Annotated in this window: 52 protein-coding genes and 1 riboswitch (1 of these 53 running past the window's edge); of the genes, 29 read left to right on the top strand and 23 right to left on the bottom strand. The window is 62.6% G+C overall.

From position 1 onward, the window contains the following. Window positions 1-152: 152 nt before the first annotated feature. Both alr and dnaB read right to left on the bottom strand, forming a co-directional pair. On the bottom strand, window positions 153-1,226 hold the full coding sequence (gene alr, locus PG887_RS10020; RefSeq protein WP_270821593.1) for an alanine racemase: 1,074 nt from the start codon (window positions 1,224-1,226) through the stop codon (window positions 153-155). A gap of 134 nt (window positions 1,227-1,360) precedes the next feature. After that, the gene (dnaB, locus tag PG887_RS10025) at window positions 1,361-2,755 is read right to left on the bottom strand and encodes a replicative DNA helicase (protein ID WP_039040054.1); all 1,395 of its coding nucleotides are present in this window, start codon (window positions 2,753-2,755) and stop codon (window positions 1,361-1,363) included. Between the two features lie 421 nt (window positions 2,756-3,176). Here dnaB and PG887_RS10030 point away from each other — a divergent pair, with 421 nt between their 5' ends. After that, window positions 3,177-4,031 (top strand): Tim44 domain-containing protein, encoded by an 855-nt coding sequence (locus tag PG887_RS10030; protein ID WP_113724977.1) that lies wholly within the window; start codon window positions 3,177-3,179, stop codon window positions 4,029-4,031. 193 nt (window positions 4,032-4,224) lie between these two features. On the opposite strand, the gene ushA is transcribed toward PG887_RS10030, so the two are convergent. Then, window positions 4,225-5,928: a bifunctional UDP-sugar hydrolase/5'-nucleotidase UshA gene (gene ushA, locus PG887_RS10035; protein WP_270821595.1), complete on the bottom strand. Its 1,704-nt coding sequence runs from the start codon at window positions 5,926-5,928 to the stop codon at window positions 4,225-4,227. A 248-nt stretch (window positions 5,929-6,176) separates the two neighbouring features. On the opposite strand from ushA, the gene PG887_RS10040 reads away from it, so the two are divergent. The 3 genes from PG887_RS10040 to PG887_RS10050 all read left to right on the top strand — a co-directional run bounded on the left by PG887_RS10040 (window position 6,177) and on the right by PG887_RS10050 (window position 7,930). Further along, on the top strand, window positions 6,177-6,515 hold the full coding sequence (locus PG887_RS10040) for a DUF2956 domain-containing protein (protein WP_010673255.1): 339 nt from the start codon (window positions 6,177-6,179) through the stop codon (window positions 6,513-6,515). A 115-nt stretch (window positions 6,516-6,630) separates the two neighbouring features. After that, the gene (locus tag PG887_RS10045) at window positions 6,631-6,966 is read left to right on the top strand and encodes a hypothetical protein (RefSeq protein ID WP_010673254.1); all 336 of its coding nucleotides are present in this window, start codon (window positions 6,631-6,633) and stop codon (window positions 6,964-6,966) included. Between the two features lie 97 nt (window positions 6,967-7,063). After that, window positions 7,064-7,930, top strand: a complete 867-nt coding sequence (locus PG887_RS10050; RefSeq protein WP_109111701.1) for a tetratricopeptide repeat protein — start codon at window positions 7,064-7,066, stop codon at window positions 7,928-7,930. 69 nt (window positions 7,931-7,999) lie between these two features. Here the strand turns inward: PG887_RS10050 and PG887_RS10055 are convergent, their stop codons facing one another. Both PG887_RS10055 and fkpA read right to left on the bottom strand, forming a co-directional pair. After that, complete coding sequence (locus PG887_RS10055; protein WP_109111731.1) at window positions 8,000-9,403, bottom strand: sigma-54-dependent transcriptional regulator; 1,404 nt, start codon at window positions 9,401-9,403, stop codon at window positions 8,000-8,002. Between the two features lie 148 nt (window positions 9,404-9,551). Continuing rightward, window positions 9,552-10,361 carry an FKBP-type peptidyl-prolyl cis-trans isomerase gene (gene fkpA, locus PG887_RS10060; RefSeq protein ID WP_029313875.1) on the bottom strand — a complete coding sequence of 270 codons (810 nt, stop codon included), beginning with the start codon at window positions 10,359-10,361 and terminating at the stop codon, window positions 9,552-9,554. A 119-nt stretch (window positions 10,362-10,480) separates the two neighbouring features. Here fkpA and PG887_RS10065 point away from each other — a divergent pair, with 119 nt between their 5' ends. Then, window positions 10,481-11,449, top strand: a complete 969-nt coding sequence (locus PG887_RS10065; RefSeq protein WP_270821596.1) for a WD40 repeat domain-containing protein — start codon at window positions 10,481-10,483, stop codon at window positions 11,447-11,449. Window positions 11,450-11,463: 14 nt separating this feature from the next. Beyond that, the gene (locus tag PG887_RS10070) at window positions 11,464-11,679 is read left to right on the top strand and encodes a SlyX family protein (protein WP_010673249.1); all 216 of its coding nucleotides are present in this window, start codon (window positions 11,464-11,466) and stop codon (window positions 11,677-11,679) included. 64 nt (window positions 11,680-11,743) lie between these two features. Here the strand turns inward: PG887_RS10070 and PG887_RS10075 are convergent, their stop codons facing one another. Both PG887_RS10075 and PG887_RS10080 read right to left on the bottom strand, forming a co-directional pair. Continuing rightward, window positions 11,744-12,382: an FKBP-type peptidyl-prolyl cis-trans isomerase gene (locus tag PG887_RS10075; protein WP_010673248.1), complete on the bottom strand. Its 639-nt coding sequence runs from the start codon at window positions 12,380-12,382 to the stop codon at window positions 11,744-11,746. A gap of 146 nt (window positions 12,383-12,528) precedes the next feature. Continuing rightward, window positions 12,529-12,735, bottom strand: a complete 207-nt coding sequence (locus tag PG887_RS10080; protein ID WP_010673247.1) for a YheV family putative zinc ribbon protein — start codon at window positions 12,733-12,735, stop codon at window positions 12,529-12,531. 39 nt (window positions 12,736-12,774) lie between these two features. On the opposite strand from PG887_RS10080, the gene PG887_RS10085 reads away from it, so the two are divergent. The 3 genes from PG887_RS10085 to PG887_RS10095 all read left to right on the top strand — a co-directional run bounded on the left by PG887_RS10085 (window position 12,775) and on the right by PG887_RS10095 (window position 15,543). Beyond that, entirely contained in the window at window positions 12,775-13,461 is a 687-nt protein-coding gene (locus tag PG887_RS10085; protein WP_270821597.1) for a hypothetical protein, read from the top strand. A gap of 138 nt (window positions 13,462-13,599) precedes the next feature. Beyond that, window positions 13,600-14,499 carry a chemotaxis protein gene (locus PG887_RS10090; RefSeq protein WP_069651814.1) on the top strand — a complete coding sequence of 300 codons (900 nt, stop codon included), beginning with the start codon at window positions 13,600-13,602 and terminating at the stop codon, window positions 14,497-14,499. A 60-nt stretch (window positions 14,500-14,559) separates the two neighbouring features. Next, window positions 14,560-15,543, top strand: a complete 984-nt coding sequence (locus PG887_RS10095; protein WP_270821600.1) for a hydrolase — start codon at window positions 14,560-14,562, stop codon at window positions 15,541-15,543. Here the strand turns inward: PG887_RS10095 and PG887_RS10100 are convergent. Further along, complete coding sequence (locus tag PG887_RS10100; protein WP_270821601.1) at window positions 15,525-16,676, bottom strand: GGDEF domain-containing protein; 1,152 nt, start codon at window positions 16,674-16,676, stop codon at window positions 15,525-15,527. The genes PG887_RS10095 and PG887_RS10100 overlap by 19 nt on opposite strands. An 89-nt stretch (window positions 16,677-16,765) precedes the next feature. On the opposite strand from PG887_RS10100, the gene PG887_RS10105 reads away from it, so the two are divergent. The 3 genes from PG887_RS10105 to PG887_RS10115 all read left to right on the top strand — a co-directional run bounded on the left by PG887_RS10105 (window position 16,766) and on the right by PG887_RS10115 (window position 18,666). Then, complete coding sequence (locus tag PG887_RS10105) at window positions 16,766-17,011, top strand: YheU family protein (RefSeq protein ID WP_010673242.1); 246 nt, start codon at window positions 16,766-16,768, stop codon at window positions 17,009-17,011. Between the two features lie 235 nt (window positions 17,012-17,246). Continuing rightward, window positions 17,247-18,116: a phosphoribulokinase gene (locus PG887_RS10110; RefSeq protein ID WP_010673241.1), complete on the top strand. Its 870-nt coding sequence runs from the start codon at window positions 17,247-17,249 to the stop codon at window positions 18,114-18,116. Window positions 18,117-18,132: 16 nt separating this feature from the next. Next, window positions 18,133-18,666, top strand: a complete 534-nt coding sequence (locus tag PG887_RS10115; protein WP_161470753.1) for a DUF4136 domain-containing protein — start codon at window positions 18,133-18,135, stop codon at window positions 18,664-18,666. A 69-nt stretch (window positions 18,667-18,735) separates the two neighbouring features. Here PG887_RS10115 and PG887_RS10120 read toward each other — a convergent pair whose 3' ends face one another. Together PG887_RS10120 and PG887_RS10125 are read right to left on the bottom strand one after the other, a co-directional pair. Then, window positions 18,736-19,035: a hypothetical protein gene (locus PG887_RS10120; RefSeq protein WP_010673239.1), complete on the bottom strand. Its 300-nt coding sequence runs from the start codon at window positions 19,033-19,035 to the stop codon at window positions 18,736-18,738. Between the two features lie 48 nt (window positions 19,036-19,083). Continuing rightward, window positions 19,084-19,488 (bottom strand): OsmC family protein, encoded by a 405-nt coding sequence (locus tag PG887_RS10125; RefSeq protein WP_010673238.1) that lies wholly within the window; start codon window positions 19,486-19,488, stop codon window positions 19,084-19,086. Window positions 19,489-19,861: 373 nt separating this feature from the next. Between PG887_RS10125 and crp the strand changes: the two genes are divergently transcribed. After that, a complete protein-coding gene (gene crp / locus PG887_RS10130) occupies window positions 19,862-20,500 on the top strand; it encodes a cAMP-activated global transcriptional regulator CRP (protein WP_010673237.1) in 639 nt (212 codons plus the stop codon). A 127-nt stretch (window positions 20,501-20,627) separates the two neighbouring features. Next, window positions 20,628-21,428 (top strand): putative RNA methyltransferase, encoded by an 801-nt coding sequence (locus tag PG887_RS10135; protein ID WP_221436024.1) that lies wholly within the window; start codon window positions 20,628-20,630, stop codon window positions 21,426-21,428. A 140-nt stretch (window positions 21,429-21,568) separates the two neighbouring features. Here the strand turns inward: PG887_RS10135 and PG887_RS10140 are convergent, their stop codons facing one another. From PG887_RS10140 to PG887_RS10155, 4 genes are all read right to left on the bottom strand, one after another. Then, window positions 21,569-24,166 (bottom strand): glycosyl hydrolase family 18 protein, encoded by a 2,598-nt coding sequence (locus PG887_RS10140; protein WP_270821604.1) that lies wholly within the window; start codon window positions 24,164-24,166, stop codon window positions 21,569-21,571. Between the two features lie 111 nt (window positions 24,167-24,277). Continuing rightward, window positions 24,278-24,364, bottom strand: a riboswitch (cyclic di-GMP riboswitch). Between the two features lie 201 nt (window positions 24,365-24,565). Further along, window positions 24,566-28,027, bottom strand: coding sequence for a hybrid sensor histidine kinase/response regulator (locus tag PG887_RS10145; protein ID WP_151027755.1), 3,462 nt, complete (start codon window positions 28,025-28,027; stop codon window positions 24,566-24,568). A gap of 63 nt (window positions 28,028-28,090) precedes the next feature. Further along, window positions 28,091-29,233 (bottom strand): 3-phenylpropionate MFS transporter, encoded by a 1,143-nt coding sequence (locus PG887_RS10150; protein ID WP_103244362.1) that lies wholly within the window; start codon window positions 29,231-29,233, stop codon window positions 28,091-28,093. Between the two features lie 260 nt (window positions 29,234-29,493). Continuing rightward, the gene (locus tag PG887_RS10155; RefSeq protein ID WP_104454682.1) at window positions 29,494-31,587 is read right to left on the bottom strand and encodes a TonB-dependent hemoglobin/transferrin/lactoferrin family receptor; all 2,094 of its coding nucleotides are present in this window, start codon (window positions 31,585-31,587) and stop codon (window positions 29,494-29,496) included. A 196-nt stretch (window positions 31,588-31,783) separates the two neighbouring features. On the opposite strand from PG887_RS10155, the gene PG887_RS10160 reads away from it, so the two are divergent. From PG887_RS10160 to PG887_RS10170, 3 genes are read left to right on the top strand one after another with little or no spacing between them, the layout of a single operon-like run. Beyond that, on the top strand, window positions 31,784-32,752 hold the full coding sequence (locus tag PG887_RS10160; protein ID WP_270821606.1) for a ChaN family lipoprotein: 969 nt from the start codon (window positions 31,784-31,786) through the stop codon (window positions 32,750-32,752). Between the two features lie 14 nt (window positions 32,753-32,766). Next, window positions 32,767-33,300: a cysteine hydrolase family protein gene (locus PG887_RS10165; protein WP_270821608.1), complete on the top strand. Its 534-nt coding sequence runs from the start codon at window positions 32,767-32,769 to the stop codon at window positions 33,298-33,300. A gap of 57 nt (window positions 33,301-33,357) precedes the next feature. Then, the gene (locus PG887_RS10170; RefSeq protein WP_010673229.1) at window positions 33,358-33,765 is read left to right on the top strand and encodes a hypothetical protein; all 408 of its coding nucleotides are present in this window, start codon (window positions 33,358-33,360) and stop codon (window positions 33,763-33,765) included. A 64-nt stretch (window positions 33,766-33,829) separates the two neighbouring features. On the opposite strand, the gene hutZ is transcribed toward PG887_RS10170, so the two are convergent. Both hutZ and hutX read right to left on the bottom strand, forming a co-directional pair. Then, window positions 33,830-34,387 (bottom strand): heme utilization protein HutZ, encoded by a 558-nt coding sequence (gene hutZ, locus PG887_RS10175; RefSeq protein ID WP_010673228.1) that lies wholly within the window; start codon window positions 34,385-34,387, stop codon window positions 33,830-33,832. Next, window positions 34,384-34,896 (bottom strand): heme utilization cystosolic carrier protein HutX, encoded by a 513-nt coding sequence (gene hutX / locus PG887_RS10180; RefSeq protein WP_104454685.1) that lies wholly within the window; start codon window positions 34,894-34,896, stop codon window positions 34,384-34,386. Before hutX ends, hutZ begins: the two co-directional genes overlap by 4 nt. A gap of 167 nt (window positions 34,897-35,063) precedes the next feature. Here hutX and PG887_RS10185 point away from each other — a divergent pair, with 167 nt between their 5' ends. From PG887_RS10185 to PG887_RS10195, 3 genes are read left to right on the top strand one after another with little or no spacing between them, the layout of a single operon-like run. Further along, window positions 35,064-35,909: a heme/hemin ABC transporter substrate-binding protein gene (locus PG887_RS10185; protein WP_270821610.1), complete on the top strand. Its 846-nt coding sequence runs from the start codon at window positions 35,064-35,066 to the stop codon at window positions 35,907-35,909. Continuing rightward, window positions 35,906-36,937, top strand: coding sequence for a FecCD family ABC transporter permease (locus PG887_RS10190; protein ID WP_039040072.1), 1,032 nt, complete (start codon window positions 35,906-35,908; stop codon window positions 36,935-36,937). Before PG887_RS10185 ends, PG887_RS10190 begins: the two co-directional genes overlap by 4 nt. A gap of 15 nt (window positions 36,938-36,952) precedes the next feature. Continuing rightward, window positions 36,953-37,744: a heme ABC transporter ATP-binding protein gene (locus PG887_RS10195; protein ID WP_270821612.1), complete on the top strand. Its 792-nt coding sequence runs from the start codon at window positions 36,953-36,955 to the stop codon at window positions 37,742-37,744. A gap of 96 nt (window positions 37,745-37,840) precedes the next feature. On the opposite strand, the gene PG887_RS10200 is transcribed toward PG887_RS10195, so the two are convergent. Continuing rightward, window positions 37,841-38,449 (bottom strand): YitT family protein, encoded by a 609-nt coding sequence (locus PG887_RS10200; RefSeq protein ID WP_010673223.1) that lies wholly within the window; start codon window positions 38,447-38,449, stop codon window positions 37,841-37,843. A 291-nt stretch (window positions 38,450-38,740) separates the two neighbouring features. On the opposite strand from PG887_RS10200, the gene PG887_RS10205 reads away from it, so the two are divergent. Next, the gene (locus PG887_RS10205) at window positions 38,741-40,090 is read left to right on the top strand and encodes a UDP-glucose dehydrogenase family protein (protein ID WP_270821613.1); all 1,350 of its coding nucleotides are present in this window, start codon (window positions 38,741-38,743) and stop codon (window positions 40,088-40,090) included. Further along, window positions 40,087-41,085 carry an NAD-dependent epimerase gene (locus tag PG887_RS10210; protein WP_270821615.1) on the top strand — a complete coding sequence of 333 codons (999 nt, stop codon included), beginning with the start codon at window positions 40,087-40,089 and terminating at the stop codon, window positions 41,083-41,085. The genes PG887_RS10205 and PG887_RS10210 overlap by 4 nt, the downstream gene beginning before the upstream one ends. A 41-nt stretch (window positions 41,086-41,126) precedes the next feature. Here the strand turns inward: PG887_RS10210 and PG887_RS10215 are convergent, their stop codons facing one another. The 3 genes from PG887_RS10215 to PG887_RS10225 are packed head-to-tail and all read right to left on the bottom strand — an operon-like array spanning window position 41,127 to window position 43,904. Beyond that, on the bottom strand, window positions 41,127-42,815 hold the full coding sequence (locus tag PG887_RS10215; RefSeq protein WP_270821616.1) for an ArnT family glycosyltransferase: 1,689 nt from the start codon (window positions 42,813-42,815) through the stop codon (window positions 41,127-41,129). Beyond that, window positions 42,805-43,164, bottom strand: coding sequence for a lipid-A-disaccharide synthase N-terminal domain-containing protein (locus PG887_RS10220; RefSeq protein WP_045523761.1), 360 nt, complete (start codon window positions 43,162-43,164; stop codon window positions 42,805-42,807). The genes PG887_RS10215 and PG887_RS10220 overlap by 11 nt, the downstream gene beginning before the upstream one ends. After that, window positions 43,164-43,904, bottom strand: coding sequence for a glycosyltransferase family 2 protein (locus PG887_RS10225; RefSeq protein WP_045523762.1), 741 nt, complete (start codon window positions 43,902-43,904; stop codon window positions 43,164-43,166). Before PG887_RS10225 ends, PG887_RS10220 begins: the two co-directional genes overlap by 1 nt. Before the next feature lie 311 nt (window positions 43,905-44,215). Between PG887_RS10225 and PG887_RS10230 the strand changes: the two genes are divergently transcribed. From PG887_RS10230 to PG887_RS10245, 4 genes are all read left to right on the top strand, one after another. Further along, on the top strand, window positions 44,216-45,061 hold the full coding sequence (locus tag PG887_RS10230; protein ID WP_270821618.1) for a lytic transglycosylase domain-containing protein: 846 nt from the start codon (window positions 44,216-44,218) through the stop codon (window positions 45,059-45,061). 198 nt (window positions 45,062-45,259) lie between these two features. Continuing rightward, the gene (ettA, locus tag PG887_RS10235) at window positions 45,260-46,927 is read left to right on the top strand and encodes an energy-dependent translational throttle protein EttA (protein WP_010673216.1); all 1,668 of its coding nucleotides are present in this window, start codon (window positions 45,260-45,262) and stop codon (window positions 46,925-46,927) included. Window positions 46,928-47,038: 111 nt separating this feature from the next. Beyond that, the gene (locus PG887_RS10240) at window positions 47,039-47,368 is read left to right on the top strand and encodes a hypothetical protein (RefSeq protein WP_039040029.1); all 330 of its coding nucleotides are present in this window, start codon (window positions 47,039-47,041) and stop codon (window positions 47,366-47,368) included. Window positions 47,369-47,623: 255 nt separating this feature from the next. Further along, on the top strand, window positions 47,624-48,979 hold the full coding sequence (locus PG887_RS10245; RefSeq protein ID WP_104454691.1) for an NCS2 family permease: 1,356 nt from the start codon (window positions 47,624-47,626) through the stop codon (window positions 48,977-48,979). Between the two features lie 84 nt (window positions 48,980-49,063). On the opposite strand, the gene djlA is transcribed toward PG887_RS10245, so the two are convergent. Genes djlA through PG887_RS10260 form a run of 3 tightly spaced genes read right to left on the bottom strand, consistent with a single transcriptional unit; the run spans window position 49,064 to window position 51,595 of the window. Beyond that, on the bottom strand, window positions 49,064-49,900 hold the full coding sequence (gene djlA, locus PG887_RS10250) for a co-chaperone DjlA (protein WP_202042070.1): 837 nt from the start codon (window positions 49,898-49,900) through the stop codon (window positions 49,064-49,066). A gap of 19 nt (window positions 49,901-49,919) precedes the next feature. Beyond that, the gene (gene murU / locus PG887_RS10255) at window positions 49,920-50,588 is read right to left on the bottom strand and encodes an N-acetylmuramate alpha-1-phosphate uridylyltransferase MurU (RefSeq protein WP_201890655.1); all 669 of its coding nucleotides are present in this window, start codon (window positions 50,586-50,588) and stop codon (window positions 49,920-49,922) included. Beyond that, window positions 50,585-51,595 (bottom strand): aminoglycoside phosphotransferase family protein, encoded by a 1,011-nt coding sequence (locus PG887_RS10260; protein ID WP_104454694.1) that lies wholly within the window; start codon window positions 51,593-51,595, stop codon window positions 50,585-50,587. Before PG887_RS10260 ends, murU begins: the two co-directional genes overlap by 4 nt. 174 nt (window positions 51,596-51,769) lie before the next feature. On the opposite strand from PG887_RS10260, the gene lptD reads away from it, so the two are divergent. The 3 genes in view from lptD to pdxA are tightly spaced (at most 50 nt apart) and all read left to right on the top strand, a layout consistent with a single transcriptional unit that may run on beyond the window. Beyond that, window positions 51,770-54,202 (top strand): LPS assembly protein LptD, encoded by a 2,433-nt coding sequence (lptD, locus tag PG887_RS10265; RefSeq protein ID WP_039040025.1) that lies wholly within the window; start codon window positions 51,770-51,772, stop codon window positions 54,200-54,202. A 30-nt stretch (window positions 54,203-54,232) separates the two neighbouring features. Beyond that, a complete protein-coding gene (gene surA, locus PG887_RS10270; RefSeq protein ID WP_010673209.1) occupies window positions 54,233-55,525 on the top strand; it encodes a peptidylprolyl isomerase SurA in 1,293 nt (430 codons plus the stop codon). A gap of 50 nt (window positions 55,526-55,575) precedes the next feature. Further along, on the top strand, window positions 55,576-56,471 hold the 5' portion of the coding sequence (gene pdxA / locus PG887_RS10275; protein WP_042881321.1) for a 4-hydroxythreonine-4-phosphate dehydrogenase PdxA. Its footprint extends 100 nt past the window's final position; 896 of the gene's 996 nt are visible here — the first part of the coding sequence; it begins with the start codon at window positions 55,576-55,578; its stop codon lies off the right edge, out of view.

Below are 56,471 nucleotides of genomic sequence, written 5' to 3' on the forward strand. Positions count from 1 at the left end.
TCCGGAACCAGTGATTGGTTCCGGATTGTCCTACAGCAGAAGGATCGGTCAATGGATCCTTAACTGATCAGCATTGCGCCCTTGTCGGGGCGGCCTTTTTGTTCTCCCCTATCCCCTCGCGGGAGAAGGGTTGGGGATGAGGGGCGACTCGCCTACACGTACTCCATAAAGACGCGGGAGGTGAGCTTGGTGATGAGCTCATAGGGAATGGTGCCGATCTGGTCGGCCACCCGCTCCACCGGCAGCCCTTCCCCCCAGAGCACCGCCTCGTCACCGGCCTTGTCGGTGGCGCCGGGACCGAGATCCACCGTGGTCATGTCCATGGAGACGCGACCCACCAGGGGCACGATGCGGCCATTGACCAGCACTGGCGTGCCGTTGGGGGCCATGCGCGGATAACCGTCGCCATAGCCGATGGCAATCACCCCGAGCCGGGTATCGCGATCCGACACCCAGTTGGCGCCATAGCCTACCGGCTCGCCCGCCTTGTGATCGCGCACCGCGATGAGCTGGGTCTTGAGGGTCATCACCGGCTTGAGGTCGTAATCCGCCGCCACCGTATTGGGGAACGGCGAGACGCCATAGAGGATAACGCCGGGGCGCACCCAGTCGCAGTGGGAATCCGGCCACGCCAGGATGCCTGCCGAGTTGGCCATGGCGCGCTCGCCCTTGAGCGGCGCAGTCAGCTGGCTGAACAGGTCGATCTGCTCGCGGGTGGTGGGTTGCTCCAGCTCATCGGAGCGGCTGAAGTGGGTCATGACGTTGAACGGCTGCACCACGTTCTTGCACTTGGCGAGGCGCTCGATAAAGGCGGGCATCTCCTCGGCCCGTACCCCGAGGCGGTGCATGCCGGTGTCGAGCTTGAGCCAGGCCACCACGGGGGCAGGCAGCTCCGCCTGCTCCAACGCTTCGAGCTGCTCCCAGGTGTGCACCGCGGTCTGCAGGTTGTTGGCCGCCAGCACCGGCAGGTCGGCGGCGCTGAAGAAGCCCTCCAGCAGCACGATGGGCTTGACCACGGCGCAGGAGCGCAGCATCAGCGCCTCTTCGATGCGGGCCACCGCGTAGGCGTCCGCATCCACCAGGGTGCGGGCAACCGGCAGCAGCCCATGGCCGTAGGCATTGGCCTTGACCACGGCAATGATCTTGCATTGGGGGGCGTGGCGTTTCACCACAGCGAGGTTGTGGCGCAGGGCCGCTGTATTGATCTGGGCGATAGCCGCTTTCATCTGTTTTCCCTTACGAGGGCATGATAATCAGGCACCGGGTGGTGTCAGCCCTCAAATCTCATCGTCTAAGGCCGGACCGGCAGAATTGTCGAACCGGGAAAACTGTGTCTGGATACCGGGAGCAGGCTCCCGACTTAGTAGTCATCATCAAACGCCGGGCCCGCGTAGTTGTCAAAGCGCGAGAACTGACCCTGGAAGGTGAGCCGCACTCGTCCTATGGGGCCGTTACGCTGCTTACCGATGATGATCTCGGCGATCCCCTTGTCGGGGCTGTCGTCGTGATAGACCTCGTCGCGGTAGATGAACATGATCAAGTCCGCATCCTGCTCGATGGAGCCGGATTCCCGCAGATCCGAGTTGACCGGGCGCTTGTCGGCACGCTGTTCCAGGCTTCGGTTCAGCTGGGAGAGCGCCACCACGGGGCACTGCAACTCTTTCGCCAGCGCCTTGAGGGAGCGGGAGATTTCACCGATTTCCAGAGTTCGGTTGTCAGACAGCGCCGGCACCCGCATCAGTTGCAGGTAGTCCACCATGATCATGCTGATGCCGCCGTTGTCCCGCGCCACCCGGCGGGCACGGGAGCGCACTTCGGTCGGGGTGAGGCCGGAGGAGTCGTCGATGTACATCTTCCCCTTCTCCAGCAGCAGCCCCATGGTGGAGGAGAGCCGCGCCCAATCCTCGTCGTCGAGCTGGCCGGTCCGCACCTTGGTCTGGTCGATGCGCCCCACGGAGGCGAGCATACGCATGATGATCTGCTCGGAGGGCATCTCGAGGGAGAAGATCAGCACCGGCTTGTCGGCGGTGAGGGCCGCGTGCTCGCACAGGTTCATGGCAAAGGTGGTCTTGCCCATGGAGGGACGGGCGGCGACGATGACCAGATCCGAACGCTGCAGGCCGGCGGTCATCTTGTCCAGATCGTTGTAGCCGGACGACACGCCGGTCACCCCGTTGTGGGGGGTCTTGAACAGCTCTTCAATCTTGTCGACGGTCTGCTCGAGGATGAGCTTCAGGGGCTGGGGGCCCTCGTTGGCGCTGGTGCGCTGCTCGGCGATCTGGAATACCTTGCTCTCGGCCAGGTCCAGCAGATCGTTGGAGGTACGCCCCTGGGGCTCGTAGCCCGCTTCGACTATCTCGTTGGCGACCGAGATCATCTCCCGTACCACGGCACGCTCGCGCACGATTTCGGCGTAGGCGCTGATGTTGGCGGCACTCGGGGTGTTCTTGGCGATCTCCACCAGATAGGCGAAGCCACCGGCCTCTTCCAGTTGCTCGGAGCGCTCGAGCTCCTCCTGCAGAGTGATAAGGTCGATGGGGTTGCCCGCGTTGGAGAGGCGGGTCATGGCCTGGAAGATCAGGCGGTGCGGACGGCTGTAGAAATCCTTGTCGATCACCCGTTCGGCGACCCGATCCCAGGCCTCGTTGTCCAGCATCAGGCCGCCCAGTACGGACTGTTCGGCCTCAAAAGAGTGGGGAGGTACTTTCAGCTGTTGTGTCTTGGCGTCTTTTTTCGCCGTCACTTGCTCTGCCATACACATAAAAACCGCAGCGGGAAGGGGACGGGAATTTTACAAAAGAAACCCCGCCATCGCGAGTGCTAATACGTCCCGTCATCGCATCCGGCGACAAGACGGGACCCAGGCCTCGTCAGCATCATCCACTTCTGCGCCGCAGACCTGCCTCACAGTACGAGAAAGGGCCAGACCAGGGTCTGATCCTTCGTTCTTGCTCTTTGTTTGTTGCGCAGCCTGCGCACCGAGCGACTCGGCCGTCTGTGTTTCATGGGCGCCTCCCCTGTCGGACGACTCAATCTGTTCATGAATAATTCATGCCATCCGTGATAATCATACCCGCAAGCTGCAACACAAAAAGGGACTGGCAGCCTGCCATGCGCCTCGCTGAGCTTGCACAAGCAGAGCATGCCCCCACCTACATGAGAGTGAAAGAGTCAAAATGAAAAAGATGCTGACCCTGTTTGCCCTGATCCTGGCCATTGGCCTTGGGGCACCCATCGCCGAGGCCAAGAAACTTGGTGGCGGCAAATCCTTTGGCAAGAGCTACAAGACGGCTCCGGCCCAGCCTGCGGCCAAGCCGGTCGACACCAAGAACCCGACCGTCGGCGCCCAGGCACCCAAGAAAGGCGGCATGATGGGCGGCCTGCTGGGTGGTCTGCTGGCCGGCGGCCTGTTCGCCTATCTGCTGGGCAGCGGCGCCTTCGAAGGTCTGCAAGGGATGGACTTCCTGCTGATCGCCCTGCTGGCACTGGGCGGTGTCTTCCTGTTCCGAGCCCTGCGCAGGAACAAGGCGGCAGCGGCCCAGCCACAGACGGCCTATGCGGGTTATCAACCGCCCCAGAGCGCGGCCCCCCAGCAGTTCGAGCAAAGCCACAACGCCCCGCAGGCCACCGGTTTTGCCGACAGCGACGTGCCCTTCCGTCTGCCCCCGGGCTTTGACATGAACGGCTTCCTGGCCGGCGCCCGCGATCACTACCGCACCCTGCAAGAGGCCTGGAACAAGAACGACCTGGAGAAGATCCGCGAGTACGTGAGCCCCGAGCTGTTCGAGCACCTCAAGGCCGAACGCGCCGAGCTCTCCGGTGAGCAGCACACCGAGGTGATGTACGTGGACACCCAGCTGGTCCGTGCCGACTACGGCAGCGACTGGGCCCAGGTGAGCGTACGCTTCAGCGGCCGCTACATGGACCGTCAGGAGCAGGTCGAGGAGGATATCAAGGAGGTGTGGCACCTCGAGCGTGATCTCGCCAAGGACAATGCCCCCTGGCATATCGTCGGCATCGAGCAGCTCTAAGGCTCAACCGACCCATTTCATCAAGGCGACCTCAGGGTCGCCTTTTTATTGCCATCAGATCATGTCATGCCCTATTTCGGGGCAGCTTCCCGTGGCCGGATATATTTCCCGAGAGACACTGCTGATGACATTGAAAATAAAAAGAGAGGCAGCCATGGCTGCCTCTCTTTTTTATTGGCTCGGGGTGCAGGGATTATTTGCAACCCTCTACCGAGGTGGAGTTGATATAGCTGACCTCGCCGGCCGGCTGATAATCGGCGACCTGAATGGTCTTCTTCGCTGCGATATAATCCTTCAGCACACCGGCATCCACCAGACCGGCATTGATGGTGTCGATCTTCGGATAACCGTCACCACCGGCCGCGCTGAAGCTCGGGATGGAGAAGCTGTAGGTTGCCGCCGGATCGAAGGCCTTCCCGCCGATGGTGGCGATGTCCACGCTCTTGGCCTGGCAATCCACCGTCATCTTGATGCCGCCGAACTGGGCATAGCCACCGGTATTGGCGGTCTTGGTCGCAACCTGACCCAGGTAGGTCAGCAGCTCGTTGCCGCTCATGGTCGCCTTGTTGACGGTGTTGCCGAACGGATGCACGGTCAGCACGTCACGGTAGCTGATGTCCCCTGCCGCGATGGAGGCACGCACCCCGCCGGAGTTGACGATGCCAAAGTCGGTGCTCAGCTTCTCGGCAGTCGCGGTGGTGATGAGACGACCCAGGTTGGTCTGCTTGTTGCGCACGTTGGCGCGCTCACCGTCCAGTACGCCATCGGTGGCACCGATGACCACACCCAGCTCCTGCTGTCCCTTCTCCTGATAGGTGAGCAGGGTGTTGTAGAGCTCGGGATCCTTGACGATCTCTTCTTGGATGAAATCACCGTCCGCATTCTTCAGGTTGACCGGGATCAGATCGTACTGGGTCAGGGTCAGCTTGCCATTCTGATAGTCAAACTGGGCACGACCCACATACTTGCCCCACTCGTGAGCCTGCATGATCCAGGTGCCGTTCTGCTGATCCGGCTGGCAGTCGTCGCCCGGCTTGAAGTCGGCGTACTTGTCCGGGGTGCCCGGCTTGAAGTCGGCGTACTTGTCCGGGGTGCCCGGCTCCATGCAGACCGGGTTCTGGGAGTGACCACCGATGATGGCGTCCAGGGTGCCTGCCGGCAGCGCACGGGCCATCTCCACGTCACCCGGTGCGTTGCTGCCGTGCTGACCATTCTCGTAATGGCCCATGTGGGTGATGGCAAGAACCAGGTTCGCCTCTTTGTTGTCGCGGATCTGCTTGCCGAGATTGGCGGCTTCCGTGGTCGGATCGCGGAACTCGAGGGTCTGGACGTTGTTGGGATCCACCAGCTGGGCGGTGTCCTCTGTGGTCAGACCCAGCACGGCGACCTTGAGGCCGCTCTCCAGCTTGAACACCTTGTAGGGATCGAAGTAGCGCTTGCCGCTCGTCTTGTCATAGATGTTGGCGGAGATCATCGGGAACTGGGCCCACTGACGCTGTTTCTCGAGGATGGTCAGGGGGTTGTCGAACTCGTGGTTGCCCACCGCCATGGCATCGTAACGGATGCTGTTCATGGCCATGAAGTCCGGCTCTGCATCCTGCAGATCCGACTCTGGCACCCCGGTGTTGACGTCACCGCCGGAGAGCACCAGCACTTCGCTGCCCGCCGCTTTCGCCTCGGCACGCAGCCGCTCGACCAGGGTCTTCTGGGCCGCCATGCCATATTCGCCCTTGTCGTTGTGCCAGAAACGACCGTGGGTATCATTGGTATGCAAAATGGTCAGCTTGCAGACATTTTCGGTGCAGGGGGCGACGCTGTCGTTGCTTGAGGTATTGCAGCCGCTCAATGCGGCAAACACTGCCAGTGCGATACTTCCTTTGACAAATTTATAATTCATTTCCATATCACCTTGTTATTTTGTTATTGGACGACCCTATCCAGGATCGGGCGGTAATATAACAAACAACATGTGACGGTTTTTCATCGGCGACTCACAAATTCCGCCAAATGTGATCATCCACGCAACCTGTTTCCCCTATTTGGAACAGAGGCACCCCACTCGCAGAGCAATTTCCCCCATGATGGCAGCCCGCCGGTAACGGTTATGGCATACTGCCCGCCAATCAATGCCAAGGAGTGCCTGGAATGGCCAAGTACGACAAAATTTCCCCCGAAACCCAGCAGGAGGCGATGAAGATCGCCCGTGCCAACCAGAAGCCGGGGCAGACCAAGGAGCAAACCCAGCTCATCGCCCAGGGGATCCAGAAGGGCATAGACGAATACAAGAAACAGATGAAGGCGAAGGCCCGCGAGGCCAGCCGCCAGAAGAAACTGCAAGCCAAAGCCAGGCACTCTTCCCAAGAGACACCGGAAGAGGAGAGCGAAGCCGAGGTCATCGAGCTCACCCGCCAGCACCCGCTGCCCTGGATCCTGCTGGTGCTGAGCTGGCTGGTATTTGCCGTGCTCTGGTTCTGGTTCCGCTGATCCTGCCCAGGCAAACCTTTGCCCTGCGATCCGCTTCACAGCCCGGGCGCGGGGGACTGGTCATTCCCCACCCGGACTGCCTACACTCTGCCCCCCTTGTCAGGAGACACTCATCATGAACCCGGCCCCGCTCTATCTGCTGGCTCCCCTCGCCCTCTTCCTCGTGACCCTGGTGCTCTATCGCATCTCGCCACTGCGGGCGGTTGCCGCCGGCCATGCCCGCTGGTTTATCCTGCCCGCCTTCACCCTCTTTATCCTGCTCATCGTCATCAATGGCGCTGCGGATCCCGCCCTGAGAAGCCCTGCTTTCCACTGGCTGATGCCGGGGTTCGGCTTTGCCCTGAGCCTGTTCCCTGCCCTGCCCAAGGCACTGGTACCGCGCCTGGCTATCAAGGAGGGAGCCTTTGCTGCCCTGGGTCTGATGCTGATGAGCCTTGCCATGGTCTACTGATCGGCAAGCGCTGGCGTCACGATGGCGCCAGCCCCCTTCTTGTACAAAGAATGGCCTTCAGGCATCTTGGTGGGCGGATAACCGGCATGGAGGCCAGATGAACAATCCGCCCGATTTCATGGCACTGTGGGATTATCAGGATCCCGTTGCCAGCGCCCAGCGTTTTCAAGCACTGCTGCCCGAGGCGCGTGCCGCCAACCTGCAATGGGAGCTGGAGCTCCTCACCCAGATAGCCCGCACCCATTCGCTGCAACGCCAGTTTGCACAGGCGCACCAGCTGCTCGACGAGATAGAACCCCGCCTCACCGAGGCGACTCCACGGGCCCGCCTGCGCGCCTTGCTGGAGCGTGGCCGCACCTTCAACTCCGCCGGTGACAAGGCCAGCGCCAGAGCCCTGTTTGAACAGGCCTGGCAACTGGGAGAGCAGTACGAAGAGCACTATCTGGCCATCGATGCGGCCCACATGGTGGCCATCGCCGCCCCCCTGGAGGAGCAGAGCCACTGGCACCAGCTGGCGATGACCCTGGCCGAGCGCAGTCACGACAAGCGGGCGCGAGGCTGGCTCGCCACCCTCTATAACAATCAGGGCTGGACCCTGTTCGAGCTGGGTCGCCTCGACGAGGCCATCGCCTGTCAGCAAAAGTGCCTGGCCTGGCACGAGCAGCACAACAACCAGGGCAAAGCCTTTATCGCCCGCTGGAGTCTGGCGCGCCTGAGCCGGGCCCAGGATCGCCATGAACAGGCCATGGCCGAACTGGCGCAGTTGCGCGACGACATGACTGCCGCAGGCGCCCCCGAGGATGGCTATGTGTTCGAGGAGCTGGGGGAGAATGCGCTCTTGCTCAATGATCCCGCGGCGACCGAGTACTTTGCCCGTGCCTGGTTTCTGCTGTCACAGGATGGCTGGTTCACCGCTAACGAGGCAGAACGACTGGCCAGGCTCAAGCTGCTCGCCAAACTCTGATAAGCGTGCGGGGCGACCAATTGGCCGCCCCGCACATCAGCATGTCTGCCCGGGAGTAGAGGTGACGGCTCAGGCCGGACTCGCCTCTTCCCAGCTCTGCTTCTTGCGATAAATCGTGGAAGGGCTTATTTCCAGCAGGGCCGCCGCCTTGGGGATGTTGCCGTCACAACTGGCGATGGCCTGCTCGATGGCCTCCTTTTCCACCTGCCAGAGCGGACGGACCTGCCTGCGAACGACGACGGATTCTGACTGGGGATCCGCGATCCCGACCACAGGCTCCGGGGCCAGGGTTCGCCCCCCGTTGAGGGGAGGTGGCAGGATATCCGGGCTCACCAGCTCGCCATCGTTGAGCACCACTATGTTGCGCACCACGTTTTGCAGCTCGCGCACGTTGCCGGGCCAGGGGTAGTCGAGCAGCACCTGCACTGCGTCCGCATCAAAGTCCCTGAACCGCTTGTTCTCCTCACCGGCATAACGCAATAGCAACTCCCGGGCCAGCAGCAGGATGTCCTCTCCCCGCTCCCTCAGGGGGGGCAGCGCCAGCGGGATCACGTGCAGGCGGTAGTAAAGGTCTTCACGAAACCGTCCGGCCTTGACCTCCACCAGGGGATCCCGGTTGGTGGCGCAGACAAAGCGCACATCCACCGTCTCCAGCTTGCCGCTGCCGACCCGCTGCAGGGTGCCGGTCTGGATGAAACGCAGCAGCTTGCTCTGCAGGTCGAGATCCATCTCGCAGATCTCGTCGAGGAAGAGGGTACCGCCGTCCGCCAGACTGGCCGCCCCCTTGCGATCCCCCTGGGCACCGGTAAACGACCCCTTCACGTGGCCGAAGATCTCGCTCTCCATCAGGTCATGGGGAATGGCGGCGCAGTTGAGGGCGATGAAGGGCTGATCCCGACGCGGGCTGCACTGGTGAATGGCCTCGGCGCACACCTCCTTGCCGGTGCCGCTCTCGCCAGTGATGAAGACGGTGGCCTTGCTCGGCGCCGCGCTCTCGATGATGCGATAGACCGCCTGCATCGCCATGGAGGCGCCGATGAAACCGGCAAAGGAGCTGCGCTCGAAGTTTTCCCGATACTGGGCCACCAGCGAGCTGAGCTGCTGGTGCTTCAGGGCATTGCGCGCCGTGGCGCACAGGCGCTTGCCATCGAACGGCTTGGTGAGAAAATCGAAGGCCCCGAACCGCATCGCCTCCACCGCCACATCCACCGAGCCGTGAGCGGTGATCACCACCACGGAGCAGGGCAGTTGCCGCTCCGTGATCTGCTGCAAGATGTCCATGCCGGACATGTCGGGCAACTCCAGGTCGAGCAGCACCACGGGGGGCGGGCTTGCCAGCAATTGTGCCAAAGCCTGCTGGCCACAATCTGCCAGCTGCACCTCGTAGCCATCCTGGGCCAGATACTGCTCATAGACGACCGCCAGACTGCGGGTATCTTCCACCAACAGGACACGGGGTTTGCTTTCAGCCACGAGATCCATCCTTGCGCTTGATTTTGTTGTCTATTCTGGGGGCTAGCCGCCACACACTCAAGACGGCCTCATCGCTTTATCCGGGGGATTGCGACAATACACAAGCAAAAACGGCTCCCTGGGGAGCCGTTTTTATGGTGCTTTGAGCTTATTTCTTGGCGTTGTCGCCATCGGCAGCCGGTTTTTCGATGGCCAGCAGCTCTACGTCAAATACCAGCACGGCGTTGGCCGGGATGGAACCTGCACCGTGCTCGCCATAGGCCAGCTTGGACGGCAGGAAGAACTTGAACTTGGAGCCGACCGGCATCAGTTGCACCCCTTCGGTCCAGCCCGGGATCACCTGGTTGAGCGGGAAGGTAGCCGGCTCGCCGCGATCGACGGAGCTGTCAAACTTGGTGCCATCAGTCAGGGTACCGGTGTAGTGTACCTTGACGATGTCGGTGGCCTTCGGCTTGGCGCCGTCACCCATCTTCTCGACCTGATATTGCAGGCCGGACTCAGTGCTCTTCACGCCCTCTTTCTTGGCGTTGGCAGCCAGGAACTCTTCACCCTTCTTCAGGTTTTCCACGGCATCCTTGTCGGCCTTCGCCTTGGTCAGCTCGTTGATCTTGGCGTCGTATTCCTGCAGAACCTTCTGGATCTCCTCGTCGGTCATCTTGGCTTCTTTGCCCAGACCGTCGGTGACACCCTTCAGGATCACGGTGTTGTCCAGCTTGATGCCGAGCTCCTGCTGGCGCTCCAGGGTATTGGCGATATAACGACCCATGGAGAGGCCGATCGCATAGCCGGATTGCTCTTCAAAGCTCTTGGCCTCAGCCTTGGGGGCCTCTGCCGGCTTGCTGGCTTCTGCCTTGACCTCTGCGGTGTTGGTCGCAGCAGGTTTCTCATCTTTTTGGCAAGCAGTCAGACCGACGGCAACCGCCGCAGCCAACAGGGACACCTTCAGAAAATTGTTCATCAGTTTCTCCAAAACTCTAAATACCGCTCTCGGTTCCTTCGTGAAATGAGAGGATTATCGTGATAAGCGCCTTATACTAACGCCGTGATCGCAGGTAACGAAAGCATGAGACAGGAAAAATGATCAAAAGTGCCATTTATCTCATCGGTATTTGCCTGATGCTGACGGGGTGCGAACAACGCTCACTTCCCAGCCAGCAGATCCACCTCGCCAATCAGGGTCTGCTGAGTGCGGATCTCGCCAGTTCCGGCAAGCTCGCGCTCGTCTCCAGCCTGGGTCAGGGCACTGTGGTGTGGGATCTGGAACAGGGCAAGGAGCGCTGGCGCTGGCGCCAGAGCGACGACCAGGAGGAGTTCGTCACCCTGACCCGCTTCTCCCCCGATGACAGCCATGCCATCACCGCCACCCAGCACACCTTCGCCATCTGGCGCTTGCAGGATGGCCGCTCCCAGGGCTACTACTCCCTGCCAGAATCCCCCCTGCGCGATGCGGCGATCTCGGCGGATGGCCGCCAGGTGCTCATCGGCCGTGAAGATGACAAGGCGGAAGTGGTCGACACCCAGACCGGACGCCGGCTGCAATTCCTCGGCCACACCGAACAGGTCAACACGGTGGATCTCTCCCCCAACGGTCGCTATGCCCTCACCGGCGGCAACGATTACAGCGCCTATCTGTGGGATACCCGCACGGGCCAGGTGGTGTGGCGCTTCAACCACGCCGGGCGAGTCGTGATGGCGAGACTGGATCCGTCCGGACGCTTCGCCTTCACCGCAGACAGTCGCCAGGCCAGCATCTGGGATCTCAAAACCGGCAAGGAGCACAGCAGGTTGCAATATGATCACCGCTTCGAGGTCTACACCAGCGCCCGCTTCGCCAACGGCGGCAACTGGCTCATCACCGGCGCCCCCTCCCGCCAGCTCACTCTGTGGCAGGTGAGTGACGGCCAGCCGTTGCAGAGCTGGCGCGTCTCGCCCCATCCCAAAGTGAAACCACCGAGCGCTGTGGTCTATGGCGTGGCTTTGCGCGACAATAATCACCTCGTCAGTGCCAGCTCCAGTGGCCTGGCTGAAATCTGGACTATCAAGTAAGGACCAAAAGGCCCATGAGTCAGCAACTAAACGAACGCCTCGAAACCCTGGAAAGCCGCCTCGCCTTTGCCGAATACACGGTGGAGCAGCTCAACGACGAGGTCACCACCCAGGGTCGCGAGCTGGACCGGCTCAAACACCAGATCCATCTACTGGTAGATAAATTGCAGAGCGTACAGCCGAGCCAGATCGCCAGCATGGCCGAAGAGACGCCGCCACCGCACTACTGATGAGTGCCCGCCATAAAAAAACCCGCGCCATGCGCGGGTTCTTTTATCATCGGCCAGGCCGTGATCAGTGCTGATGGCCCTTGCCACCACAACCACCACCACCGCAGCAACCACCGTGACCGTGATCGTCGCCGTGATCGTGTGCATGGTTGTGACCGTGGCCACCACAGCAGCCACCGTGGTCATGATCGTGATCATGGCCGTGATCATGGTCATGACCATGATCGTGACCGCAGCCACCGGCGCCGTGCACATGGCCGTGGGCCAGCTCTTCGGCGGTCGCGGCACGCACGTCCTTGATCTCGACCTTGAAGCCCAGGGTCACGCCAGCCAGGGGATGGTTGCCGTCCACCTTGATGAACTCCTCGGACACCTCGATGACGGTCACCGGGCGGTGACCATCGTCGGTCTCGGCCACAAAAGTATCCCCTTCAGACACTTCCATGCCGTCGAACAGCTCGCCGGGCACTTCCTGCACCAGATTCTCGTCGTACTCGCCATAGGCCTGGTTCGGCGTCAGGGTGACGTCGAACGCCTCACCCACGCTGCGGCCTTCCAGCTCGGCTTCGAGGCCGGAGACCAGGTAACGGGTACCGTGCAGATACACCAGCGGCTCTTTACCGACAGTGGTGTCGATGACTTCACCGTGTTCGTCGGTGACCGTGTATTCCAGCGTAACCACGCTCAGGGGAGCTACTTTCATGTCAGGGATCCTGCGGATAGAAAAAAACGGGCTCAGAATACCTCAAAAAGGCAGACAAGCATATGGTCGGCCCGGCTTCAGTGTGATGAAAAAGTCATCAACAGCGACCAGCTTGACCGGCGTACCATCACCTTGAGGCATGGCCCTCACTCGGGACGAAACACCCCTATCACCTGCTCCGCCTCGCGCGTCGCCTTGTCCACCTGCTCCTGGGTCTGCACCTGGGTATCCCCGCACTCGACACAGGTCACCTTCTCGACTCCATGCTCCATATACAGCATCATGGTGTCCATCTTGCCGCACGCCGGGCAAACCGCCCCGGCAATGAAGCGCTTTTTACGTCTGGTTTCCATTTTTGTTACCTCCAGGCAGCATCATATCAGGGTTTTTACATGCATCACGCCATCGAATATCAGCATTTTTCCACTTCCACCCTTCAGGTCGGCCCCCGCAAGCGCTCCCCCATGGGCCAATTGCTGCGAGTCACCCAGGGGGCGGCGCTGCTGAAATTGGGTGCCCATGAGCTGTTGCTGACACCTGGCAGCCACTTCTGGCTCTGTGCCGATGCTCTCGCCGCCTTCACCCCTCTGGCTGACTGCCAGCATGATCTGCTGGCCTGCTCCGTACGGGTGCCCCAGCCCGCCCAGGCTGGCTGGTTGCAGGCAAGCCCGTTGATGGACGCACTGCTGGACAGCCTGGCGGCCTGGTCACGCCCCCGCGACTGGCAAGGCCCCTATGGGCAGCGGCTGCAAGTGATAGGGGATGAGTTGCACGGCTGCACCACCTCGTCCCTGGGGGATCAGGCACTACAAGATGCCTGGCAAGCCCTGGCCAGAGCGCAGCCGGATAGCGTGGCTGCCTGGCAGACCCTGCTGGGCACTCGCGGTCTCGAGGGCCCGGACGCCCGGGCACTGAAGGATCAGTGGCAACTGTTGCAGGGGATTCGCCTGCTGCGAAGCGGCAGCACGCCGTCACAGGTGGTGAGCAGGCTGGGTTATCGGGATGAAAGCGCGCTGGCCGAGGCTCATCTGCAATGGCTCGGGGCGCCCCTCTCCCCTCAGCCGTCCGCGACCCGATAAGAGAGGCATAAAAGGATGGCAAAAGAAATCCAGTTTTGCGGCTCACCGCCGCTAACAACAAAGGAGTCATTCATGTCACCATCCTTTATGCTGAACACCCGATTGACCGTCACCGACTAGATCAACAGGACATCCGCCATGACGAGCAAGGCCAACCAATCCCAGGGCATGTTGCTGTTCCACCTCTCTGCCAGACAATCCTTCGCCATCGGTACCCTCAAGGTGAAGGAGATCGTGCCCTACACCCAGCTCACCGCTCTACCACAATCCCATCCCACCGTGCTCGGTGCCGCCAGCATGCGCGGCACCACCATCCCGGTGATCGACATGGCAATGGCCGTGGGCTACCGCCCCATCACCCGGGAGGAGATGCCCCACTGCTTCATCATCATCACCGATTGCCGCCGCACCCTGGTGGGCTTTCTGGTGCGGGGCATCGACAAGATCACCGAGTGCAACTGGCGTGACATCGAGCCGCCCCCTCCCTCCTTGGGACAGAACGTCTTCGTCACCGGCGTGACCCGGGTGGGAGATCAGTTGATCCAGTTGCTGGATGTGGAGCTCATCCTGTCGCGGGTCTATCCGGACGATCCCAGCCATCTCTACCCCGTGCTGACCGATGTGCAGCGCGAGCGGCTCAAGCCGATGCGGATCCTGCTGGTGGACGACTCCTCTGTCGCCCGTCGCCAGCTCATGGCGGCGCTCGATTACATCAACATCCCCTACGAGGTCTGCACCAACGGACGCGACGCCCTCACCCTGATGCAGACCCGGGTCTCCCAGGGCACGCGGATCGACATCCTGGTGAGCGATATCGAGATGCCGGGGCTGGATGGTTACGAGCTGGCCTTCGAGGTGCAGAGCGATGCCAAGCTGGCGGGAGCCTACATCATCCTGCACACCTCCCTCTCCAGCGAGATCAGCGTGGAGCGGGCCCATCAGGTCGGTGCCCACGAGGCGCTCACCAAGTTTGAAGCCAACGAACTGATCCAGGCCATGCTGCGCGGCGCCGAGCACCACGATCGTCTGATGGCCTGATGTCGCGGCGAGCCAAGGGCTCGCCGCCCCCTTTTCCTCCCTGCTCTTCCGAGTCGTTGCATGTTGACAGAAAGCCACTTTCACGCCCCCTGGTGGACCCGCAACCCCCATCTGCAAACCATTTTGCCCAAGTGGCTGCGCCGCTCGCCTGCCCGCTTCATCCAGGAGCGCTTCGAACTTCCGGACGGCGATTTCGTTGATCTGGCCTGGAGCGGCGAACCTGGCCAGGATGAACAACCCCTGGTGGTGGTGTTCCACGGACTGGAGGGGAGCATTCACTCCCACTATGCCAAGGGGCTCTTTGCCCACCTGCAGCGGCAAGGGAACGAGGCGGTGCTGATGCACTTTCGGGGGTGCAGTGGCGAGCCGAATCGGCTGCTGCAGGCCTATCACTCAGGCGCCATCGAGGACGCCCAGACGGTGATTGCCGAGCTGGAGCGGCGTTTTCCTGGCCGCCCCCTGGTCGCCATCGGCTATTCCCTGGGGGGCAACATGCTGGTCAATCTGCTGGCGCGGGCCTGCCCGGCACCATTGAAGGCGGCGGTGGTAGTGTCGGCCCCGCTGCAACTGGCAAGCTGTGCCGATCGGGTCAATCAGGGCTTCTCACGGGTCTATCAGAACTACCTGCTGCGGACCATGCGAACCAACCTGCAAAGCAAGATCCGGCGCCAGAGCGCGGCACGGGCGCGCTGGCAGCCGACCCAGATCACCCGCATCGCCACACTGAGGGAGTTCGACGAGCTGGTGACGGCACCGCTCCATGGTTTCGAAAGCGCCGATCACTACTACCAGACCTGCTCCGGCCTGAGCCTGCTGGCCCGCATTCCCATCCCGACCCTCGTCATTCACGCCGCCGACGATCCCTTCATGACCGATGCCGTCATTCCGGCGGCGGAGCAGCTCTCCCCTCTGGTGCGCTACGAGCTGAGCCGCCAGGGCGGCCACGTGGGCTTCCTGCACGGCTCTCCCTGGCGCCCCCGTTTCTGGCTGGATGAGCGCATCAGCCAGTGGTTGCGGCAACAGACTCAGGGCGCGAACCGGTAACCGTTGCGCCCCTCTTCCTTGGCCTGATAGAGGGCGCCATCGACCCGCTCGAGCAGCATGACGAGGCTCTCCCCGGCTCGCCACTGGGCTATCCCCTGGCTCAGGGTGAGGTGGGGGGCTACGTCGGAATCCTCATGGGGCAGAGCCCTGGCCGCCAGAGTGGCGCGAATGCGCTCCGCCACCTCCTGGCCACCGGCCAGCGTCGTCTCCTGCAGCAACACCACGAACTCCTCTCCCCCGTAGCGCGCCACCAGATCGCCGGGCTCCCGCACACTCTCCTCCAGGCACTCGGCCACCAGGATCAGGCACTCATCCCCCGCCTGATGCCCATAGCGATCGTTGTAGCGCTTGAAGAAATCCACATCGAGCAGGATCACGGTGAGCGGTACATCCTGGGTGGTGCCTTGCGCAATGGCACGCTTGCACGCCTGCTCGAAGTGGCGACGGTTGGCTATGCCGGTCAGGGGATCCCGGTTGGCCATGGCATTCATCTTGTTTGCCAGCATCAGGTTGTCGTGCTCCCTTGACACCGCAAGCTCGAACCAGCCGTTGAGCATGCGCCGTCCCGTCTCCAGCACCACTAGCAAGACCCCGACCACTATGGTGTTGACCAGAACAAAGGGCTCAGGACTCCAGGAGGCTCTCACCAACAAGAACAGCAGGGGGACCGACACCAGTGCGTAAAACAGCCGCACATCGCAATACGCGGCGACGAGACCGGTCAGCAGCAACAGACTGACCATGTTGAAAATGAAACTGAAGCCCCCCTTCAAGTCGACGATCGAGATGGTGTAACCCACCATGGCCCAGGCTAGCCCCCAGGCCAGGGCACAGACGCACAGGGACACCAGCCAGATGGCATGGGATTGACGGGAGAGCCAGCCCCACCCGAGCGGCAGCAGCAGGCCAACACCTATCATGGCAAAGAGCTGCCATTTGTATGACCAGGGCAGGTTGCCGACCAGTACCAGGTGTGCATCCCGATAGATGTAGAAGCGGGTCAGCAGAAATACGAGGGCGATGAGATTGATGACCCAGTACCAGCGCAAACCGGCGCTCAGGGCGCGGCGGCGGGCATCGAACAGGTGCTGTTCGAATTGACTAGAGGGTCGGCGTGCGTCAATGGATTGCATGGCACCCCTCGTCCAAAACGAGACAAATCCCTTGCGCTTGCCGACCAGACATCGACAATATCCGCAACCCACTGAGTGAAGATGAAATCATGATTATCCCCTGGCAAGAACTGGAGCCGGACACCCTCACCAACCTGCTCGAACACTTTGTGCTGCAAGAAGGCACCGAATACGGTGAACAGGATGTCAGCCTGACCGACAAGGTCGAAGCAGTCAGGCAACAATTGCTACAAGGTAGCGCCGTGCTTGTCTACAGCGAGCTGCACGAAAGTGTCAATGTCGTCCCAAAGACTCATTTAAGCAAGTCACCCACTGACGACTTCCCCCAAGCGTAACGCGGTCACGGCTTATCGGGCGGCTCACCCCGCCCTCCCCCTATCCAGCTCGCATCATCAGGCCGCATGACCAGTTCGCCACCCAGCAGCACCTATTCCAACGTACCCAGAGCACAGGGCAGCCCTCGTTCACCGCTATTGCCGGGAAACGTGGGGGCAGCGGGAGGATGACGGCGCACTTGACCGCACTTTGGGCCACCCCTTATAACGGAACTCCCAAGGAAGAGAGAATTCTATGTCCGCCAAGCATCCCATCATCGCGGTCACCGGTTCGTCCGGTGCCGGTACTTCCACCTCCACCAACGCCTTTCGCTCCATGTTCCACCAGCTTGGATACAAGGCGGCCGTGGTCGAGGGGGACAGTTTTCACCGCTACACCAGGCCCGAGATGGACGTGGCTATCCGCAAGGCCCGGGAGCAGGGGCGGCATATCAGCTACTTCGGCCCGGAGGCCAACGATTTCGGTCTGCTGGAGTCCTTTTTCCAGGAGTATGGCCAGAGCGGCACAGGCCAGTACCGGCGCTATCTGCACAGCTTCGACGAGGCAGTGCCTTTCAACCAGATGCCTGGCACCTTCACCCCCTGGCAGGATCTGCCCGGCGAGACGGATCTGCTGTTCTACGAAGGACTGCACGGCGGCGTGGTCACGGGGGAGCACAACGTGGCGCGGCACGTGGACTTTCTCATCGGCGTGGTGCCCATCGTCAACCTGGAGTGGATCCAGAAGCTCATTCGCGACACCTCGGAACGCGGCCACTCCCGCGAGGCGGTGACCGACTCCATCGTGCGTTCCATGGACGACTACATCAACTTCATCACGCCGCAGTTCTCCCGCACCCACATCAACTTCCAGCGGGTGCCGACCGTCGATACTTCCAACCCTTTCAGCGCCAAGGTGATACCCAGCCTGGACGAGAGTATGCTGGTGATCAGGTTTCGGGGCATCAAACAGGTGGACTTCCCCTACCTGCTGTCGATGATAGACGGCGCCTTCATGTCCAGGATGAACACCATCGTCGTGCCGGGTGGCAAGATGGGCTTCGCAATGGAACTGATCCTGCGCCCCCTGATCCAGCAACTGATCGAAACGGGCAAGATCACCTGAGCCAAGGAGCTTAACGATGCGCGCTGCACTTCTCTCATTCACGCTGGCAACCCTGCTGGGGGGTTGCAGCTCCGGCCCCGCCGCACCCACGGTCGAAACTGGCACCATGGTGGTTCGCCCGGCGGAGCATTGGACCTACGGGGCGACACCACGCTATGCGCTGGCCGAACAATTCCAGTATGCGGGCAACAGCGCCGCGCCCTGGCTCGAGCCGGTACAGCAGGCCGTCATCCGGCAACTGGACGGCAAAGGCTGGCGCAGCGTTCCCCTGGATGAGGCCGACGTCTGGGTCGCCATCGGGGTAGCTGGCAGCCAGGACATGAGCGATGGCGAGATCTTCTCCCGCCTCGGCATGACACCGGGCCTGAACGCCGCCGCCAATGCCCGCAAAGGAACCCTGGCCGTCGTACTGCTCGACGGGCATAGCCAGAAAGCGGTGTGGAGCAGCGCCATCCAGCTCGCCAGCGATGTGCCTGTCGCAGAGGAAGCCCGTGGCCAGCTTAGCCAGCAACTGGCCGCCCAGCTGCTGGGCTCGATACCGTCAGACTGATGTCTCGTTCAACAAAAACGGCCTGCTTCACACAGGCCGTTTTCCATGCACGCCGTGACGGCATCAGGGTCACTTCAACTCGCAGGTCAGCTGGGTCACACCGCTCTTGACCAGGGTAGCCTGCTTGTCCTGACGGGAGAAGGTAGTCACCCCGTCGGAATAGCTGGCAGTCTCTTTGGGCGACTCGATGCGCCCCAGCTTGTGATAGACACCGGCATAAGGGAACTGCACCATGTCGGCCTGGGCATCATAGGTGATGGCCAGCAACTCTTCCCCGCACTGATACTGGCTGTATTGATACTGGGTCGGCTGCGGCATGCTGCAGGCGGCCAGACCGAACAGGGGAAGCAACATCATCATTTTTTTCATCGCACTTTCCTTATGTCATGGCGTTATCGACGGGACAAACTATAGCGGTCAACCCTCAAGGATTTGATAACTATGGGTAATTTCTACCGCTTTTTCCAACATCAGGGAAACTGAACAATATTTTTCCATGGACAGATCCACCGCACGGGCGACCTGCTTCTCCGCCAGACCCTTGCCGGTCACCACGAACTTGAGGTGGATCTGCTCAAATACCCGGGGAACGGTATCGGCACGGGTCCCTTCCAGTTCGACATGGCAGGCGGTCACGGACTGACGGGCCTTCTCCAGGATGGAGACCACATCGATGGAGCTGCAACCGCCGACAGCCAGCAGGATCATCTCCATCGGGCTGGCACCTTCACCCGGGTTGGCGCCATCCAGGGTCACCTGATGACCGGACTCGCTCTCCCCCACAAACTTCATGCCTTCCACCCAGCTGACCTTGGCTTTCATCTCTCACTTTCCTCTCAATGACGACGGTTCTAACGCCCATAGCATACCTCAAGCCGGGGTCGAGTGGCACATGCGCCAGGATCTTGCCCGTTCCCGACGATAAAGCCCCGTTTTGCGGCGACAAGCCTCTCCTGCGAAACGGACGACGACCCAAAGGGAAATAGATCGAAATCAACATCCGACCTCCTCTTCTTGCCTAGAATGCCCCGGACGACGCAGCAGATGGCGGCTCACCGGTGGACGGCAAAACCCCAAAGCCTTGTCAGCACAGGCAAAGGCTCTTATTCTACTGCGACCAAAGAGTAAGGAATGGCAAGCTTGGCAACTTGCCTGGACGCACAGTCCATAAAAATGACACTACAGAGGAAGTCTCATGATCATTGGCAAACCGCAAAGCGATCCCACCCTTGAGTGGTTCTTGTCGCATTGCCACATTCATAAGTATCCCGCCAAGAGCACCCTGATCCACGCCGGTGAAAAAGCGGAAACCCTCTACTACATCGTCAAGGGCACCGTCGCCGTCCTGATCAAGGATGACGAAGGCAAGGAGATGATCCTCTCCTACCTGAATCAGGGAGATTTCCTGGGCGAGATGGGGATGTTCGAAGAGAACGAGAATCCGGAGCGTTCCGCCTGGGTACGTGCCAAAGGCGCCTGCGAAGTCGCCGAGATCTCCTACAAGAAGTTCCGCCAGCTGATCCAGGTCAACCCGGACATCCTGATGCGTCTATCCGGTCAAATGGCCAAACGCCTGCAGCACACCAGCCAGAAGGTCGGCAACCTCGCCTTCCTGGACGTGACCGGCCGCATTGCCCAGACCCTGCTCAACCTGGCCAAACAGCCGGATGCCATGACCCACCCGGATGGCATGCAGATCAAGATCACCCGCCAGGAGATCGGCCAGATCGTCGGCTGCTCCCGTGAAACCGTCGGCCGCATCCTCAAGATGCTGGAAGAGCAGGAGCTCATCTCCGCCCACGGCAAGACCATAGTGGTGTTTGGTACCCGCTGACCGGGTTCCGCCGACGGCGCCCGCACAGCGCCGTTGGATAAAAAGGCTGCCCATGGCAGCCTTTTCCGATCCTCTCCCCTATAATCCCGAACGCCCCGCCGTCATGGCCTTCGCCAAGAGAACTCCTATGCACCTTCAATGCCCCCTTTGCCGCAGCCCCCTGCACCTTCATGCCGCCTCCCGCGGGGTCTATTGCGACAACAAGCACCACTTCGATCCCGCACCGGAAGGCTATCTGGACCTCATCCCCGGCAAGAAGAACCCCAAGGACAGCGACAGCCGGGCCCTGCTGCGCGCCAAGCGCCGCTTCCTGGAACAAGGCCACCAGCTGCCTCTGGTGGACGCCATGGCGAACCTGCTCGCTCCTCTTAGCGAGCGCGAGCTTGTCCACCTCGGCTGTGGCGAGGGGTACTACTGCCGTGCCCTGGCTGAGCGGCTGCCCGGCTGGCAGGTCGGCGGTTTCGATCTGGCCAAGAATGCCATCTTCGCCGCCAACAAGGCGCAACCGGAAGGCCAGTTCGTCATCGCCGACCCGGCGCGCGCCCCGCTGCTGCCTGGCACGGCCCAGGTGCTGCTGGTCAACGACCTCAAGGTCAAGACGGAACTCCTGGTCAGCTGGCTGGCGCCGGGCGGCTATCTGCTCCACGTGCAGCCAGGCCCTCGCCATCAGTGGCAATTGCGCGTCAGCCTCAATCCGGTGAGCATGGAACATCCCCTGAGTTGGCCCGCCCTCACCGGGCTTGTCAATGTTGCCCAGCAACGCGCCCAGTTCAGTACGGCGCTGGATCAGGGCCTGCGCGAGCACATTCTGGAGACCAGTCGCCTCGGCTGGCGTGCCAGCGGCGAGCAGCGTCACGCCTTCACCCACCAGGGGCCCGACGCCCTCGAGCAGGATCTGCTGCTCAGCCTGTGGCAAAAACCGCTGTAAACCGGTGACAAACCATGAAAAAAGGCCCTGACGGGCCTTTTTGACAAAGCGAGTGCGCCTTTCCCCTGACAGGGAAGAGACACCCGACCACGCAACAAGACAAAAATGGGGCCCTCGGCCCCATTTTTCATCACGGCAGATCAGTTGCAGCTCGCCGCGCCCTGATCGACCCAGACGGCGGCCTTGCCGGGCTCATCGCCCTTGGTCCAGTACTGGGCCTTCCACTTGCGGCCGTTGTGGCTGGTGACATCACCACCGTTGTAGACCACTCCGGCATCCCAACCCAGTTGCACCTGGCTCACCAGTTTCCACTGATCGGCGGTGCGGCTCGGCTCGTTGCCCTGGGTCCAATACTTGGCCTGCCACACCAGTTGCTTGTGGCTCACCTTGTCATTGGTGTTGTAGACGGTACCTGCACTCCAGGCCGGGTGGTTGGCCGCATCCGGATCGCTGGCCTCGCAGCCACCACCTGTACTGGCCGGCTTGACGGTCAGGCGGGTAACGGCTGTGGCATCCAGCGCCCCATCGGTGACCACCAGGGTCAGATCGTAGGCCGTGTCACTGGCCACGTTCGAGCCCGTGACCACCAGGGTCGCGCTGTCCAGACCGGTGGCGCTGAGCCCGGCCGGCACTGTCCACTGATAGCTCAGGGCATCACCATTGGGGTCGGAAGCGGTGGCCTTGATGCTCACCTGCTTGCCGGCCTCGACGGTCGCACTGGCCGGTACGCTGACCACGGGGGGCAGGTTCGGCTGCGGTGCCTTGTTGGTGACCACCACCTGATCCTTGGCCGAGAGCCCCTGATCGTCGGTCACGGTCAGCTCGAACACCAGATTGATGTCGCTGCTGACGGCATCCAGTACCACACGGGCCTTGGCCTGGGTGGCATCCAGCAGGCTGGCCTGGGGTCCGGAGACCTGTTTCCAGCTGTAGGTCAGCGCCCCGTTTTCCGGATCGTGGGAGGCGCTGCCGTTGAGGGTCACCTCGGCCGGGCCGGTGGCACTCAGATCGCTGCCGGCATTGGCAACCGGCGGCTTGTTGACCGGCGGCAGCGTACCCTCGCCGTGGCCCAGCCCCTCGTGCATGGCGTTGAGGATGTCGCCGTTGTCCGCATCAATTTCCCAGGCGAACAGACCGCCGAGCTGGTTCGCCAGCACGTACTGCCCCTTGGCCTTGACCGAGCGGTCGTTGTCGAAGGTGATGAGGTCACCACTGCTGGCCTTGAAGACATAGGGGGCCTCGGCCGACTCGTCATAGCCCTGCTCCCAGCCTGCGCCCATGCGGTTGTTGACGATGTCGCGGTAATCCACCACGCCATTTTCCCAGGTACCGCTCACCGGTCCGGTAGCGGTGCCGGTGAAGGGGTTGCCGGCCTGGTAGTTCTTCACTCCGGTCCAGCCACGGCCATACATGGCCGCCCCTACCACAATCTTGCCCGGTGTCACCCCCTGACCCAGCAGCGCCTTGACGCCCTTGTCGGTGGTGTACTTGGTGGCCGGATCCCAGCTGGAGGCAAAGAGGTTGGTCTGGTGGGCCAGATTCGTCAGGTCGAAGGCGCCGCTGAAGTCGTAGCTCATCAGGAAGATGTGGTCCATGTACTGCTGGGCCGCCTGATAATCCACCTTGGCAATCTTGTCACCGCCGGCGCTGATGGCCGAGGTCAGCTCATACTGGCGGCCGGTCTCGGCTTCCAGTTCATCGAGCATGGCTCGCAACTCCTTCATCAGCACCACATAGGTAGCGCCGTCATTCGGGCCGCCCAGGCTGGGGTTGGCCCCCTGTCCGCCCGGGAACTCCCAGTCGATGTCCACGCCGTCGAAGAATTTCCAGGTCTGCAGGAACTCTTTGACCGAGGCGACGAAGGTATCGCGCTTGGTCTTGTCACCCAGGAAATAGAAGGGATCGGAGAGGGTCCATCCGCCGACAGACGGCAGGATCTTGAGGTCCGGGTGGGCCTGTTTGAGGGCCATCAGGTTGCCGAAGTTGCCCTTGTAGGGCTCATCCCAGGCGCTGAGGTTGCCCTGAGACATCTGGATCGCCGCCCAGGGATCATGGATGGAGACCTTGAAGTCTTCGCGGCCCGCACAGGAGCGCTGCAACGCCTCGAAGCTGCCGGAGATCTCTTTGAGGCTGTCGTTGATGCCGTTGCCACCGCAGATGGGGGTGAAGCCGTAGAGGATATGGGTCAGGTTCTGGGCCGGGATCTTGTCCACGGTGAACTTGCGACCATAGACACCCCACTCCACGTAGTAGGCCCCCACCACCTTGCCGGACTTGTTGGCGTAGGGCTTGTTGTTCTCCTTGAGGGGCGCATTGAGCGGCTCCAGGTGGCTGCCGTCGGTATCGGCGACCATCAGCTCCTTCTTGTCGGAGAGGGTGCAGCCATCGGCGTTGCACAGGGCCACCTGCATCTGGTAACGCCCCCCCTTGGTGACCTTGAAGTTGGCGGTACCCGCGGCGGAGGCCGGGCCTGACCACACCTCCTTGCCGTCGAGCAGTACCTTGGCGGTCTGTCCGACGTCACCGGACCAGAGGTTCCAGGTCACGCTGACGGGAGCGCCATCCTTGTGGACGGTCACCAACTGGTTGTAGGCCGAAGCGGCCTGATTGACTTCAACGATGGCAAACTTGGTGGGGCCGGAGCCAATGGTGGGTTTGCCCGGGGCAGCGGCGAAGGCGGAGGTAGTGCAAAGCCCCCCGACCAGAAGCGCCAGCAGGGAAAGTTTTGGACTTAACATATTTGAACTTCCTTATTTCGTTATTGGAATTAACAACGAAAAAGGCAACGCAACCTGCCAGGTAACGCAGACAACATCGCAACCATGGCTTGGCCCATGGACGATACAACCTGTGGTGGCCCCGCTATCCTAGGTACGCAGACCCTTAGACCGGAAGCTTTGCGTCCCGGACTTTCATCCGGTTTGCCTTTTTGCACAACTTGATTTGCGACAAAAATAATCGCCGAATGACTATAGAGGAGAGTCGCCCGGGTGCCACCTGCCAAAAGTGACACCCAACAAGACTCAATTATCACCAAACTCGGCAAATGGAGACGAAAGATGCACCATCATCGCCGATCATGACACCTGGATGGCATCCAGAAAATGTTCAGCCAATGCTCGATTCTGTGAGACCAGTCACTGAACCGGCATCAGCAGGCTGTTCATCAGGGCGCGCAGCTTGAGAGGTTTGACCGGTTTGCTCACGTAGCCAAAGCCGTGCTCACGGATCTGTGCCTGCAACTCGCTCTTGCGATCCGCACTGATGATGATGCCGCCGATACCGTTGCCATGGGCCAGCCTGATCATGTGTAGCGCCTGCAACCCGGTCTTGCCGTCATCCAGGTGATAGTCCGACAGCACCAGCGCAGGCAGGAAGCCGCCGCCGATGATCTCTTCCGCCTGCTCCAGGCTCTGGGCACAGCGCACCTCGCAGCCCCAGCGTCCCAGCAGCGAGGCCATGGCGATGAGGATATCCTCCTCGTTGTCGATGCAGAGGATCCTGACCCCTTCCAGCTGACTGTCTCGCAGGGCCGGGGTCGTCACCTGGCTGGGGATGACGGGCCGGGTCGCGAGGTTCAGGGTGATGGCAAAGACGGACCCCGCTCCGGGCCAGCTGCGCAGGGAGAGCTGATGGCCCAGCACCAGCGAAATGCCGCGGGCGATGGCGAGCCCGAGGCCAAGTCCCTGCTCCCTGGCGGTGCGGGAGTGATCGAGGCGGGAAAACTCGTCGAAGATCGCCTCCTGCTTGCCCTCCGGGATGCCGGGGCCGTTGTCCCACACCTCGATGCGCACCTTATCCCCCATGCGGCGACAACCGAGCAGCACCCGACCGCCGGGGTTGTAGCGAAATGCGTTGGTGAGGAAGTTCTGCAACACCCGCCGCAGCAAGCGCACATCGCTGTAGACCGCAAGGCGGCTCTCCACCACGGAGAACTGGATCCCACCGGCCTGGGCCAGCACGCCGAATTCCGCCTTGAGATTGTCCAGCACATCGCTCAGGGCGAAATCGAGCTTCTTCGCCTTGAACTTGCCCGCCTCGAGGCGCGAGATGTCCAGCAGATCCGTGATGAGATCCTCGGTCGCCCCAAGGGCGTCGTCGATGTGGCGAGCGATGCGGGCCGGTTCGTCCTCCGGGGGCAGCATCTCCAGCAAGGAGGAGGTGAAGAGCTTGGCCGCGTTCAGCGGCTGGGTCAGGTCGTGGCTCACCGCCGCAAGGAACCGGCTCTTGGACTGGTTGGCCCGCTCCACCTGCTGGTTTACCAGCAGCAGTTGGCGGTTGAGTTCGGAGAGCTCGTGGGTGCGCTCGGCCACCCGCGCCTCCAGGTGCTCGTTCGCTTCCCGCAGCACCCGCTCCGCCGCCCTGAACGGGGTGATATCGGTGAAGGTCATGACAAAGCCCCCCGCAGGCATGGGGTTGCCCTGCATCTCGATGACCCGGCCATCGGGACGCTCCCGCGCCGAGACATGGGGGCTACCACGCTTCATGAAGGCAACCCGCCGCGCCACCTGGGCCTCGATGTCTCCCTGGCCGCACAGCCCCTGTCCGGCGTTGTAGCGGATGATCTCCTCGATGGAACGGCCCACCTGAATGAGACCGGGGGGATAGGAGAACAGCTCGATGTAGCGTCGGTTCCAGGCCACCAGCCTGAGCTCCCTGTCCACCACGGAGATCCCCTGCCCCATGTGTTCGATTGCCCCCTGCAACAGGCCGCGGTTGAAGCGGAACATGTCGGAGGCCTCGTCCACTATGGTGGCGATCTCCTCGAGCTGCATGTTGCGTCCCTGCAGGGCGGAGGCCAGCACCAGGCGGGCGGACGAGGTACCGAACACCCCCGCCAGCAGTCGCTCCGTGTGAGCGATGAGCTCGGCGGAGGCCTGCATCTGGGGCGCCAGGGTGCCTCCCCGCTCGCCGGCGAAGCGACCGAAGGCCCGCTTGACGCGGCTGGAACCGACGAAGCGGGCCGCCAGCATCTCCAGCTCCTTCACCGAGACCCGTGCATGATAAAGCGCCGAGGTGTCCCGGCTCGTCTTGCCGACGAAGTTGGCGGCCTGCAGCCGCTCGCTCACCGCCGCCCGTGACAGCAGGGAGCCCGCCACATAGCCGACCAGATTGAGCAGAAGACTCAGGAAAAGGCACCAGGCCCCCAGACTCAGATCCCGCACCGCCGGCCAGTCTGGGGGCGCCAGCAGGGCTTCGAGAGGGGAGCCAGCCAGCAGTCCGCTCTCCGCCAGCAGGGTCACGAACCAGAGGCTGACCCCGAGGGCGAGCCCGAGATAGACTCCCTTGCGATTGCCATGACGCCAGTACAGGCCGAGCAGCAGGGCCGGTGCGAACTGGGCCACGGCCCCGAACGAAAGATAACCGATGCGCGACAGACTGGTGAGATCCCCGAGCCAGAGATAGAGCGCCCAGGCCGCCAGCAAAATCAGCAAGATGGCCCCCCGACGCACCTGCAGCAGCAACCGCATCAGGCGCTCGTCCCGCCCCTGTTGCCAGACCCGGCGCAGCAGGACCGGCAACACCAGATCGTTGCTCACCATGATGGCCAGGGCGATGGTGCAGACGATCACCATGCCGGTGGCCGCCGAGGTACCGCCGAGAAATGCCAGCATCGCCATGCCGTCGAATCCGAGGGACATGGGGAGGCTTATCACATAGGTGTCCGAGGCCATGTCTGCCCCGACCCACTGCTTGCCTGCCAGCGCCAGCGGCCAGATGAAGAGCCCCATCAGGAAGAGATAGAGGGGGAAGATCCAGCGGGCCCAGTGCAGATCCTGCCCCTGGTTGTTCTCCACCACGGTCACGTGAAACTGGCGCGGCAGGCAGATGACGGCACACATGGCGATCAGGGTGTAGATGGCGAGCTCCAGCAAGCCGCCCGGCGTCACCGCCACCACCGCATCCAGGAAGTCGCCCGCCACCAGGGTACGCGCCTCGCTCGGTCTGGCGATGATGAGCCAGAGCGCAAAGCCCCCCACCGCCATGAAGGCGAGCAGCTTGACCACGGACTCGAAGGCGATGGCCACCACCATGCCCCTGTGGTGCTCGGTGGCATCCAGGTTGCGGGTGCCAAACAGAATGCTGAACAGGGCCAGCAGCAGGGTGACCCCCAGCGCCAGCTCCGCCATGTTGCTGGTGGGGCTAACCCCCGTGCTGTTGGCCATCAGCAGATCGAGCCCGGTGACGATCGCCTTGAGCTGCAGCACCAGATAGGGAAGTATCCCCATGACGGCGATGAGGCTGATCACCATGGCCAAGCGCTGGGACTTGCCATAACGGGCGGCGATGAAATCGGCGATGGAGGTGATGTGCTCGCGCTTGGCCACCAGGATGAGGCGGGCCAGCAGGCGCCAGCCAAACAGGAACACCAGCATGGGGCCCAGGTAGATGGGCACCGGCGACCAGGGGGATTCGCTGGCCTGGCCCACTGTGCCGAAGAAGGTCCAGGAGGTGCAATAGACCGCCAGCGACAGGCTGTAGAGCAGAGGCTGCCCCTTGGGGCGACGGCGCTTGTTCTTGTCCGCCACATAGGCGATGAGGAACAGCAAGCCCAGATAGGCGAGCGACAACCCGATCAGCAGCCATCCTTGGTGCATCTCTCTACTTCCCTTGTTCAGATAAGTCGGAGGTCTGCCGCGCCAGAGACCGGCAGACCTGTGTCATCGGCCCTGTTCAGGGCTCTCTTCACGCAGCCGCAACACGAAGACCGGCAGCACTACCAGCACCATGATAAAGAAGATGCCGCCCCCCAGCGGCTCGAACAGCACGCCGCAGATCGCCATCAGGGCCGCCACCGTCATGCCAAGGCCCAGGGCCGCATAGAGCGCCTGGGTGGGGATCTGCTGCTCCGCAGGCAACTGGCGGGTCATGAAGCGGATGGCGCCGAGGTGACTGACGCAGAAGGTGACCCCGTGCAGCAGCTGGCCGAGCACCAGCACCGCCAGGTCGGTAGAACTGCCGAGCAGCACCCAGCGCACCACGCAGCCAAGGGCCCCCACCAGAAACAGGGTCTGGGCACCGAAGCGCTGGAGGAAGCGCTTGTCCGCGGCGAACATGGCGATCTCCGCCACCACTCCCAGAGCCCAGAGATACCCGATCAGGGTGCCGCTGTAGCCGGCGCTCTTCCAGTAGATGGCGCTGAAACCGTAGTAGGCCGCGTGGCTCCCCTGCAGCAGGGCGGTGATGAGCAGGAAGCGGCGCACCGGGGCCGACCTGAGCGTGACGAGCAGCGAGGCCTTGGCCCGCTCCCCTTGCAGCTCCCGGGGGGCGGGTCGCAGCGGCAGCAGGCTGAGCCCCAGCATGATCAGCAGCCCGGCCACCATGGTGTGCAGCACCCAGTCGCTGCCAAAGTTGCCCACCAGGGCCCCCACCAGGGTGGAGGCGACGATAAAGGCAAAGGAGCCGCACAGCCGCACCTTGCCGTAGTCGAGGTGGGTCTGAACCACCATGCGGGTGGCAAGTGCCTCTCCCATGGGCATCAGGGTCGGGTAGATGAAGTTGGCCGCTAGGGTCAGCACCACCAGCCACCAGAGGCTGTGGCCCAGATAGAAACCGAGGAAGGCCAGCAGACTCAGCAGACAGAGCAGGCGGGTGACGGGCAGCAACTGGCCGGCACCCTTGACTCGCCCCATCACCATCAGGTTGCCGGCAAAACGGATGGCCATGCCCACCCCCAGCAACAGCCCTATCTGTTCAGTCCTCACCCCAATGCCTTCCAGCCAGAGCGACCAGAACGGCAGGTAGGCGCCATAAACGAAGTAGAAGGCGCCAAAAAACAGGGCTAACCAGGAGAACGCGGGCATAGGGGCTCGGCAGCGGGACAAGGGGCACAAATGATAACCGATTTCGGGACGGGGATCCCCAGGCAGCATGACAGATAAAAACCATAAATATCAATAAAGTTGAACCTTTGTCACATCCCCCTGTCTATTGGGTAACACCGCTTCCTGATGAGTGTTGCAATCCTTCCACCCGCCCCTGGCGGGTTTCTTTTTTGCAGACGCCGACCTTAATGACAAAAGGGGCCCGAGGGCCCCTTTTCCTTCATGCTGGTCCACGACCATCAGAACACGTACTTGACCCGTGCACTGAGGTTGCGGCCAGGCTCGGTCTGCTTGCTGGTATCTGCGGTGGCGGCAAGGCCGGTGATGCTCTCGTAGCTCACGTACTCCTTGTCAAACAGGTTGAACACCCCCACGTTGAGCTGCAGGTCCTGCACCGGCTTGAACTGGGCATAGAGATCCACCACGCCCCAGCCTGCGCTCTTGATGTTGTCGTTGCCTCGCGCATCCTTGCCCACCTTGTCCATGTCGTCGGCGAAGCGCAGGGCGGTGTTGATGTTCCAGTTCGGCTGCTCCAGACGCACTCCGACGCTGCCGTTCAGGGGGCTCAGGCTGTTGATGTAGTTGCCCTCGCCATCCTTGCCCTCGATGTAGGCCAGGTTGCCCCAGACGTTGACCAGCTCGTTCAACCAGTAGTCCGCCTTGGCCTCGGCCCCCTTGGTGGTCGCCTTGTCCAGGTTCTGGTACTGATAGAGGGCGGTACGGCCTTCGGTGCCCACGGCCGTCAGTTCGATGAAGTCATCGAACTTGTTGTAGAAGGTGGCCACTTCATAGCTGAACCCGCCACGGCTGCCGCGCACCCCCAGATCGATGCCGTCGCTGCTCTCTGGCTTGAGGTTCGGGTTGGGCTCGATGCGATAGCCATACGCCTGGTGGTTCAGGGTGGAGAAGGCGTTGTCATACATGGGCGCCTTGAAGCCGTGGCTGTACTGGGCGAACAGGTTCGCCGCCTCGTGCGCCTTGAACACCAGCCCCAGCTTGGGAGAGAACTCCCCTTCGGAGATCTTCTTCATGTTCTCGCCCGTGTAGGCGGGATCCTCGTCCGGGGTCATCTTGTAGTAGTCGTAACGCACGCCCGGGGTCAGCACCCAACGCTCGCCGAACTTGATCTCGTCAAAGGCCCAGAGCGCACTGCGCTCGCTGGTGGTGGAGGGGAAGCTCAGCTCGTTGTAGCCGACGAAGTCACCCGGAACGGTCGGCCCCTTGAAGCGGGTGCGCTCGTTGTCGGTGTGCTCGTATTCCAGGCCCCAGGCCAGACGCTGGCTGGCGAGCGCCTTGTTGAACTTCACCTGGGCGCCCAGGCTCTCCTGCTCGAAACCGTTGTGATCTAGGGAGTTCTTGGTCACATAGGGGTTGCCCGGCATGACCGGATACTTGGACGAAGCGTACTGATCCAGGGTCTGCTTGGCGCGGCTGTAGTAGATCTTGCTGTCCACGCGATCCGCCCAGGGGGCGTTCAGGGCGAGGCCATGATCCAGTACCAGGGAGAGGTTGTCGGTCTCCTTGTCGGTAATGGGCTGGTTGAAGACGGAGCCCGCCTTGGTCAGATCGATGGCATCCGGATCCTGCCCCTCGGTGAAGTAATCCACCGTCAGTTTCAGGAACTGATCATCGGAGAGATTCCACTTGCTCTTGAACAGCACGGCCTGGCTGACGATGTCGAACTCGTTCTTGTCGCCGTCATAATTCTGGGTGACACCGCCATCGCGCCAGGTGTAGCGCAGCAGGTTCTCGACATCCCCGGTGCGCAGCGCACCCGTGATGCCGGCCATTCTCTGGTGGCTGCTGGAGGCATAACCCGTGGTCGCATCCAGATAGCTGTCGCTGCCCTTGAGGAAGTCGCCAGCATCCTTGGTAGTGATGGCAATGACGCCTCCCAGGGCATCGGAACCGTAAGCGGCGGAGGCCGGCCCTTTGGCCACTTCCACCTGCTTAATCATGTCGGTGTCGAAGTAGGTCTGACCCACGCCGCCGTTCTTGTAGGCATCGTTCTGGCGCACACCGTCCTGCACCACCTTGACCCGGTTTTCGCTCATGCCGCGAATGGTGAAGGTCTGGGCATCTCCTGCGCCTCCCTGCACGCTCACCCCGGGCTCATAGCGGAACAGATCGGCGACGTTGCTGACGACCTGCTCTTCAATCTGCTCCGAGGTAATGACGGCGATGGGACCGGAAACATCTTCCAGCTTCTGTTCCATCCGGGAGCCGCTGACGACCATGACTTCATCGGCTTTCTTGTCTGCGGCGAAAGTGGGGGAGATCAGCCCGGCCGCCACGGCGAGGGCTATCAGGGGGGGGGTGTTGTTGTGCGCCACTGCAAAGTCCTTATTGAGAATTATTATCAAGCGGGAGGCATATTACCCCGCCAGAGACAAAGATCAATAATAAAGTGAATCATTCTCATTTCACTTTATCGTCATTCCCCCTTACACTGGCGCCACTTTTTCGCTCGCCATGCCGCCATCCCATGGTGCAGCCTTTTCCCATCCCCTGTTTCTTGAGTGAGTAACCATGATCCGACGACTCCCCCTGCTCGCCCTGCCCCTGCTGCTGGCCGCCTGCACCACCACGCCGCAGAACACCCCACCCGAGACCCTCTATCACGCACGGCTCGATACGGCCCAGGGGCAGGCGCTGACCTTCGAGCAGGCGGTGGCGCGGGTGGCGGATGCCGATATCGTGCTGGTGGGGGAGCTTCACACTCATCCAGCCATCCATCTGTTGCAGGCCCGTCTGCTGGCAGGGCTTGACGAGATATCGCAAGCCGATGGCCGGGCCCTGGTACTCTCCATGGAGCAGTTCAGCCGCGCCGATCAGCCGGTGCTGGATGCCTACCTGGCCGGACGCATCGGCGAATCGGCCCTCATTCGAGATGGCCATGCCTGGCCCAACTACCAGAGTGATTACCGCCCTCTGGTGGAGTTCGCCAAGGCGCAACACCTGCCAGTGATCGCCGCCAATGCCCCCAAACCCCTGGTGAGCTGCGTCGGTCAGGAGGGACCGGCCTGGCTCGACAAACTGCCGGCCAATCGCCGCAGCCAGCTTGCCCGCGAGCTGACTCTGGGGGATGACGGCTACCGCCAGAAGTTCATGGCCTCCATGCACCATGGGGATGCGGACGGCAATGCCCGTCGCTTCGCCGCCCAGACCAGCTGGGACGACACCATGGCCGAAAGCATGGTGGATTATCTGGGCAAGCATCCCGGCAGGCGCATCATGCATATCGCAGGCAACTTCCACGTGGAGGGGGGACTCGGGATCGCCAGTCGCATCGCCAGCCGCAATCCGGCACTCAAGGTGGCGCTCATCGTGCCGCAAACCGGTGACGAGACAGCCCCCGGGAGAGACGCAGATATCAGGGTCCACATCGCTCCCCTGCCGGAACGCTGGCTAAATGCAAAGGAAATGAAGCAAGATATGGGCGCACTGCATCAATCCCGAAGCCGTGACTGCAGCCAATGGTTGCAACCCTCAAAATAGCCCAAGGATTTCATATGGATGTGTTACTCGTCATCGACATGCAACAGGGGTTGTTCGATAACCCCCGCCATCAGGATGCCCAGGTCATCGCCAACATCAATCGTCTGGCCGATCGCGTGCGGGGCCAACACGGACGGGTCATCTATGTGCAACACGACGAACCGGGTTCCGAGCTGGAACCTAGCAGTGCGGGCTGGCAACTGCACGCCGATCTTGCCCCGTCTCCCCACGACAGCCGGGTGCGCAAGACCGCCTGTGACAGCTTCCTCGACACCGAGCTCGGCTTCCTGCTGGCAGAGCAGTCGGTAGACAGACTGCTTATCTGCGGCTGTGCCACCGACTTTTGCGTCGATACCACGTTGCGCAGCGCCGCCGCCAGGGGCTTTGACGCCTTTGCGGTGACCGACGCCCATACCACGGCGGACAGGCCGCACCTGAGTGCGGAGCAGATCATCCAGCACCACCACTTCATGTGGCAGCATCTGAGCCTGCCTCAAGGCAGAAGCGTGACCCTGCTCACGACGGATGAGCTGCTGGCCACCATTTAACCCGAGCGGGCGTGTTAAGCTGCCCGTCCTGATGTGAACACCCGATTGGAGTCTTGTGTGCGTCTACTCTCTGCCGTTGCCCTCACGCTGCTGTTACCGGCGCTCACCGCCTGCTCCGGATTGCCGGGGGCAGCACCCGATGGCCCGGCCCCCCTGTTCCACACCCATATCAGCGACGACGGGAGCAAGCGCTTCACCTTCGAGGCCGCCCCTCTCGACGTCCTGCCAACCCGGTTGCAGGAGGGAGATGACAACCGGCTGAGCCGCCGCGACAAGAGCCTGCTGGAACGCCGGGAAGCCCTGCAGGACGAGCAGCTCACCCAGATGCTGGCCACGCGCAAGTATTGCCGAAGCGGCTATATCGTCCTCAGCCAGACCTCCTGGAAGATCCGCGGGGAATGCAACGAAAGCGCCAGCCAGGCCGATCGCGATGCCTTCCCCAACCAGGCAGGCTGGCAGGAGTAACCCGGGACATAACAACAAAACGGGCAGCCCATGCTGCCCGTTTCTCATCTCGCTGATTGTCCCCTCAAACGGGTTCATCCGCCGGGCTGGTCAGCTCGGCGCCGTTGTCGATGCGTTTGTGCCCTTCCACCAGGTGAACGAAGTCCACCAGCTCGTCGCCGGAGACACGGAACGCCTGACCGAATCCCTTGACGAACAGCCCCTGCTCGGGCTTGAGCCTAAACAGCACGAAGTCCTTGAGGTTGGAGAGCCCTTTGACTATCTCGCCGAAGCGCCCTTCCAGCGCCGCAACGGCCTTCTCCCAGCGTGCGTCGTCGCGGGCCACCACCTCGGCGACCGCATCGAAGGTCAGACGCTTGCGGGCAAACAGCTCGCGGGCACCGGTTTCGTCCTCGATCAGCATCAGCGATACCTTGGGCACCTGTTGCAGGTTGCGGGCGTGGCGAGCTATCTCGGAGATGAGCACATAGTATCCATCTTCCTGCAGCACGAAGGGGGCATAGCTGGCATTGGGGTTGCCTTCGCCATCCACAGTGGCGAGCTGCAGGGTACGGCAACCGTCGCGGAACTCGCGGATCTCCGGTTGCAGGCGGTTTTGCAGGCGCTCCTGACGTTCACTCATGCTTTCACTTCCTCTTGATACTGACGGCGCAGGGCCATGAAACGCTCCACCTGCTCAGGCAGCAGTTGACGCTGCTCGTCTCGGCCCAGGTAGATCTTGAAAATGCAGCGGCCACTGTGGCCGAAGAACTGGAAGGAGTGCCCTTCCTTGCCCATGAAGAGCTTGCTGACCAGGGCGATGCCCGCCACGTTGTCGAGCTTGAGGTGGCCGTGCAGTTCGCCGTCCCGCCCCATCAGGTTGTAGTAGCCGCGCGCGTTCTTGCCCTTGGGGAAGGGAGCCTTCACCTCGAAGATGGAGCCATCGGATTCGACGATGGTGGTCACCAGCCCCCAGCTGGACAGGTCCGCCAGCAGGGCTTCGGCCTCCCCGGCCGGCACTGGCGTCATCAGGGCGGCAGGCAGATGGCGTACCACCTCCCACTCGCTGACGGCCAGCTCGGTGGCGAGGGTGGACGGGTGGGCGCTCGGGTCTTGCTCCAGCAGCGCGTGAATGCGTTGTGCAATGCTCATCGGTTCTCCCTGGATGATCTGGCGATGGTGCTCGGTGTCGCGGCGGATACTGTAATAAAGCGCCCCAAGTAACGCAATTGATAATCGCTTTCATTCTCAGTGAATTTTGATGGACGACTTGATATTCTCGGCGGCAACCCTATTTCATTCACCCTTCGGAGGTTCGCATGGGCCGTCGTTTTGCCCTCGCATTCAGCCTGCTCGGCTGTGCCCTTTCCCTCTCTTCCCCATCCGTCATGGCGGTGGAGCGTATCGTCAGCATAGGCCCGGCCACCACGGAACTCATCCTGGCACTGGGAGGCGAGCAGAGCCTGGTCGCCACCGATGTCAGCAGTCCGGAGCCCAGAGGCGTGCCCAAGGTCGGCTATCACCGCGCCCTCGCCGCCGAAGGGATCCTGAGCCTCTCTCCGACCCTGGTGGTCGGCAGCGACGAGATGGGCCCGAACAGCACGCTTGATCAGTTGCGCCGTGCCAACGTCAAGGTCGAGGTCATGGCCACAGCCCCTACGCTGGCCAACCTCAACGAGCGCATCGATACCCTGTCCCATCTCCTGGGTGACCAGGCGGCAGGGAGCAAGCTCAAGGAGGAAATTGCCGCCCAGAGCGACAACCTGGCGGCGCAGGCGAAGCAGAACAAGCCCCTCAAGGTCGCCTTCCTGCTGCTGCACAAGGGTCAGCCCACCAGCATCGCCGGTGGCAACACCACCGCCAGCGCCCTCGTCACCCTGGCGGGCGGCGTCAATCCGGTGGCTGGGCTCCACGACTACAAGCCCGTCTCCACCGAATCCCTCATCGAGCTGCAACCTGATCTGGTGCTGGTGAGCGGCCGCGACTGGCAGCAGTATCAGGATCCCGACGCCGTCCTGAGCCAGGTGCCCGCCCTGTCAGCCACCCCGGCAGGCAAGAACAAGGCCATCCACGCCATCGACGGACATGCCCTGCAAGGGGGCTTCAGCCTTCGTTCCCTGCAACAGGCGAACCAGATCGCCCAGTGGATCAAGCAGGGCTCCTGATGCGCCTGCCTCTGCCCTGGCTGCTCGCCCTGACCGGCTGCGCGCTGGCGTTGCTGCTGGTCGGGTCCCTCGCGACCGGCCCCATGTCCCTCTCCCTTGGCGAGAGCCTGCGCGCCCTGTTTGCCGGACCACAGAGCGGGATTGAGGCTCACAAATTATTGATCGTGCAGGAGATCCGTCTGCCACGAACCCTGCTCTGCATTGCCGTGGGGGGCATTCTCGGCCTCTGCGGCGCCGTCATGCAGGGACTGTTTCGCAACCCCCTGGCAGACCCCGGCATCATAGGGGTGTCGGGTGGGGCGGCACTCGGCGCGGCCCTGGCCATCGTGCTGCTCGCCCCGTTGGGCTCGCACCTGCAGAGTCTGCTCGGCCTGGGGTTGCTGCCCCTGCTCGCCTTTCTCGGCGGAGCCCTTACCACCACCCTCGTCTATCTGCTGGGTACCCGGGAAGGGGGCACCTCGGTCACCGTGATGCTGCTGGCCGGGGTGGCCATCACGGCGCTCTCCGGTGCCGTCATCGGACTGCTCACCTATCTCGCGGACGATCAGATGCTGCGCAACCTGAGCCTGTGGCAGATGGGCTCCCTGGCGGCAGGCAAGCCGGTCGATGTGACGCTGGCGCTGCTGACCCTGGCCGCCCTGCTGCTGCTGTTCATGCGCGATGCCAATCCCCTCAACGCCCTGCTGCTGGGAGAGGGAGAGGCACGGCACCTGGGGGTGAACGTGCAGACGCTGAAGCGTCGCCTCATCCTGCTCACCGCTGCTGGTGTCGGCGTGGCGGTGGCCGTGGCCGGCATGATCGGCTTTGTCGGTCTGGTGGTTCCCCATCTGGTACGGCTGCTGGCCGGTCCCAACCATGTCCGCCTGCTCCCGCTGTCTGCCCTGCTGGGGGCTGGCCTGCTGCTGGGGGCCGACATGCTGGCGCGTACCCTGCTCGCACCGGCCGAGCTGCCGGTCGGCATCATCACCGCCCTGCTGGGTGCCCCCTTCTTCATCTGGCTCTTGGTCAAGAGCCGCCGAACCCTGTAACAGGAGATCGTCACCTTGCCCGGATCCCCCTCCCCCCTGCTCAGTTGCCGGGGCCTTCGCCTCAGTCGTGGCAACCGGCTTATCCTGGACAGCCTGGATCTCGACCTGCATGCCGGCAGCCTGACCGCCCTGCTCGGCCCCAACGGGGCGGGCAAAAGCTCACTGCTCAAGTGCCTGACCGGCGAGCTGGAACATGAAGGGGAGATCCACCTGTTCGGCCAGACACGCAGGGGGTGGGCCGACAACGCTCTGGCCCACCGGGTCGGTGTGCTGCCGCAAAGCTCCTCCTTGAGCTTCCCTTTCCTGTGCGAAGAGGTGGTGGCCATGGGTCGGCTGCCCCACAGCGAGCCTGCCAGCCGGCGCGACGAAATAGTCCGCGCCGCCATGACCCACGCCGGGGTCGACCATCTGGCGAACCGCCTCTATCCCGGCCTTTCCGGCGGGGAGCGTCAACGGGTGCAGTTCGCCCGGGTGCTGGCCCAGATCTGGCAGGCCCCGGAGGAACCGCAGCAAGCGCGGCTGCTGCTGCTGGACGAGCCCACCTCGGCGCTGGATCTCAAATACCAGCACCAGTTGCTCGCCATGGCCCGGGCGCTGGCCGGTCGCAACACCGCCGTGCTGGTGGTGTTGCACGACCTCAATCTCGCAGCCCGCTACGCCGATAGGCTGGTGATGCTGGATCAGGGCAGGCTGATGGCTGACGGCAGCGCAGGCGAGGTGCTGACTCCGGCGCTCATCGCGCGCCTCTACGACTACCCCGCACAGGTGATCCACCACCCCGAGAGCGGCGTCCCCATGGTGGTGTGACCCCCAAGGGCAGATAGCAACAGAGCGCCATCAGGCGCTCTGTCTTTTTGCTGTATCCAGCCTTGGGCTGACCAGCAGGGTAATCCCCTGGGCACATCAGGCTATCTGGTAGCGCCCCGGCTTGTGATTGAGTGTCAACACCAGATTACAGATGATGGCTGCCACCACGGAAAGCACCAGCAGCCAGGGGGAGACCACGAAGAAAGAGGCGACGACGATGGCGCAATCCAGCCCCATTTGCAGCTTGCCTGCCCGCACACCCCATCTGTCCTGAATGAAGAGCGCCAGGATGTTGAAGCCCCCCAGGCTCGCCTTGTGGCGGAACATGATGAGCAGCCCCATGCCGATCAGGGTGCCGCCGATCAGCGCCGCATAGACGGGTTCGATCTTGCCGATTTGCAGCACGGCGTTGAGGTGATCCGTCATGAAGGAGACGGTGGCCACGGCGGCAAAGGTATTGAGGGTGAAGCGCGGCCCCATTCTGAGCCAGGCCAGGGCATAGAAAGGCAGGTTCATGGCGAAGAACAGCAGGCCGAAGCTGATGCCGGTCACCTGTTGCAGCAGCAGCGCCAAGCCGGCGGTGCCACCGGTGAGCAGGCCGACCTGATGGAACAGGAAGATGCCGAGGGAAACGAAGCCTGCTGCGGTCAGCAAGGCGAGCACATCCTCATACAGTGGGTGCGCAGAGCGTGAAGTGTTGTCCATAACCAGGTATCCAGTCGCGAAGCAAGAGAGTGTTGGCCGCCCGTCGGGCGGAGCGAGCCCCGTTAACCGGGGCTTCGTTATGCCGACAGTCTCCATTTTGAGTGAGATGGATCACAAGTCCCACCCTTCACGCGCCAAAATGGTGCGCGTCATCCAGGCGTTACAATCCTTGCACCAAAATGTCCCACACTCACCGCCGGCCTGATGCTGAAAACCTGAAACGGGCCGCTGCCCCCGCGCCCGAATCGTTCTAGAATGAGTCGCTTGTCACTGCCAGCGGAACAACAGCGGATGAGAGTCACCGTATTCGGAATAGGTTATGTCGGGTTGGTTCAGGCCGCCGTACTGGCGGAGATGGGGCACAAGGTGGCCTGCGTGGATGTGGATACCGACAAGGTCGCGGGCCTGAAAGAGGGGCGCATTCCCCTCTTCGAGCCCGGCCTCGCCCCTCTGGTGCAGCGCAACCATCAGGCCGGTCGCCTGATCTTCACCACAGACCCGGCCCGGGCGGTGGAGTTTGCCGAGCTTATCTTCATCGCGGTCGGAACGCCGCCGGACGAGGACGGGTCCGCCGACCTCCATCAGGTGATGACGGTGGCGGACACCATAGGCCGCCTGATGCAAGGGGGCAAGGTGGTGGTCAACAAGAGCACTGTCCCTGTCGGCACCGCCAGCCGGGTACGGCGACACATTGCGGAGCGCCTCGCCGACCGTGGTCTCGACCTTCCGCTCGACGTGGTTTCCAACCCCGAATTTCTGAAGGAGGGCGCCGCCGTCGCCGACTGCCTACGGCCGGATCGCATCATCATCGGCACCGACTCCGATCACGCCTTCTCCCTGCTGGAGGAGCTCTACGCCCCCTTCAACCGCAAGCGAGACCGCATCCTGCGGATGGATGCACGCAGCGCCGAACTGACCAAGTACGCCGCCAACGCCATGCTGGCGACCCGCATCTCCTTCATGAACGAGATGGCCACCCTGGCCGAAGCCCTGGGCGCCGACATCGAGGAGGTGCGCAAGGGCATTGGTGCCGATCCGCGCATCGGCCACCACTTCATCTACCCGGGCTGCGGTTATGGCGGATCCTGCTTCCCCAAGGATGTCAGGGCGCTGATCCACACCGCGAAGGAGGCGGGGTGCGAGCCCCCCCTGCTGCGCTCGGTGGAGCAGGTCAACGAGGCGCAGAAGCACAGGCTCATGACCCGGCTGCACCACCATTTTGGTGCCAGTCTGTCGGGGCGCACCTTCGCGTTATGGGGACTCGCCTTCAAACCCAATACCGACGACATGCGCGAAGCCCCGAGCAGGGTGCTGATGGAGGCGATCTGGGCGGCAGGAGGCAAGGTGCAGGCGTTCGACCCCGAGGCCATGACCGAGGCCGCCCGCCTCTATGGCCAGCGGGCAGATTTGATCCTGTGCGACACCCAGGAAGCCGCCCTTCAGGGGGCTGATGCCCTGCTCGTCTGCACAGAGTGGCAACAGTTCCGCGCACCGGATTTCGACCTGCTTCGCCAGACCCTGAAGCAGGCCATCATCTTCGACGGCCGCAACCTCTATGATCCGGCCCGTCTGCGCCAGCGCGGTTTCACCTACTATGCCATCGGCCGTGGCGATAGCCTGACCCATCAGGAGGAGCGATGAAGTACCTCGTCACCGGCGCCGCCGGGTTTATCGGATTTCATGTGGCGTGCAGGCTCTGTGGCGACGGCCATCAGGTGGTGGGGATAGACAACCTCAACGACTACTACGCGGTGAGTCTCAAGGAGGCGCGCCTCGCCCTGCTCACGCCCCTGCCCGGCTTTCGCTTCGAGCGCACCGATCTCGCGGACCGCGCGGCCATGGCTTCGCTCTTTGCCCGCGAGCAGTTTGACCGGGTGATCCATCTGGGGGCCCAGGCCGGGGTGCGCTACTCCCTAGACAACCCCTTCGCCTACGCCGACAGCAACCTCACAGGCCACCTTACCGTGCTGGAGGGGTGTCGCCAGACCCGGGTGCAGCATCTGGTCTATGCCTCCTCCAGCTCGGTCTACGGGCTGAACGAACAGATGCCGTTCAAGCCGTCCGATGGGGCGGATCATCCCGTCTCCCTCTATGCGGCGAGCAAGAAGGCGGGGGAGCTGATGGCCCACTCCTACTCCCATCTCTACGGCCTGCCCACCACCGGGCTGCGCTTTTTCACCGTCTACGGCCCCTGGGGTCGGCCCGACATGGCCCTGTTCAAGTTCGTGCACGCCATCCTGAACGGCGACCCCATCGACCTCTATAATCAGGGCCAGCTCAGCCGGGATTTCACCCATGTCGACGACATCGTCGAGGGGATAGTGCGCATCGCAGACCGCCCCCCCGCGGGCGATGCCCACTGGCAGGGGGCCCCGGACGCCAGCCCGGCCCCCTATCGCCTCTTCAACATCGGCAACGGCAGCCCGGTCAGGCTGCTGGACTTCGTGGATGCCATCGAGTCGGCCCTCGGCAAACGGGCCATCCGCAACATGCTGCCCATGCAGCCCGGCGACGTGCTCGCCACCTGGGCCGACACCCGCTCGTTGTTTGACGTCACGGGCTATCGCCCCCGTGTCGGGCTCAAGGAAGGGGTCGACGGCTTTGTCCGCTGGTATCGGGACTACTACCGGGTCTGAGCCAGGCGAGGTGGCAGGGTCCCCTGGCTCAGACCCTGCGCTCAGGATGAAGGGGTATAGCTGAAGGGCACCATGGAGGGGAAGAGCCCACGGCAGGCGGATTTAAGAGCCTGCGGGCCTGCCAGCAGCCAGTCGGTACGGTGACGGTTGCCGAGGTTTTCCATCTTCGCGGGGTCAAAACACCTCACCATCAGGTCGGCGCTCCCCAGTACCCAGCGCCCGGGGGCAGCCTCTATCCAGGCGGCAGCTTCCCGGGCCTGCTCCCCGTCTCCCATCAGATAAGGGTAATGTTTCACTGGTTGCAGGCTAAACAGCAGATGCTGCTCCTTGAAGCCCGCCAGCAGCAGTTCATCCCCCGCGGGCACCCTCTGCGCCGCCAATGCCATGACTGCCTGAGGGGTGCGCACCTCGTTGAGGCGCACGCTGATCCAGCAGGAGTAGATCAGCCACCCCACCGCCAGGGAGCAGAGAATGGCGGTCAGTGGCGCCCGGCGAAGCCAGGCATTGATCAGCAGCAAGGATCCCCCCAGCACCAGCAGGGGAAGCCAGGGATCCGGCCCCAGTTCCCCCAGACGGCTGGCCACTCTGTCGCTAAATGCGAGCACCAGAGCCCCCACCAGCCCAGCCCCTCCCAGCAGCCAGCCGAGCCCGGCCAGCAGTCGCCCCGGCCAGACCCGGACCAGCAGGGTGCCGATGAAGGGTGCGGTCAGGAGCGCCAGGGCGGGCGTACCGGGCGTGATGTAGACGCCCCGCTTGCCTGGCGAGCAGGAGAAAAACAGCACCACCAGCATCAGATAACCCAGCAGCAGCAGGATACGCCTGTCCTGCGCCCGAATGGCGCGCCGCCAGGCCACTACCAGCCAGGGCAGCAGCAGGGAGAGCGGCAGCCAGAACGGCGGGATCACCGAGGTGAGGTAGTACCAGAAGGGTTTGACGTGGTGCCAGGCGCTGGTATAGCGAGTCACCGTCTGGCGCAGCAATATGTTGTCTCTGTAGGCCAGCAGGAGGGGATCCCCGCTTCGGGTCACGGCCTCCAGCATGGGGACCAGCCAGAGGCTCATCGCCAGGGCCATGGCCAGCGGCCCGAGCAGGGCCTTCAGCCAGGCTGACAACGGCGCGGCGCGGATTTGTGCCCTGTGGGTCCAGAGCGCGGGAAGCAGCACCAGCAGGGCCAGTACTCCCACCCCCTTGGTGATGACGCCAAGCCCCGCGGCAAACCAGCCGAGCCAGTACCAGCGCCACCCTCCCTCGCAGAGCAGGAAGCGCAGAAAACCATAGAGACCGAGGGTGATGAAGGCCGTCGCCAGGGCATCGATCTGCGCCGTCTTGGCCTGCAGGGTGAACTGGACGGTAAAGAGCAGCAGCAAGCCCGCCAGAAATCCCGTCGCCGGATCCCACAGGCGGCGCCCCAGATCCCACACCAGCAAGATGGTCAGCAAGCCAGACAGCAGGGAAGGCAGCAGAAAGGCCACCTTGATGGAGCCAGTCAACACATAACCGATCGCGATCCCCCACATAAAGAGCGGCGGCTTGTCCGGATAGAGCTCCCCGCCGCGCATGGGGAAGAGCCACTGGCCGCTCTCCACCATCTCCCGGGCGATCAGGGCGAAGCGCGGCTCGTCCGCCGGCCAGGGGTCCCGCAGACCCAGCCCGGCCCCCAGCACCACCAGCGCGATCAGCAGCAACCAGCCAAGGGACGTCTGATTAAGCAAGGTGCGATCACTCACCATGACGAGCCTCCCCGGTCACTCCCTTGTCACGCCGCCAGCCCCGATGCTGGATATCGAGATAGAGGCTGTAGAGCGCGGTAAAAGTGGGGAAGAGGTTTTGCAGCACGCCGACGGAGTCCTGCTTGGGAGAGAAGGTGAAGTAGCTGAGCGTCATCAGGCTGCCAAGCACGCTCATGTACCAGAACAGGCGCGGGATGACGGGTCGTCCCGCCCGCCTGGACGCCAGAAACTGCACCAGCCAGCGTCCGCCGAACATCAGCGCCCCCGTGTAGCCGATCAGCTTCCAGCCGGTGACGTGCACCCCGGTCCAGTCCAGCCAGTCGATGGGGGCAGACAGCCAGGCGTCCATCACTCCAGCATCTCCCGGATTTCAACCACCTTGGAGCGGCGCTGCAACCACCAGACCCCGACCACGTCCACCAGCCCGACCCAGAGCCGGTTCCAGACCCCGTATTTGGAGATGCCCGCCTGGCGTGGCCTGTGGTTGACCGGCCAGGGCGCCATGCGCCCCCCTTGAGCCTGGATCAGCGCGGGGATGTAGCGGTGCATGTGATTGAAGGCTGGCAGTTTCAGATACCAGTCGCGACGCACGACCTTGAGCCCGCAGCCGGTATCCGGAATGCCGTCACGCAGCAGCAGGTCGCGAAAGCCGTTGGCCAGCGTTGAAGAGAGACGCTTGACCCAGTCGTCGCGGCGGTTGACCCTGTGGCCGATGAGGCCCACCTGGTATGGATCGCTCTGGTAGCGGCGCATCGCCTCCTCCAGCATGGCGGGAATGTCGGCGGGATCGTTCTGACCATCGCCGTCGAGTACCACCAGCCAGTCGCCACGCCCGTGGCGCACCCCGCTCAGCACCGCCATGCTCTGGCCCACGGCATGGACATGGCACAGCACCTTCAGCCTGGTGAAACGCGTCTGCAAATCGCGCAGCACCACATGACTGCCGTCCACGCTGCCATCGTCCACATAGATAAGTTCGTACTCGAACCTGCCCCCAAGGGCGGCATCTATTTCGCCGACGAGCGGGGCCAGATTGTCCCGTTCATCCTTGGCGGGTACCACGACAGAGATATCGACCGATTCGACCATATGCATATCCTGCCCTCATCCGAGGCGCTATCGACTCACCCGGCAGACCCGACGACATTGCATCGTGGCCTGGCTGACATCATGCAAATACAAGGCGTTAGAAAACAACTGTGTCAGCATATTGAACCTCAATTAACAAATCTGTCAAAGCAGTCACTGACCCGGGAGCCATACCGCCTCTCCCCTGCACCAAAAGTTCCATACCGTTTTCATCTCTGTTGCTCACCCACATAACCAGATGTTCCATCTGCTGGCTGGCGTCCCTCCCCGGATCGGGCCTATATGTTGCGGATACCAAAGACGAGGTTTCCATGAAAAAACGACTCTGGGGCTGGGGACTCCTGATACTGCTGGCCACCACTTCCCACGCAGATCTCTTTCGTCAGGCCCCCAAGGCCATGAGCGCACTGCGCCAGGGCGCCGCCATGGAACAGGGCAATCCGAGGCAGGCCATCGCCCACTACTGCACCGCCGCCAACCTTGGCAACCCGGAAGCCTATTACCGCATCGGCCGCCTGCTGGCCCGCGGCCCCCAGGGGATCCGCAATGCCCGCAGCGCCAACGCCTACCTGGCCATGGCCATGCGCCTTGGCAACCAGCAGGCCGCCCGTTACTACAACGAGCGGGTCGGCAATGCCCCCCTGGGTACCTGCGGCATCGGAGGCGGTGGCGGTGGTGCTCCCTGGGTACGCCCCAGTACCCCCTTCGATCAGGAGCGCTACCTGGCCAGACAGTCACAGGCCAAGCAAAAGCTGGCCGTCATGATCCGCCAGGCCGCCCAGCGTCACAAAGTGGACCCCCAGCTCGCCCTGGCCATCGCCATCGCCGAATCCAATCTGAACAGCACCGCCGTCTCCCCCAAGCAGGCGCAGGGCGTCATGCAGCTCATTCCCGAAACCCAGGCCCGCTTCGGCGTGACCCGGCCGTTCGATGCCCAGCAGAACATCCGTGGTGCCATGATCTACCTGAAGTGGCTGGAGAAGCAGTTCGGTCCGGACTGGGTGAGGATCAGCGCCGCCTACAACGCCGGGGAGCAAGCCGTGCTGCGCCACGGCGGTGTGCCGCCCTATCAGGAAACCCAGGAGTATGTGCAGCGGGTGCTCTACTACTCGGGGCAGGATCCTGACAAACCTGCCCGTCGCAGCTCACCGCGCTGAGCTTGCCCGGTTGCCCCTCTTCCCTCGCGCCTGTCGGCCGTCCCGGCCTGCGGCGCCCGGCTTTGCCGCCCCTGTCCCATTGGTTTACAATCGACGGGTTTTTTGGAACCGGGTTGACGGCCCGTCGACCCGGCCCCACCACGACATCAGTTTGTTAATGCCAAGACATTAAACTGCTGAAAGGAAGAGAATTAGCCAATGGCTCAATTTATTTACACCATGAACAGGGTTGGCAAGGTCGTGCCGCCCAAGCGTCATATTCTCAAGAACATCTCCCTCTCCTTCTTCCCGGGGGCCAAAATAGGCGTGCTGGGTCTGAACGGCGCCGGGAAATCGACCCTGCTGCGCATCATGGCGGGTATCGACACCGAGATCGAAGGGGAAGCCCGTCCGCAGCCCGGCATCAAGATCGGCTACCTACCCCAGGAGCCGAAGCTGGATCCGGAGCAGACCGTACGCGAAGCGGTCGAAGAGGCGGTCGGCGACGTCAAACGCGCCATGGCGCGCCTCGACGAGGTCTATGCAGCCTATGCCGACCCGGATGCGGATTTTGACAAGCTGGCCCGCGAACAGGGCGAGCTGGAAGCCATCATCGCCGCCCAGGGCGGCCACAACATGGAAAACCAGCTGGAGCGCGCGGCCGATGCCCTGCGCCTGCCGGCCTGGGATGCCCAGATCAAGCACCTCTCCGGTGGTGAGCGCCGCCGCGTGGCCCTGTGCCGCCTGCTGCTGGAAAAACCGGACATGCTGCTGCTGGACGAACCGACCAACCACCTGGATGCGGAATCCGTGGCCTGGCTGGAGCGCTTCCTGCACGACTACGAAGGCACCGTCGTGGCCATCACCCACGACCGCTACTTCCTCGACAACGTGGCGGGCTGGATCCTGGAGCTGGACCGCGGCGAAGGCATCCCCTGGGAGGGCAACTACTCCTCCTGGCTGGAGCAAAAAGATGCCCGTCTGGCCCAGGAAGCCAGTTCCGAAGCCGCCCGTCGCAAGTCCATCGAGAAGGAACTGGAGTGGGTTCGTCAGAACCCGAAAGGCCGTCAGGCCAAATCCAAGGCTCGTATGGCTCGCTTCGAAGAGCTCAACACCAACGACTACCAGAAGCGCAACGAGACCAACGAGCTGTTCATTCCGCCCGGACCGCGCCTGGGCGACAAGGTGGTGGAGGTGGCCAACCTCTGCAAGTCCTATGGCGACCGCCAGCTGATCGACGATCTCTCCTTCTCCATTCCGAAGGGTGCCATCGTCGGCATCATCGGTCCGAACGGTGCCGGTAAATCGACCCTGTTCCGCATGATGTCGGGTCAGGAGCAGCCGGATTCCGGTTCCATCACCCTGGGTGACACCGTGGTGCTGGCCTCCGTGGATCAGTTCCGCGACAGCATGAACGACAAGAAGACGGTGTTCGAGGAAGTCGCCGACGGCCAGGACATCCTGCGCATCGGCAACTACGAGTTCCCGAGCCGCGCCTACATCGGCCGCTTCAACTTCAAGGGTTCCGACCAGCAGAAGCGGGTCGGCGAGCTCTCCGGTGGTGAACGTGGCCGTCTGCACCTGGCCAAGCTGCTGCAGACCGGCGGCAACGTGCTGCTGCTGGATGAACCGACCAACGATCTGGACATCGAAACCCTGCGCGCCCTCGAGAACGCCCTGCTGGAGTTCCCGGGTTGCGCCATGGTCATCTCCCACGACCGCTGGTTCCTCGACCGCATCGCCACCCACATTCTGGACTACCAGGACGAGGGCAAGATCGAGTTCTTTGAAGGCAACTTCACCGAATACGAAGAGTGGAAGAAGAAGACCTACGGTGCCGAGGCTATCCAGCCGCGCCGCGCCAAGTACAAGCGCATTGCCAAGTAAGGCGAGGCAACAGCCGCGCCGCCAGGCATGACGTCACAAGGGGAGCCGGGGCTCCCCTTTTTTGCCTCTTCTGACTTACAATCTCCACCTATTCCCCAGCGATAGCGACCCATGACCCAAGCCTCCACCACCAGACTCACCATCCAGATCCGGCTCGAACCCGGCTGCCTGGGGCCGGATGGCAAGCAGCACATCGATACCTTCTGCGCGGCCGCCAACCGGATCCTCGCCGCCATCGAACCCCGACGGGTGCACTGGGTGCTGCTGCCCCGCCATGACAAGCAACTGGCCGAGCAGGCCTACTTCCTTGATGGCCGCCCCTTGAGTGAAACCCAGGCCACCCTGCTGCTGCAACGCATGGGGTTGGCCCTCGATCCCTTGCTGGAGCAAAGCGATGCCGTGCTGAGCCAGCTTATCGAACGCTACCAGAAAAACCGTTGATCCCGATGTGGAAACGGGGCTCTATTGGTCCCCTTTCTCCGGCCTCCGGGAGAAAACGTTTGAATTTTTACTCTATTCATTGATCCGCCTCGCACATCCGGGGTTTGTAAACCTGGCCGCCTGTGTGAAAATGTGCGCGCTGTCACGGTATCAGGACGAGTCTGGTCACTTCACCGCCAGAATCAGGGTCCGTCGCCCCGCATGGATGGGCCGGGCCCCCTGCTGCCTATTTCACGTCACCCATTGGAATCCAACATGAATCAACCACATCACGCTACCGGGCAGACCGCCAGCCCGGCTGCCGGGCAGGGATTGCTCGAGCGCCTGTTTGCCCTGCGCGGTCATGGCACCACGGCCCGCACCGAGGTGATCGCCGGCATCACCACCTTCCTGACCATGGTCTACATCGTCTTCGTCAACCCGCAGATCCTCTCTGCGGCAGGCATGGATACCCAGGCCGTGTTCGTTACCACCTGCCTCATCGCCGGCATCGGCAGCATCCTGATGGGTCTGCTGGCCAACCTGCCCATCGCCCTGGCTCCCGCCATGGGCCTCAACGCCTTCTTCGCCTTCGTGGTGGTGGCCGGCATGGGCTACTCCTGGCAAGTGGGCATGGGCACCATCTTCTGGGGTGCGCTGGGCCTGCTGATCCTGACCCTGCTGCGGGTACGCTACTGGCTCATCGCCAACATTCCCCTGACACTTCGGGTCGGCATCACCGCCGGCATCGGTCTGCTCATCGCCCTGCTCGGCCTGCACAATGCCGGCATCGTGGTCGCGAGCCCCGCCACCATGGTGACCGTGGGCAACCTCACCTCCCTGCCCTGCCTGCTGGGGCTGCTCGGTTTCTTCCTGATCTGCATCTTCTCCGCCCGCGGCGTCCACTCAGCCGTGCTCATCGCCATCGTGGTGACCACCACCCTGGGCTGGCTGTTCGGCGACGTCACCTTCAAGGGCTTCGTCTCCGTGCCGCCGAGCATTACACCGGTCTTCGGCCAGCTGGACCTGATGGGATCGCTGGACATCAGCCTCGCCGGGATCATCTTCTCCTTCATGCTGGTCAACCTGTTCGACTCTTCCGGCACCCTGATCGGCGTGACCAACCGCGCCAAGCTGGCCGATGACAAGGGGCACTTCCCGCGCATGAAGCAGGCCCTGGTGGTGGACAGCGTCAGCTCCGTCGGCGGCGCCTTCATGGGGACCTCGTCCGTGACGGCATACATCGAGAGCAGCTCCGGCGTCGCCGTCGGTGGTCGCACCGGCCTGACCGCCATCGTGGTGGGCATCCTCTTCCTGCTAGCCATCTTCTTCTCTCCGGTGGCCGCCATGGTGCCGGCGTATGCCGCAGCGGGGGCCCTCATCTACGTGGGCGTGCTGATGTGCTCCGAGCTGACCCGGGTGAAGTGGGAAGACCTGACCGAAGCGGTGCCGGCCTTCATGACCGCGGTGATGATGCCGTTCAGCTTCTCCATCACCGAGGGGATCGCCGTGGGCTTCATCTCCTACTGCGTGATGAAGGCAGGCACCGGCCGCTGGCGCGAGATCAACCCCTGCGTGCTGGTGGTGGCCCTGCTCTTCGTCCTCAAGTTTGTCTGGGTCGATGCCCACTGATTTTTCTTCCATGGAAAGAAAACCAGACTCTGAAAACAAAAATGCCCGTCATCGACGGGCATTTTTTTATGGCGGGTACAGGGCTCAGCGAATGCCGCGGGCCTCACGGATCCACTCCCAGGCCTGCTGGATCTCCTGGGTCTTCTCCTTGGCCATCTCCATCATCTCGGGGGGCAATCCCTTGGCGGCCAGCTTGTCAGGGTGATGCTTGCTCATCTCCTTGCGATAGGCACGCTTGATCTCCTGATCGCTGTCGCTCTCGTTCACCCCGAGCAACTGATAGGCATCCTTGAGGCGATCCCGGGAGGGGGGCTCCTGGCGGTACTGCTGTCCGCCGTGCCCGCCATCCTGATACTGGCCACCGTGCGCCCGGTTGAAGAAGTTCATCTGCGCCTCGGCCATCGCCAGAATGCGGGCCAGCTCGATGCGACTGAACCCCAGCTCGTCGGCGATGGTTTGCAGGATGGCCCGCTCGTTCGCCTCCACCTGACCGTCGGCGAAGGCGGCCTGCAGCTGGACCTCGAGGAAGAAGCGCAGGATGTCGCGCTGCCCCAGGCTCGCCTGGCGAAACTCCGCCAGGGTCTCGCGCAGGGGGAAGTCACTCTCCTTGCCAAGGCGGAACGACTCCTGAGCCCGTACCCGCTGCTCTCCGGCCAGACGCATCCTATCCATCAGGTTGGACGCGACCCGTATTTCGTGCTCGGTGACCTGGCCGCTCGCCTTGGCGATGTGGCCCATGACGGCGAAGGTGGCATGGAAAAAGACGGCCTGTTGCTGCTGGCTGGGTGCCCGCTGGAAGGCCCCGCGGATCCCCATGCCCCGATCGAAGCGATGGCCGATCCACAGGCCCAGCAGGGCACCGAAGATGTTGCCGAGCAGAAAACCGAAGAAGGTGCCAAGCACCTTGCCCCAAATACGCATGGTTCAAGACCTCGTGATGTTAATGGGTGCCGGCGAGCAGTTTCTCGTCCAGCTCGCGCAGCCGATCCACTGTGCCGATGTCGCGCCACTCGCCTGCCAGCAGGCTGCCACCCACCCGTCCCTGCGCCATCCAGTCGCGCAGCAGGGGGGCCAGCTTGCGCGCCCCGCAGGGCAAGCCAGCAAAGGCAGCGGGGTGATAGAGGCCGACGCCGCTGAAGGTGAGGGCCGGGGTGTCCAGCACCCGACCCGCTTGCAGGGAGAAGTCCCCTTTCGGATGCTGGGGAGGGTTGGGCACCAGCCAGAGGTGGGCGAGATCCTCCCCAAGCGGCTGGCTCACCAGAGCGCGATAATCCAGGTCGAGCCAGGTATCGCCGTTGATCACCAGAAAGGGTTCGCTGCCCAGCAGGGGCAGCGCCTGCACGATGCCGCCGGCGGTCTCGAGCGCGCTCTCTTCGGCCGACCAGTGGATGGATACCCCGAGCGCACTGCCATCGCCGAGGGCCGCCACCAGCTTGTGTCCGAGCCAGGCGTGGTTGATCACAAGCTGGGTCACCCCGGCAGCAGCCAGCTTCTCGATGTGGTGCACGATGAGCGGCTTGCCCCCCGCCGCCAGCAGCGGCTTGGGCAGCAGATCGGTGAGCGGGCGCATCCGCTCCCCCCGCCCCGCGGCCAGGATCATCGCCTTCATGGTGTCACCCCGGTGCGCGCCAATCCGGGCAGCACCACCTGCTCCAGCCACTGGCCGAAGCGGGCCAGCACCGGATAGGCGGCGCCATGGCTGCGACAGACATCGACCACATAGCCGAGGGTGCGGGGAATGTCCTTGAGGTAGCCGGCCTTGCCATCGCGGTGATAGAGGCGGGTGAAGAGACCCGCCGCCTTGAGATGGCGCTGCATGCCGGTGAGATCGGCTGCGCGACGAAACGCGGCATAGTCCAGATTGCCGAGCAGGCCGGCCCCTTGCAGGGTGTCGAAGCCAAGTCGCATGCCCTGCTCGATCACCGCGTCCGGCCAGCGCACGTAGCAGTCTTTGAGCAGGGAAACCAGGTCATAGCTCAGCGGCCCGATGACCATGTCCTGGAAGTCAATAAGGGCGAGGTCGCTCTCCGTCGGGTTCATCCCGCCGCACACCATCAGGTTGCGGCTGTGGAAGTCCCGGTGCATCACTCCTTGTGGCTGGGCCTGGTTGCTCGCCGTGAGGCAGGCGAAGGTCTCCGCCAGCAACTGCTGCTCTTCATCACTCAGGGTCAGTTGCAGGTGATGTCCCAGCAACCACTCGGGGAAGATGGCATTTTCGCGGGCCATGAAGGCCTCATCGAAGGGCTCGAGCTCGAGCGTCACGGTGCCGAGCCTTGGCAACAGGGCGATGGCCTTGCCATACCAGGCCAGTACGCTCGCTTCGTTCAGGCAGCCGATAAGCTGGGTATCCCCCAGGTCCGTCACCGCCAGCAATCCCTGCTCGTAGTCGACCCCCTTTACCTCGGGGGCCAGCAGCCCCGCATCGTGCAGGGCGGCCGCATTGCGAACGAATTCATGATTTTTTTCGGTTTTCGGATTAGCATCCACCCACACCAGACCGCCGCCCCGGAAGTAGCGGCGGAAACTGGCGTCACCGGAAATAAGCGTCAACGAGAGGTTGGCGTCACCGGAAATCCGGCGAGCCCATTGCAAAAGCAGGGAAGCGCGATCGTGCATGAGTCGGGAACCAAATTGGAAAGCAGCACTTGGCTGTTAGCCCTGGCCGCAATAATGCTTTATCATTGCCGGCTAACATAAAGCAATGACATGCAATGTCAACTCGATGGATCCTGACATAAAATGCATGCCCTGAATCCACCGTTTTTACTACGGATTGCGCGAGCCTTTCACATGACAAAATGGACACTGGGATACTCCTGTCCCATCGCCCTGACCATCAGCCTTGTTCCTGCCCTGAGCCCGCTCATGGCCCAGGCAGCGCCACTCAATGCGCCACCCGCTACCGGGATCCTCGACAGCCTCTGCTATGACTATGTTCCCAAGATAGAGAAGCCCAGTGCGGACCAGGACGCCAATGCCCAGCCCGTCGAGGTGGATGCCGATCGCCTGGAGGCCAAGCAGGGCGGTACCGCCGTCTACGAGGGTGACGTCAAGGTGCGCCAGGGCGTGCGCAAGTTCGACTCCGACTATGCCCAGCTCGACCAGAAGAGCCGGGATGTCATCGCCATCGGCAACATCTATTACAACGATGGCCAGATCACGGTCACCAGCGACAAAACCCTGAAATCCAACCTGGACACCAAGAACTCCGAGCTGGAAGAGGGCAAGTATCAGGTCCATGGCTCACCGGTGCGCGGCTTCGCCGAAAAGGTGACCATGACCAACAACAACCAGAACATCACTCTGGAAGGGGCCCAGTACACCACCTGCCCACCGGGCCAGGAGGCCTGGACCCTGAAGGCCGGCAGCATCGACATCGATCAGTCCGAGGTATTCGGGGAGGCCTGGAACGCCAGCCTCTGGCTCTATGACTATCCGGTCTTCTACTTCCCCTATATCAACTTCCCCATCAAGGATGAGCGCAAGACCGGTCTGCTCTACCCGGGCTATACCCAAAGCTCCAAGAACGGTATGGACATCACCCAGCCGTTCTACTGGAACATCGCCCCCAACTACGATGCCACCATCACCTCCCGCTTCATGGACAGACGGGGCCTGATGGAACAGGTCGAGTTCCGCTACATGCCGGACCCGGCCCACGTGGGGAGCCTCTACTTCGAGAACCTGGCGGACGACAAGCAGTACGACGAGACGGCCAGCCTCAATCAGCATCTCTCTGATGGTCACCGTTACCTGCTCAGTGCCCGCCACACCTCCATGTTCATGGACAACGCCATGCGGGTGTCGGTGGACTACACCAAGGTACGGGACCAGGACTACAACTACTTCAACGACTTCACCCCCAAGGTGGGGACCCAGGTCGACAACCAGTTGCAGCAATCCCTGAAGGCGGGTTACTACCAGCAGAACTGGAACCTCGATGCCGAGGTACGGACCTACCAGATCCTGCTGGCCAGCGCACAGCAGCCCCACGAGCTGATGCCGCGCATCAACCACAACTACTACCAGCAGGGCAGCTGGTACGATCTGGCCTGGAATACCGAACTGACCAACTTCGGCTACAACAACGATCAGGCCATCGAGCAGAACAAGGGTGAAGCCTACACCGGCACCCGGGTCTACACGGCCCCCACCCTGACCATCCCTCTCGTTGACGAGGCGGGTTACTTCCTCGACAGCCAGTACAAGCTGATGTACACCCGTTACGACCAGACGGTGCCTGACCAGATGAGCAGCACCTTCACCAATCGTTTCACCCCGAGAGAGGGCGGCGACGTCACCCTGGAAGAGGGGACCATCACCCGGGTACTGCCCTCGTTCCGTCTCAAGGGCGGCATGACCTTCGAGCGGGATCAGCAGTGGTTTGGCGAGGGCGCCAACCAGACCCTGGAGCCTGAATTCCAGTACCTCTATGTGCCCTACAAGGATCAGGACAACATTGGTGTCTATGACTCCACCACCATGCGCCAGGACTACTACAGCCTCTTCAGCGATCGCCGCTTCGCCGGTCTGGACCGCATCAGCGACTCCAACCGGCTCTCCTTGGGGGTCACCACCCGCATTTATGATCCGGCCGGGGATGAACGAATCCGGTTGGCCGTTGCCCAAGCCTTCGACTTCGTGGCGCCCAGGGTCAAGCTTTACAGCAGCGATGAGCTGAGTACCAATACCCGCTCCCCGCTGTCGTTCGAGGGTGACGCCAAGATCAACGAGCAGTGGTATGCCCATGCGGGGGCACAATATGATATGGAACAGCGCCAGATAAGCTCTGCCAACAGCGCCCTGGAATACCGTCACGAGAAGTTGATCAGCCAGTTGAACCACCGCTTCGTGCGGGATGCCAACTACGACCTCGACCACAAGGGCCAGGTGACGGATCTCAACCAGATCGGCCTGCTGCTGACCACCCCGCTGGACGATCGCTGGCACCTTTATGGCGGCTACTATCAGGAGCTCAACCAGAACGTCAAAGTGGACCGCAAAGTGGGTCTGAAATACGACTCCTGCTGCTGGAGCATCAACTTCAACCTGGAATGGGTCAACACGCCAGACAACGTGAACCTGACCCCGACGTCCGAGCGCAGCCTCGGCATTCAATTTGAAATGAAAGGATTGGGTAGCGTGGGTACCGGCTCCAAGGGCACCTCCCTGGACACCGAAGCACTGCCTTACATTCGTCCGTTTAACCTGCGAGACCAGTAATCGGTCTGGCAAACGCCTTGAGAGATGGATATGAAGAAGACGTTGATTTCCCTGCTGACCGCAGGCCTGTTCGGAGTCATGAGCCAGGGTGCCCTCGCCGCCCCCGAGCTGATGGACAAGGTGCTGGCCGTGGTCAACAAGGATGTGGTGCTGGCCAGTCAGCAGGAGGCCCTGGTGCAAAAGGTCAAGGCCTCCGCCCAGGAGAGCGGCCAGTCCCTGCCCGATGACGTCACCCTGCGCAAGCAGGCGCTGGATCGCCTGATCCAGGAGAGCCTGCAACTGCAACTGGCGGAGCGCCAGGGGCTCAAGATCAGTGACACCCAGCTGGAACAGGCCATTCAGAGCATCGCCGCCGACAACAAGATGAACCTGGAGCAACTGCGCGCCCAACTGGAGCGGGAAGGCCTGACCTACGCCCAGTACCGTGAGGAGGTGCGCCGCGAGATCCTGATGAACGAGGTGCGCCGCAGCCAGGTCCGCCGTCGCATCAACATCTCCGATCAGGAGGTCAAGCAGGTGGTCGAGGCCCTGAGCAAACAGGGCCAGCAGCAGACGTCATATCATATCGGCCATATCCAGGTCGCGCTGCCGGACAACCCGAATGCCGAGCAGCTCAACGCTGCCAAGGCCAAGATCGAGCGCATTCTGGCGTCCCTGAAAGAGGGGGCCGACTTCCGCAAGCTGGCCATTGCCGAGAGTAACGGTCCCAAGGCGCTGGAAGGGGGTGACTGGGGCTGGTTGAGCCCGCAGGAGATGCCCACCCTGATGGCGGAAGCCGTGCAAGGGGCCGGCAAGGGTGACATCGTCGGCCCGCTGCGCTCCGGCGCCGGTCTGCACATCATCAAGATCTTCGACACCAAGGGTCAGCAACAGGTCATGCAGACCGAGGTGAAGGCGCGCCACATCCTGATCAAGCCCTCCATCATCCTGAGCGAGGAGAAGGCCAAGGGCACCCTGGACGGCATCCTGCACGACATCAAGAGCGGCAAGGCCAGCTTTGCCAGCATGGCAGAGAAATACTCCGAGGATCCGGGCTCTGCGGTGCAGGGTGGCGAGCTGGGCTGGTCTGATCCCAACGTCTATGTGCCGGAATTCCGCGACATGCTGGGGCGCCTGCAACCGGGCCAGATCAGCGAACCCTTCCGCACCAGCCACGGCTGGCACATCGTGCAGCTCGAGGATCGCCGCAGCCAGGACGCCACCGGCAAGGCCCAGGAGCAACGCGCCTACCAGCTCATCTTCAACCGCCGCTTCGCCGAAGAGTCCCAGGCCTGGCTGGATGAGCTGCGCGACGAAGCCTACATCCAGATCGAACCCAATTGATGGGCGACAAGCAGATGAACAAGGCGCATCCAGGGCACGCCGAGGCACAGCTGAGCTGCCACCGGCTTGCCATCACCCCGGGTGAACCGGCTGGCATAGGCCCGGATCTGGTCCTGCAGATTGCCCAGCGGGCCTGGCCCCATCAGCTGGTTGTGATCGCCGATCCCGCCCTGTTGCGCGAACGGGCCGCCCTGCTGGGGCTGTCCGTCGAGCTTGAACCCTATGACGAAAGCGCCCCCACCCGTCCGCAGCGGGCGGGGACTCTGACCGTCTGCCCCGTGCCGCTCGGCGCCCCCGTGGTGCCAGGCAAGCTGGATGAGGGCAACGGCGCCTATGTGCTGGCTACCTTGCAGCGCGCCTGCGACGGCAACCTGAGCGGCGAATTTGCCGCCGTGGTGACCGGGCCGGTGCACAAGGGGATCATCAACCAGGCGGGCGTCTCGTTCAGCGGTCACACCGAGTTCTTCGCCCAGCAGTCCGACACCGCCGATGTGGTGATGCTGCTGGCCACCGAAGGGCTGAGAGTGGCCCTCGCGACCACCCATATTCCCCTTGCCTATGTGGCCAAGGCCATCACTGAGGATCGCCTTGGCAAGGTGATCCGCATCCTGGATGCGGATCTCAAGCGCAAATTCGGCATCGAACAGCCCCGGATCTATGTCTGCGGCCTCAATCCCCATGCCGGGGAAGGGGGTCATCTGGGCCGTGAAGAGATCGATGTCATCGAACCCGCCCTGGTCGCCCTGCGCCAGGAAGGGATCGATCTGGTCGGCCCGCTGCCGGCCGATACCCTGTTCCAGGACAAATACCTCAAGGATGCGGATGCGGTACTCGCCATGTACCACGATCAGGGGCTGCCCGTGCTCAAGTACAAGGGCTTTGGCAACTCGGTCAACATCACCCTCGGACTTCCCTTCATCCGTACCTCGGTGGACCACGGCACCGC

This window comes from Aeromonas sp. QDB14, from assembly GCF_027707845.1.
GTDB lineage: Bacteria > Pseudomonadota > Gammaproteobacteria > Enterobacterales > Aeromonadaceae > Aeromonas > Aeromonas caviae.

Coding starts and splice junctions, on each gene's coding strand:
- alr (WP_270821593.1), bottom strand. CDS start 1,226: ATGAAAGCGGCTATCGCCCAGATCAATACAGCGGCCCTGCGCCACAAC.
- dnaB (WP_039040054.1), bottom strand. CDS start 2,755: ATGGCAGAGCAAGTGACGGCGAAAAAAGACGCCAAGACACAACAGCTG.
- PG887_RS10030 (WP_113724977.1), top strand. CDS start 3,177: ATGAAAAAGATGCTGACCCTGTTTGCCCTGATCCTGGCCATTGGCCTT.
- ushA (WP_270821595.1), bottom strand. CDS start 5,928: ATGAATTATAAATTTGTCAAAGGAAGTATCGCACTGGCAGTGTTTGCC.
- PG887_RS10040 (WP_010673255.1), top strand. CDS start 6,177: ATGGCCAAGTACGACAAAATTTCCCCCGAAACCCAGCAGGAGGCGATG.
- PG887_RS10045 (WP_010673254.1), top strand. CDS start 6,631: ATGAACCCGGCCCCGCTCTATCTGCTGGCTCCCCTCGCCCTCTTCCTC.
- PG887_RS10050 (WP_109111701.1), top strand. CDS start 7,064: ATGAACAATCCGCCCGATTTCATGGCACTGTGGGATTATCAGGATCCC.
- fkpA (WP_029313875.1), bottom strand. CDS start 10,361: ATGAACAATTTTCTGAAGGTGTCCCTGTTGGCTGCGGCGGTTGCCGTC.
- PG887_RS10065 (WP_270821596.1), top strand. CDS start 10,481: ATGATCAAAAGTGCCATTTATCTCATCGGTATTTGCCTGATGCTGACG.
- PG887_RS10070 (WP_010673249.1), top strand. CDS start 11,464: ATGAGTCAGCAACTAAACGAACGCCTCGAAACCCTGGAAAGCCGCCTC.
- PG887_RS10075 (WP_010673248.1), bottom strand. CDS start 12,382: ATGAAAGTAGCTCCCCTGAGCGTGGTTACGCTGGAATACACGGTCACC.
- PG887_RS10080 (WP_010673247.1), bottom strand. CDS start 12,735: ATGGAAACCAGACGTAAAAAGCGCTTCATTGCCGGGGCGGTTTGCCCG.
- PG887_RS10085 (WP_270821597.1), top strand. CDS start 12,775: ATGCATCACGCCATCGAATATCAGCATTTTTCCACTTCCACCCTTCAG.
- PG887_RS10090 (WP_069651814.1), top strand. CDS start 13,600: ATGACGAGCAAGGCCAACCAATCCCAGGGCATGTTGCTGTTCCACCTC.
- PG887_RS10095 (WP_270821600.1), top strand. CDS start 14,560: ATGTTGACAGAAAGCCACTTTCACGCCCCCTGGTGGACCCGCAACCCC.
- PG887_RS10100 (WP_270821601.1), bottom strand. CDS start 16,676: ATGCAATCCATTGACGCACGCCGACCCTCTAGTCAATTCGAACAGCAC.
- PG887_RS10105 (WP_010673242.1), top strand. CDS start 16,766: ATGATTATCCCCTGGCAAGAACTGGAGCCGGACACCCTCACCAACCTG.
- PG887_RS10110 (WP_010673241.1), top strand. CDS start 17,247: ATGTCCGCCAAGCATCCCATCATCGCGGTCACCGGTTCGTCCGGTGCC.
- PG887_RS10115 (WP_161470753.1), top strand. CDS start 18,133: ATGCGCGCTGCACTTCTCTCATTCACGCTGGCAACCCTGCTGGGGGGT.
- PG887_RS10120 (WP_010673239.1), bottom strand. CDS start 19,035: ATGAAAAAAATGATGATGTTGCTTCCCCTGTTCGGTCTGGCCGCCTGC.
- PG887_RS10125 (WP_010673238.1), bottom strand. CDS start 19,488: ATGAAAGCCAAGGTCAGCTGGGTGGAAGGCATGAAGTTTGTGGGGGAG.
- crp (WP_010673237.1), top strand. CDS start 19,862: ATGATCATTGGCAAACCGCAAAGCGATCCCACCCTTGAGTGGTTCTTG.
- PG887_RS10135 (WP_221436024.1), top strand. CDS start 20,628: ATGCACCTTCAATGCCCCCTTTGCCGCAGCCCCCTGCACCTTCATGCC.
- PG887_RS10140 (WP_270821604.1), bottom strand. CDS start 24,166: ATGTTAAGTCCAAAACTTTCCCTGCTGGCGCTTCTGGTCGGGGGGCTT.
- PG887_RS10145 (WP_151027755.1), bottom strand. CDS start 28,027: ATGCACCAAGGATGGCTGCTGATCGGGTTGTCGCTCGCCTATCTGGGC.
- PG887_RS10150 (WP_103244362.1), bottom strand. CDS start 29,233: ATGCCCGCGTTCTCCTGGTTAGCCCTGTTTTTTGGCGCCTTCTACTTC.
- PG887_RS10160 (WP_270821606.1), top strand. CDS start 31,784: ATGATCCGACGACTCCCCCTGCTCGCCCTGCCCCTGCTGCTGGCCGCC.
- PG887_RS10165 (WP_270821608.1), top strand. CDS start 32,767: ATGGATGTGTTACTCGTCATCGACATGCAACAGGGGTTGTTCGATAAC.
- hutZ (WP_010673228.1), bottom strand. CDS start 34,387: ATGAGTGAACGTCAGGAGCGCCTGCAAAACCGCCTGCAACCGGAGATC.
- hutX (WP_104454685.1), bottom strand. CDS start 34,896: ATGAGCATTGCACAACGCATTCACGCGCTGCTGGAGCAAGACCCGAGC.
- PG887_RS10185 (WP_270821610.1), top strand. CDS start 35,064: ATGGGCCGTCGTTTTGCCCTCGCATTCAGCCTGCTCGGCTGTGCCCTT.
- PG887_RS10200 (WP_010673223.1), bottom strand. CDS start 38,449: ATGGACAACACTTCACGCTCTGCGCACCCACTGTATGAGGATGTGCTC.
- PG887_RS10205 (WP_270821613.1), top strand. CDS start 38,741: ATGAGAGTCACCGTATTCGGAATAGGTTATGTCGGGTTGGTTCAGGCC.
- PG887_RS10210 (WP_270821615.1), top strand. CDS start 40,087: ATGAAGTACCTCGTCACCGGCGCCGCCGGGTTTATCGGATTTCATGTG.
- PG887_RS10215 (WP_270821616.1), bottom strand. CDS start 42,815: ATGGTGAGTGATCGCACCTTGCTTAATCAGACGTCCCTTGGCTGGTTG.
- PG887_RS10220 (WP_045523761.1), bottom strand. CDS start 43,164: ATGGACGCCTGGCTGTCTGCCCCCATCGACTGGCTGGACTGGACCGGG.
- PG887_RS10225 (WP_045523762.1), bottom strand. CDS start 43,904: ATGGTCGAATCGGTCGATATCTCTGTCGTGGTACCCGCCAAGGATGAA.
- PG887_RS10230 (WP_270821618.1), top strand. CDS start 44,216: ATGAAAAAACGACTCTGGGGCTGGGGACTCCTGATACTGCTGGCCACC.
- ettA (WP_010673216.1), top strand. CDS start 45,260: ATGGCTCAATTTATTTACACCATGAACAGGGTTGGCAAGGTCGTGCCG.
- PG887_RS10240 (WP_039040029.1), top strand. CDS start 47,039: ATGACCCAAGCCTCCACCACCAGACTCACCATCCAGATCCGGCTCGAA.
- PG887_RS10245 (WP_104454691.1), top strand. CDS start 47,624: ATGAATCAACCACATCACGCTACCGGGCAGACCGCCAGCCCGGCTGCC.
- djlA (WP_202042070.1), bottom strand. CDS start 49,900: ATGCGTATTTGGGGCAAGGTGCTTGGCACCTTCTTCGGTTTTCTGCTC.
- murU (WP_201890655.1), bottom strand. CDS start 50,588: ATGAAGGCGATGATCCTGGCCGCGGGGCGGGGGGAGCGGATGCGCCCG.
- PG887_RS10260 (WP_104454694.1), bottom strand. CDS start 51,595: ATGCACGATCGCGCTTCCCTGCTTTTGCAATGGGCTCGCCGGATTTCC.
- lptD (WP_039040025.1), top strand. CDS start 51,770: ATGACAAAATGGACACTGGGATACTCCTGTCCCATCGCCCTGACCATC.
- surA (WP_010673209.1), top strand. CDS start 54,233: ATGAAGAAGACGTTGATTTCCCTGCTGACCGCAGGCCTGTTCGGAGTC.